Origin of the sequence: Staphylococcus shinii (assembly GCF_017583065.1) — a bacterium.
In the GTDB taxonomy this organism is placed as follows: domain Bacteria; phylum Bacillota; class Bacilli; order Staphylococcales; family Staphylococcaceae; genus Staphylococcus; species Staphylococcus shinii.
In genome coordinates, this window is sequence record NZ_JAGEVL010000001.1 from 57,672 (window position 1) to 115,342 (window position 57,671).

The following is a 57,671-nucleotide window of genomic DNA, read 5'->3' on the forward strand; positions in this document are numbered from 1 at the left end:
GTGAAAAATATTGGTGTAAGTAATTTTAATGTTGAACATTTAGAAGCATTATTAGCGCAAGTTTCAATTAAACCAGTAATAAATCAAGTAGAATTCCATCCATATTTATTACAATCTTCTTTAAATAGATATCTGGAAGTTCAAAATATTCATATGGAGTCTTGGTCACCATTAATGAATGCACAAATTTTGGAAGATGAAACAGTAAACGAAGTAGCAAATGAAGTAGGAAAATCACCGGCTCAAGTAATCATTAGATGGAATATTGAACATGGTGTTGTAGTAATCCCAAAATCGGTTACTCCTTCTAGAATAGAAGAGAATATTGATGTATTTGATTTCGCTTTAACAGCTGAACAAATAGAAAAATTAGATAACCTCAATGAAGAACGTAGAATTGGACCAGATCCTGCAAAATACAGTGGTCATTAAAAAATTATATAAAACGCTATTTTTAGTAAAATAACAATAATTAAATTATTGAGTTAGTGATACATAATCATTAGCTTTGATTTAATTATGTATATGTTATAGATTTACAAGTCTAATGAACTTGTCATTATTATATATGAATAATTTTAAATGAAAGCAAAAAGCCATAAACTCAATTTAATGAATTTATGGCTTTTTATAATGAACTTTTAAGATTGCACTTTATAATATGTAACCTAATAAACAGGCTAAAAAGGAAACACCATATTGGAGTGCAGAATAAGTAATGAAATAAACAAATTTCTTTTTAATCATTAATAGTTGGACGAGTTCAGATGATAAAGTAGAAAAGGTAGTAAGACCGCCTAAAATACCAACTATTAAAAAGGGTTCAATCCAATCTAACTTGAGCAGCGAGCCTAATAAGAGTCCAATGATAAAACTACCACCTATGTTAACGATAGGCGTTGCAACTGGTAATTTACTATTGAATTTGTGATTACAAAAATTAGTGATAAATCCTCGGATGACTGCACCTATGCCACCGCCCAACATGATTAGTAAACAGTTAATCATGAGCTACTTCCCCCAATCTAACACCGATATAACATAAGAAAATTCCTAAAACATAGCTACTTAGCGCATAAAAAGTAAGGGATAAATAAGCTTGTTGCTCAAATAGATGTATAAGTTCAAATTGAAATGTCGAAAAGGTAGTCATTGCACCCAATAGACCTGTAGTAATACCTTTTTTTAAAAGTGGGTTATTCTTATAATATTCTATAGTCAGTGTCCCTAGAAAACCCATTAAAAAAGCACCTAAAATATTAGCGATAAATGTGCCAATAGGAAAAGCAGAATTAACACTGATAAATGAAAACAAGTATCTTAGTAGCGCACCGACAGCGCCTCCTACAAAAATATATAAATATTGCATTTTTAGCATGCTTCCTTTCTAAAAACCAGGACAAGTTTTAGCAACATCGCGTTGCTATTAATTCTTATTTATTGTTAGCATAATATCAAGTATAAATAGAAATATAGAATATATTTTAAATTGAAATCGTTCAGAACTGCTTAGGTTTAGGCATAATTTTTAAAAATCAAAGATTCGCTTTGACCACAATAAATAGAGGCCAAGACATACATCGTTGTCCCAGCCCCCTTAATTAGAATATTATGCCAAATGTTGATAGAGAAGCAATAATATGAATAACAATTACAACTAATATAACGTATGGTAATATTTTGCTTGCTTTTCGTATCCAATCTGACTCTTCGTGTAGATGTTTGATTGATTTATCAGCAAAAATAATGGAAATTATTAAAATAATAGCATTTATAATACTACAAACAAATATTAATTTTATCATCGAATTAAAATGCATGTTTAATAGAGGGTTTCTTGTATTAAAATAAAAACTAACAATAACCAATAAACTAGATAAATAAAAATAAAGTTTTGAACGTGCCATTTGTACCTCCTAATGCAATTCATTTAACTATAATACCATAAATTTACAAAAAACTAATGAAATTTATGTTTATATAGTATATTAACATATTGAATATATGCTCCTGTACCAATAGTCAATATATATAATAAAAGTTTAATTTTACTGTAAAAATATTCTGATTTTAAGCAAAAGATTAGAAATAATGCTTTGTAAGTGGTATAACTAAGTTGTATGGTTAATAACCGTTATCAAATAATTCTTTGTTGAATTATTTAATTAAGTCAGGAGGAATAAGTAATGGCAAAATTAAATGTTGAAGTATTTGCGGATGGTGCAGATATTGAAGAAATGAAAGCAGCTTATAAAAATAAACAGGTTGATGGTTTTACTACTAACCCAAGTTTAATGGCAAAAGCAGGTGTAACTGATTATAAAGCTTTCGCTGAAGAAGCTGTTCGCGAGATTCCTGATGCTTCTATCTCATTTGAAGTATTTGCAGATGATTTAGAAACTATGGCAAAAGAAGCTGAAATTTTAAAACAATATGGTAGTAACGTATTTGTTAAAATTCCAGTTGTAAACACAAAAGGTGAATCAACTATTTCTCTAATTAAAAAATTATCAGCAGAAAATGTTCGTTTAAACGTGACTGCTGTTTATACTTTAGATCAAGTTAAAGAAATTACAGATGCTGTAACTGAAGGTGTTCCAACTTATGTATCAGTATTTGCTGGCCGTATTGCAGATACAGGAGTTGACCCAATTCCTATGATGAAAGAAGCTGCTGAAATTACACATAGTAAAGACGGCGTGAAATTATTATGGGCTAGTTGCCGTGAAGTAATTAATGTTATACAAGCTGATGAAGTTGGCGCTGATATTATCACATGTCCAGCAGATGTTGTTAAAAAAGTAAACAACAATCTTGGCCGTGACATTAATGAACTCTCAGTTGATACAGTTAAAGGATTTGCAAAAGATATCCAAAGTTCAGGCTTATCAATTCTTTAATCGTAAAAGTAAATTGAGTTTTATTTTTAATTTAAAATAGTGAAAAAAACCGGGGCATTTATTAATGTCTCGGTCTTTTTTATACATTAAAAATATAAAATTTTGAAATATATCTGATATACTGTATATTATAAATTTTCTAGCTAATTCACTCCTTGTTCAATGTTATGATGCATGCAATGATTAGCTAGTTAGGAGTGAAGTAATGAAGTTACAGCCACCTAATATTAATGGTTATTTAGAGAAGAAAGATTTAACAGATGTATTTGATGAAGTTGATGATCTAATAGAATTAGCAGAAATCTCAAATTCATCATTGGAAGGAAAAGTATTAGATAGGTTGTTAATATATGAATCAACTATCAAAGATTGTAGTTTTGCTAATTCAGATTTGGGGCGCGCTGATTTTACAGATGTTGTATTTGAAAACTGTGATTTTTCAAATTCTAAGATGGATTATGGAACTATTCATAGAGTATCTTTTAAAAATTGTAGAATGACAGGAACATTATTCAAAAACATGAGATTAAGCCATATTACATTTGAAGAAGTAAAAGCAAATTTTATAAATTTAGTAGAATCGAAAATTGATACATTTAGAATCAATACAAGTGACCTAGAAAATGCTGAATTTCATAATACTTTGCTTAAAAACGTGGAATTTTTAAAATCTAATCTAAATAATATGTCAATCTACCAAACGTCATTAAAAAGTTGTGACATAAGTAAATCATTTTTTGGACATATCACTGTTGGAAAAGATGATTTAATAGGGTGTAAAGTATCGAGTGAACAAGCTATTCAAATTGCTAAATTAATCGGTATTATTGTCGTTGACTAAGTATAAAGAAATAAAATAGTAGTAATACATATTTATTCTAAAAACCGTCAAATTTAATTGAATCACTGTGATAATTGATTTATCATTTAAGAAAGTAACTGAAGTGATGTGAATGTGATAAAGGAGAACATTTCAAATGAAAGCAAATATCTTTGAGCAAAAAGTGAAAAAGCAATTATGGTTTTTAAACAAAAAAGAGAAAAATAAATTAGATGAAGTGTTATCTAAAACAGTTGATTTAAATGAAAGCGATCAATTAAAACGTCCAGTTGCATTCTCAAATCAATTTTTGAAGGAATATATTTTTAAAGAAAAAGTCGTTTCAAGTACGCAATTATTCGTATTATTATTAGGCATTTTAGGTACGTATATTGTACTTATTGGTTTGTTCTTGTTCGGTTTTTTGACAAGTTTGACTTCAGTACAATATTTCATTAAGCCAGAAGTCGAGCTATCAACAGTTACTGTTGTATTAACCTTGGTGGGAGCCTTGCTATTAGTTATAGTCAGTCTATACATGATAAAAGTAGTAACTGGATATTTCACTAAAAAATTATTGGAATATAAGCACAATAAAACTTTATAAGACTAGCTTAAAAGGTGAGAAAGTGTTAAACTTTCTTGCCATTTTTTATATACAAAAATGTATGGGGCGTCTACAGTGATAAATGTCCCGTTATTAAAATAAATTATTGTGGATGAACCTTTTGATTTTAAACCGTTAATAGTACACCCATTAATGTAATATTGTATAGGAGACCGTTGAGGCTTTACAGGGAATATTGTTGTTTGATGATTGATATAAATCGGCACTAATTTCCTTATTTTTAATATACGTTTAGACTGTTTAAGCTGAACTGTATGAGAGCGTTGGTGTTTCTCTAAAATATAGTTAATGGCTTGATTAATTGTAGAAGGGTATACAAATTGATGTGTAGTGAATTGGCAAATTGTAAGTGTTTCTGGCCCTATTGCAGTTTTAAAATATAATATTTTAGTTAGATTGGACATAAATATTTCACCTCATTTATTAAAATAATAGTTGTTATACTTAATTTTGACTCTATTTTGATAATTTTTTAATGTGGAAATTGAACAATTTAATTTTTCAGCTAACTCTTTTTGCTTATAACCTGCTAATTTTAACTGAAGCCAAAGTTGCTCTTTTTCTGATAATTGAGAAATGAAATTTTCATACAAGATTTGAGCATCATCAAAGGAGTAATTAATATTAGAAAGGTTATCTAATTCAGCTACGTCGAATGTTTCTATTGAACGATGTGAACGAAAAAGGTCAATTAAAAAGTAATTGAGACGGGCATATAAAAATGAATTCAAAGATGATTTTTGAGGATTATAAACTTTTGATAATTCCCACATTTTTATCGTGAGTAATTGCACATATTCATCATTATTGTACTTAATATTATATTTCTTTAGTAGAAAATAGATAATGTGCTTGGAATTTTTATATAATTCATTAAACTCCATCGTTAAACTCCATCGTTGTATATACAACAAAAATTTCCGGATAGATTTAGTTTATTGTTAAAAATAGTAAATTTCATTTGCTAAATAGTTATATAAGGTGTTAAATAGAAAGCATAAGGTAGATAAATTTAAGTTTTATAACATCAACGCGTATTCAACTTAAAGATATAGCAATTAGAGATAAATATTATCTTCGGACAATTATCAGGAGGTTTTTATGGATTACGCACATTTAAATTTAGAACATTTTTTTGCGAAACATAATGATTTAGATATAATTAAAGATAAATCAGACTTTGTTATGATTAATAATATGACAAATGAAATGATGTATCGAGATGGTGAAATAGAAGGTGCGATAGATTTAAATCGATATTATTACAAAAATAGATCTCAAGCTGCAAGTTTTATCATAATGGAATATCGTAAAAGTCAAGAGTAATGAAATTAAGATTTCATTACTTTTTTTATGAATATATGACAACAATCAGATTAAATTGTACGATTAAGTAATTAGTGTTAAACTTTATTATCAGATAGTCTCAATAGCAGTATTACATAGATTAAAGAGGCTCCATTCCTAATTATTACCTAAGAGGTGTGAACATGACGAAGCATAAAAAAGGCTCAATATTATCAATTATTGGTTTATTGATAATCTTAGGGGTAGCTGTAGTCGTTGTCTTTTCAATGATATCAGATCAAATCTTTTTTAAAGATGTGGACGAACAAGAGAAAGTTGAAAATCTAAAGGTTACTTTAGATAAAGCATCTAAAAAGCAAATTGATAACTACACAAGCCAACAAGTTTCAAGTAAAGATAATAAAAGTTGGAGAGATGCATCATCTACTGAGATAAAAGCCGCAATGAATAGTAGTAAGTTTATAGAGAGTGATACTCAAAAATATCAATTTTTAGAGTTGGATAAATACCAAGGAATCGATGAAAATAGAATTAAACGTATGTTAATTGATAATCCAATATTATTAAAACATTCAGATGACTTTATACAAGCAGCGAAAAATAAACATGTAAATGAAGTTTATTTGATTTCTCATGCGTTACTGGAAACAGGATCAGCTAAGAGTGAACTTGCAAGTGGTGTAGAAATTGATGGCCAAAAATATTATAACTTTTTTGGGGTCGGAGCATTAGATGAAGATCCAATCAAAACTGGATCAGAATATGCTAAAAAACATGGTTGGGATACACCAGAAAAAGCTATAAGTGGTGGGGCAAACTTTATTCATGATCACTTTTTATCAAATAAAGATCAGAACACACTTTATAGCATGAGATGGAATCCTAAAAACCCTGGTGAACATCAATACGCTACCGACATTAAATGGGCTGAAAGTAATGCAAGCTTAATGGCCGATTTCTATAATGATATGAAAACAGAAGGTAAGTATTACAAGTACTTTGTTTACAAAGATGACGAAAAACATAGAACACAATAAATAACCACGTGCTAAGCGTATGGTTTTATCCTGTCAATGAAGTATTAACTTTGTTGGCAGTTTTTTATTTTTACACCAGCTTTCATAGTTTATTTATTTGTAAAATTATAACTATGTATCTTTGAACATAATATAGTATAGAATTGTATGGATAATAGGCATGGGTTGATAATTTAGAAAATCTGACTTTCAATTTCAGTTTAAATAACTATAATAAAAAGCCAAGCGTCAACTGACGTTTGGCTTTTTAACGTTTTATAATAGCTGTAATTAGGAATATTCTAATTTATTTGACTTTGTTTTTTTGACTAATAAGTATAAATAACATAAGCGTTGAGATAAATACTTTTAAAATAAATTTGATAATATCACTTCCTAGTTAAGATAATTAGTTTTCTATTTTCATCTACTTGTCATCAAAATAATTATGTTTTTTTAAGAATGCTTCTGCTACCACAGCTGGTTCTTTTCCTTTGCCATCAGCTTCATAATTTAATTTTTGCATTTGTTCAGTGCTAATTTTACCATCAAGTTTCGATATTGATTTTTTAATTTCTGGATGTTGTTTGAGTAACTTATTTGGAGCAACCGCACTGGCATCATAAGGTGGGAAGAAATTCTTGTCATCTTTTAATACAACTAAATCATATGCTGCTATTCTCCCATCTGTAGTATAGCCTAGTGCTACATCTAATTTATTGTTTTTTAATGCGTCATAGACAAGACCAATTTGCATTGGTTTGAGAGAATTAAAGCCGAATCCATAGTGTTCTTGGAATGGTGCGTATCCATCTCCACCACGTTTAATCCAAGTTGTATCAGTCCCAACATTGACTTTGTCTTTTACTTTTTTTAAATCTGAGACAGTGTGTAAATCATATTTTTCTGCGGTTTCTTTTGTAACCATAAATGCAAAAGTGTTTTCAAAACCATAGGAGTTAAAAAACGTTTGATTAAACTTTTGGTTAAATAAATTTTTAGTAATTTTCATCGCTTTGTCTGTATCGGTAATAGGTTGTTGTTCGAGCACACCAACTAAATCTGTACCTGTGTAACGAGTGCTTGATATATCTGCATCGTTATTCATTAATGCGTTATGCTGTATCGTTGCAGACCCTAAATTGTTGATAATAGCACCAGATATTTCACCTTTTGTATCATGCTCGATAAGTTCTTTTAACATATAAGCCATAATTTGTGATTCGCTAGTAGCTAACGCTGAAATTTTAACTGTGTTTTTTGATTGCCCGCCACCTAAGCCTGGTAAATCACAGCTAGATAGTATAAGCGTACTTGCTATAATAAAAAATAAAAAGCTTCTTAAATACGTCATTATTGAACTCCTTAAATATATTAAAAAAACTATTATTTCAATGTATTTAGATTAACACACTTAGCAAAACATTATAACACTACTTGATAAAATAGTAGTAGACCATTAATGTGTAATATACACACAAGGACTGGTATAATAGGGAGAAATAATCTTAGTAAGGAAGTGTACTATGAGAATTGCCATCATTGGAATGGGCACTGCAGGTGTCACGCTTTTAAAAGAATTAGTGAAAAGTGATTCCTTTTCTAAAATGAGTATTGATGTATATGATAACCCTATAAATATGGGACAAGGCGTTCCGTTTCAAAATGACAGTGCAGAATTATTAATAAATTTACCGGCAGCTCAAATGTCTTTAAATTTAGACAATCATAGAGAGTTTTATGAGTGGTATGAAACGCAATATACGTTTAAATTTTCAAATCCAGAATATTTACCAAGATTTATATTTGGACATTATATGAAAGATTATTTAAAAAAATATAATCATAATTATGACAATATACATACATTCAAAGAAGAAGTTTCTGAAGTGTTTATTGAGTCAGAAATTGGCCAAACAGATGTGACATATTGTGTTTGTACTTCCAAAGAAATAGAAAATTGTAGAAAGTATGATGTTGTGTTTTTGACTATTGGTACTTTGTCGTATCATGATCCATATGGTCTAAAAGGAATACGTGGTTATATTAAAACACCATATCCAACCTATAATACGTTAGATGATGTACAAGATTCCGATGAAATCGCTATTATTGGTACAGGATTAGCAAGTTTAGACGTGATTCGCTATGTAACGGCGCATCATCCTAAATTACCCATTACTGTTGCTAGCCGAAAAGGACGTTTGCCAAGCGTAAGGGGTGAGATGCCCGATATCGATTTTAAGTATGTAACTCCTGAAAAGTTTAACGAAATAAAGCGTAAGCATTTTGGTAACGTACCTTTAGATGAAGCGATAAAGTTATTTTTGAAAGATTGTGCATTGCATAATATTGATGTCGAAACATTAGTTCATCGTAGTCAAGATGATCCAATTAAAGATTTAACTTATGATTTAGAGCATGCTGATGCTTTAGGGAAATTACAAAGTATACTAGAATTAACGAAAGAAAATTTAAATTGGATTTGGAATAGTTTAAGTAGGGAAGATCAAAAACGATTTTTAACTGATTATCAACCTATATTAAAAGAGAATTCAAATCCAATGCCTCCACAAACAGCGCGGTTGTTGATAGATCATATTAATCACGGCACAATCAAAATCAATAATGGTCTAGAGGATGTTCAATACAGAGATAATAAGTTCAATTTTAATTATAAAGATAAGTTAATAGAACAGTTCGATATTGTAATTAATGCGACAGGCTCGAAGACACAACTAGCAGATTTAGATGAAGATGATCAGCTCGTGTTAAATTTGGAAAATAGACAGGTTGTACAACCACATCCGCTTGGTGGTATTCAAATTGTGGCTGAAACAAATCAAATCATAAGCCCTCGATATGGCACATTGAAACATATGTATGCGCTCGGTCAATTAACTAATGGAATTAATCAATCACGTAATGGCGTTATGATGATTGTAAAACAAGCTGTTAACGTGGTTGACCATTTATTAAGTACAAAATAAAAATGTTTTTTTATTTAGATATAAATTACACCATAACAAATTAATTAAAAGTTGTAAGTTAACCGAGTTATAATTTTCCATTATTTTTTATTCGATTTTGAATTAGATTTCATATAATGATTCTTCAAATGTAAAATTATATATGAATGCGACGTATTTTGGCGAGACTCTTGAGGAAATAGCACAAGGTGAAGACTACAGGCTGTAGTTGTCTCCTAAGAAAGCGAGCCGAAAATACAAAGTATTGTATAAAAAAGAAGCACTCAGATGAATTGAATTAAATCATCTGAGTGTTTTGGGTATTCCCGTCTTAATCTCTTGGTTTTAACTAATTTGTTTGTACTTTAAATTGTAATAATTTAAAGAATATCAAAAAAATAAAGCCGACTTAGATAATAAGAATTGTCATTTTGTCAAAAGTGTAGTACCATTATTTTGTAACTTATTCAAAGTTACCTGACTCAATCATCGAATACAATTTCATAAATATTCTTTCGGGGCAGGGTGAAATTCCCAACCGGCAGTAAATTAAGCCTGCGACCTGCATTTGTTGAAGCAAATGTGGCTGATCTAGTGAAATTCTAGAGCCGACAGTAAAGTCTGGATGGGAGAAAGAATGAAGTATAACTTGGAAATAGCACTTTTTAAGTGTTTATTTAGCATACACTTTTATTTTAATATGTATAAGTGTGTATTTTATTATTGCTAAAAATGTTATATCAATATATATCCCACACCTGAAATGTTAATTTCAGGTGTTTTTTTATTATTTAGAGGTGATAAAATGAGTCATTATTTGAATTATGCTATTCAATTAGCAAAAATGGTAGAAGGACAAACGGGTTTAAACCCACCAGTTGGTGCTGTAGTAGTAAATGAAGGTCGCATTGTTGGTATGGGAGCCCATTTACAAAAAGGTGGTAAGCATGCTGAAGTACAAGCTTTAGATATGGCACGAGACAATGCTCGAGGTGGCACTATATATATTTCACTAGAGCCATGTACGCATTATGGTTCAACGCCACCATGTGTCAACAAAATCATTGAAGCGGGCATTAAAAAGGTTGTTTATGCAGTTAAAGACACAACATTACCCTCTGAAGGTGACGACATATTAGAACAGGCAGGTATCGAAGTGATATTTCGTCCTCAGTCAGAGGCAGAATCACTATACACGGATTTCTTTATTGCTAAGAATGAATCTATTCCAGAAATTACAGTGAAAGTTTCATGTAGTCTTGATGGTAAACAAGCCACTGATAAAGGAGAAAGTAAATGGATTACTAATAAAGCAGTAAAAAATGATGTGTTTCATCTACGACATAAGCATGATGCTGTATTGACAGGTAGAGGTACAATCCAAGCAGATAACCCACAATATACTACACGTATTGAAGAAGGTAAGCATCCTATAAAAGTAATCTTATCTAAAACTGGTGAAATTGATTTTGATTTAGATATTTTTCAATTAAGGAATGAACCAATATGGATTTATACTCAAAATAAAAATTTAAAAACGAATATTGAACATGTAGAAATCATAGAATTAACGAATTGTTCAATTGAAAATATATTAAAAGATTTATATCAAAGAGGAATTGGAAGTGTGCTAGTAGAGGCGGGACCCACAGTGACTTCTGAATTTCTACAATCCAAATTTACAAACGAACTAATCTTATATTACGCCCCGAAAATTATAGGTGGTTCTGGTAATTATCAATTTTTCCAAAGTGAAAATATTTTTAATCTATCAGAAGTACCACAGTTTGAAATTGTAAATTCACAAATGCTTGAGCAAAATATCAAACTAGAGTTACGAAAGAAGTGATTATTCATGTTTACAGGAATTGTTGAAGAGATTGGGACCATAAAGAAAGTATCCACGCAACAGTCTGTAGTTAACTTAAAGATTGAGTGCCAAACGATTTTATCAGATATGCATATTGGAGATTCAATCAGTGTTAACGGTGCATGTTTAACAGTGGTGGAATTTGACCATCAAAGCTTTTTAGTCCAAGTGATTAAAGGTACTGAGAATAAAACATATTTAAATCAATTAACTCAATCTGCTGAAGTTAATTTAGAAAGAGCAATGAGCGGACAAGGACGTTTTGGCGGTCACTTTGTTTTAGGTCATGTAGATGAAGTTGCTAGAATCACTCGTATACAAGCATCAGACAACTCTAAAATTGTAACAATCAAACCATCATCAGCACTAATTAAACAAATGGTTAGCCAAGGATCAATAACTGTAGATGGTGTGAGTTTAACTATCTTCCAACTAAAAGAAACTGAGTTTGATATTCATCTTATACCAGAAACAAGAAAATCAACAATTTTAAATCAAAAACGTGTTGGTGATCCAGTCCATATAGAAGCTGATATGTTATTCAAATATGTTGAACGAATTATCAATACTAATGAATCAGAATTGAGCCCAGAAAAACTTAGAGCATTTGGATTTTAGGAGGGGTAATATGCAATTAGACAGTATAGACAAAGCTTTAACAGCTTTAAAAAATGGTGATAGCATTATCGTTGTAGATGATGAAAATAGAGAAAATGAAGGTGACTTAGTAGCTGTGACGGAATGGATGCATAATGATACTGTTAACTTCATGGCCACATATGGTAGAGGCTTGATTTGTGCACCAATCAGTAGTGTTATAGCTAAAAAATTAAATTTAAACCCAATGGTTAGCGATAATTCTGACGTTTATGGTACACAATTCACAGTTAGCGTTGATCACATTGACACAACTACAGGTATAAGCGCTGAAGAGAGAACATTGACAGCTAAAGCTTTAATAGATGATCAAGCAAATGAGAATGATTTTAATAAGCCAGGTCATTTATTTCCATTAATAGCACAAGATAATGGCGTGTTGGCAAGACGTGGACATACTGAAGCATCAGTTGATTTAGCTAAATTAACAGGTGCTAAACCTGCCGCATTGATTTGTGAAATAATGAATGATGATGGCACTATGGCAAAAGGTGAATCATTAGAAAAGTTCAAAGAAACTCATGGTCTTGTTATGATCTCAATAGAAGATTTAGAAAAATATCGTAAGTCTGCTATTTCGAAATTAGAAGCAAAAGCAAAAGTGAAGTTGCCAACGGATTATGGCATATTTGATATGTATGGTTTTACAACGTCTGATAGTGATGAAGAAATAGTGGCTATTGTAAATGGAGATATTAAAAAGACTGAAAATGTACGTATACATTCAGCTTGTTTAACAGGAGATATATTTCATAGCCAAAGATGTGATTGTGGTGAGCAACTAGAAGCGTCGATGAAATATATTAAGGAACACGGCGGAATTATTTTATATTTACCTCAAGAAGGTAGAGGGATTGGTTTAATTAATAAATTAAGAGCATATGAACTGATTGAGCAAGGCTATGATACTGTAACAGCAAATATCGCTTTAGGTTTTGAAGAAGATTTAAGAGAGTATCAAAGTGCTGCCCAAATATTAAAATATTTTGGCGTTGAAAGTGTTAATTTATTGAGTAATAATCCTAAAAAATTTGAAAGCTTAGAGAACTATGGCATTAATATTACTAAACGTGTTGAACTTGTCGTACCAACTAATAAATATAACCAAGATTATATGGATACAAAAAAAGAAAAAATGGGTCACTTAATATAAGGAGGAAATTAAAATGAATTTTGAAGGTAAACTAATAGGTTCGGATTTAAAAGTTGCGATAGTTGTAAGTAGGTTTAATGATTTTATAACAAATCGTTTATTAGACGGAGCGAAAGATACTTTGATTAGACATGAAGTACCAGAAGAAAATATTGATGTTGCCTATGTACCTGGCGCATTTGAGATTCCATTAGTGGCTAAAAAATTAGCAGAAAAAAGTGATTATGATGCTGTTATCACATTAGGTTGTGTAATTAGAGGTTCGACTTCACATTACGATTATGTCTGTAACGAAGTAGCAAAAGGTATTTCTAAAGCAAATGATGTAACTGATACGCCAGTGATTTTTGGAATTTTAACAACTGAAAATATCGAACAAGCTGTTGAACGTGCTGGTACTAAAGCAGGGAACAAGGGTTCAGAAGCGGCTGTTAGTGCCATTGAAATGGCAAATTTATTAAGAGAAATATAAAAATCCTCAAGCATTTGAATTAGGATTGTGGTTAAGAGTTATAAATTTATATGCTTGAAAAGTATAATATATGAACAGTACATGATGACTAGAAAACTAAATTACTTGTATTAAGCTATTTAGAAATCTAGCCAACAATGGTAAAACGGGTATGTAATATCAATTTATTAAATTTGGTGTTGCATACCCGTTATTTATTTTATTTCTTAAAAATACGGTATAAAAATGTAGTTGCTAGTCCGAATGATGCTACAGCGCCACTAATTACACCGGCTTTTTTAAGAATATCGGGTTTCATAACTTCTTTAAACATTAAGTTTAAATTTTGTGGTCTCTCTGCTAGCCTACGCATAAAGTAACTAAACCAATCATTACCGTATGGTACATAAATACAGAAGTTATTACCTTCTCCAGCTATTTTTTCTGCTAAATCTGTACGGAACCCGTACAACATTTGAAATTCATATTGGCTTTTTTCAATATTATTATCTTTAATAAATTGTTTCATATGTTTGATGATTTCATCATCATGTGTAGCAATTGAAGTTACATTTTTTGAATTTAAAAGCCTTTTCTCCATCAAACGAATATAGTTTTTATCTATTTCTTCTTTTGTTTGATACGCTATAGTATCGCTTTCTTTATAGGCACCTTTTACCATGCGTAGTCTTAATTCTGGATATTTATCAATAAGTGCATCAGCCTTATATAAATATGCTTGAATTACAGTGCCCACATTTTTAAATTCACCTTTTAAGCGATCTAAAACTTGGGTGATATCGAATAGACTATCATACTTTTCAGTATCTATATTAATATGCATATTATCAAATTGGTTTGCCTTCAATAATATTTCACGTAAATTGCGATAAGCAAGATCTATATCAAATTCTGAACCTAGCTGACTCAGTTTAATAGACATGTGACCATCTAAGTTATGATTGTAAATTGCATACATCACTTCTATGATTTGGTCTTTTGCTTGGATTGCTTCACCTTCAGTTAGAACAAACTCTCCAAGGCAATCAACTGTAACAGTAATTCCCTTGTTATTTAAACGTTCAATTGTGTCCACCAAGGCAGTAATAGTATTACCCGCAACTACTTTATTTGCCCCGAGCATTGGCCCGATTTCCTTGGCAGTCTTATTCAAAAGCGGATTATTTGATAATCCGATAAAAAAATTCTTCACAATTGGCATATTAATTCCTCCTATTCCGCTTATAGCTATGTTTCATTAATAGTGTAGCATGAATCAAATAGTAATGAAATCGTTTACAATAAAATATATTACACTTTATATTATTAAATGTACTCATAAGTTGCATATTGAAGAGAATTATAAATTTTATTGTAGGAAATAAACTAATTTTTAGAGTTGTATTGTTATGTTTAAAATGGAAAAACTACATCATATTTTGATACAATATAGTTAATGAATTTAAAAGTAGAAGGGGAAGTATGGATAATGTGGAAATGGGAAACCGAAAATGAAGCCAAAGGTGTTGTGGTAATTGCACATAACATGCTTGAACATACAGGCAGATACGCATATGTAATTACAATGCTTCGCCGTAATGGATATCATGTAATTATGGGAGATTTGCCAGGTCAAGGGCAAACTTCACGTTCAAATAAAGGACAAATTGATAATTTTGATGTATATCATGAGCATATACTTGAATGGATTAGAATCGCAAATGAATATAAATTACCGACTTATGTCTTAGGTGTAGGATTAGGTGGTTTAATAGTTTTAAACTTACTTGAAAAAGTAGAAGTACCAATCGAAGGGTTAATGTTACTTTCGCCATTACTTGAGTTTAAAAAAAGTAATAAAACTAGAAAAGATAAAATTATTTCTAATATAGGTAAACTAGCAAAAGATACTAGGTTTAAAGTTGGTATTACGGTTGAAGATTTAACCAGAAATTCAGAAGTAATCGATGAAACAAATAATGATCAACTTATGCTACAAAAAGTGACGTACCATTGGTATAAACAAATTATTGAGATAATGAAAGAAACGGTAAATCACTTAAAAGATGTGAAATCATTGCCGTTACTTTTAATGTATGGCACAGAAGATAAAGTAGCTGATGTTGCGGCAATGGATTTAATAAAAGAAAAAATAACTACAGAAGAATTATATTTCAAAGCATGGGATGGGTTATATCATGAAATACATAACGAACCTGAAAGAGATGAAGTGATGAGATATATTCTAGCTTTCTTGAATAATAGTTCTAGCAATAATGGTTTCATAGTCCATGATGAAAATGAAGTCTCATAATAACCTGGAATTATAAATTTAAAATAATATTTGTTGCAAATGCACATTTAAGAAGGAATCGTATCAACGCGTGCGGTTTCTTCTTTTTAATTTTTCAACATAACAAGAAGAAAGGTATTTTATTTTGTGAAATAAATCACAAAAATATTGCAAATTAATTTAGAGACTGTTATATTAAACTTGTGAAATAAATCACAAATAACAGTTCATATAAGTAAGGAGAGTCTTATTATGGAATATATTAAAAGTAATAAAGTAGTTTTAATTGGTGATGGTGCAGTAGGCTCTAGTTATGCATTTGCATTAGTCGCTCAAGGCGTGGCAGATGAATTAGTGATTATTGATTTAGCAGAAGAAAAAGTTAAAGGTGATGTGATGGACTTAAACCATGCTGCACCCTATGGTGGATCACCTATAAAAATTAAAGCAGGTAACTATAAAGATTGTGATAATGCAGATTTAGTGGTTATTACTGCAGGAGCTGCGCAAAAACCTGGTGAAACAAGATTAGATCTAATCGAAAAAAACACAAAAATATTTAAAAACATAGTATCTGAAGTAATGGAGTCAGGTTTTAATGGCATTTTCCTAGTAGCTACAAATCCAGTTGATGTTCTGACTTATGTGACAAGAGAAGTCTCAGGTTTACCAAAAGAAAAAGTTATAGGCTCTGGAACAATATTAGATACTGCAAGATTTAAATACGAATTAGCAGAAGAATTTGGTGTGTCAGATAGAAGTGTTCATGGCCAAATTATAGGTGAACATGGAGACTCAGAATTAGCGGTTTGGTCACAAGCGAATATTGCAGGACAACCATTATATCAATTACTGAAAGATGACCCTGAAAGACAACACAGAATTGAAGAAATTTTTGTGAACACTCGAGATGCTGCGTATGACATTATTCAAGCTAAAGGTGCGACATACTATGGCATCGCTATGGGCTTGGTCCATATTACAAAAGCTATATTAAACAATCAAAATCTTATCTTAACTGTTTCTAGTTATTTAGAAGGAGAATACAATCAAGAAGATGTCTATGTTGGTGTACCCACAAAAATTAATCGACAAGGTGCTGTGAAAGTATTTGAAATACCATTAAACGAGGAAGAAAAAAGATTATTCAACAATTCTGTCAATATTTTGAAAGAAATGCAAAATAAAATATCTCATTTAATTGCATAATTCATAGTTTGAATTTAAACTGTATATAAGATTAATTTTATTAAAAATTCTAATATTTATTCAGTGAAGATTTTATATCACAATGAATGATGGATTTTATGAATTAATTTTACATGTTTAAACTTTATTCTATGATTGGGGGATTATTATATGGGGAAGACATTTACTGATAAAGTTGATGGTGTATTGCAATTGGAATCGGTTTTAAAAGAAATTGACGATATTTTTGCCAAAGTACAAAAGCAATACAAAATGTCAAAAGAAGAAATATTGATTCTTCTTACACTTTGGAAAGAAGGTTCAATGACTTTAAAGGAAATGGATGATTTTGTTCATATTAAGTCTTATAAACGTACAAGAACGTATAATGATTTAGTTGAAAAAACTTGGATCATTAAAGAAAGACCACAAAATGATGAACGTACAGTGATCATTCATTTCAACGAAGATTTAAAAGATCAACGGGAAAGTCTTTTAAACTTCTTTAAAGAAGAAATTGATGGCAAATCAACAAGTATTCAAAACAGTCTTAAATCTATCATTAATCTATAGGGAATAGTAAAGCCACAGTGCATAGGCACTGTGGCTTTATTTTATATAAAATAAATACTGTGATACATATATTATTTTGTATTTGCATATGTCTAGTTATTATCTTTTTTCGATTGCACAAATAAAAGGCGGATCATTTTGCTGATTTATAAATTGATATTGTAAAACGTGGGCTTTATTTTGGTTAAAGTTTTTCAAGTAATTTATTACAGCATCACGTTCAATTTTTCCTTCTTCATGACCAGGATAAATTACCAAAATAATGATACCTTCTGATGATAAAATATCAAATATAGCTTCGATAGCTGCAATAGTACTATTCGGTAGTGTAACAACCGATTTATCTCCTTTAGGAAGATAACCTAAATTAAATATTGCAGCATCTACCACGCCATGTGATTCAGCAGGTATATATTTCTTCACCTCAGAATGGCTTGCTTGATGAATTATTACATTGTTAAAATCTTTCGTTTTTTGCTGTGTATTTAGAATCGCTGCTTCTTGTATATCAAAAGCATGTACACAACCGTTTGTAACATGTTGTGCTAGAAATAGTGTATCATGTCCATTACCACATGTAGCATCGATTACGATACTCTCATCGTGAGTATGTTGTTTGATTAACGTCTTGGCAAAAGGAAGAATACGTTCTAATTTCATGATTTTACGGCGCTTTCGAAAAATTTACCTTGATAAGAACCTCTACGTGTCAGTTCGTTATCAATTTCATTTAATACTTCCCACTTATTGACACTCCACATCGGACCAACCATTAAGTCAATCGGGCCATCACCCGTAATACGATGTACAATCATTTCTTTTGGAATGATTTCTAATTGGTCACAAACTAAGTTTGTATATTCCTCTTGAGACATAAATTCAAGCATACCTTTGTCATATTGTTTGACCATCGGTGTACCTTTAAGTAAATGTAATAAGTGAATCTTAATGCCTTGAACATCCATTTGTGCTACTTCTTTAGCTGTTTCCATCATCATATTATAATCTTCACCAGGTAAACCGTTGATGATATGTGTACAGATATTAATGTTATGCTTACGTAATTTAGCTATACCTTCATAATAAGTTTCCATATCATGCGCGCGATTAATTAAATCTGAAGTTTCCTGATGGATTGTTTGTAAACCTAATTCTACCCATAAATATGTACGTTCATTAAGTTCTGCTAAATACTCAACAACGTCATCAGGTAAACAGTCAGGACGTGTGCCTATAGATAGACCGACGACGCCTGGTTCTTTTAGTGCTGTTTCATATTTTTCTCGTAATACCTCTACGGGTGCGTGTGTATTAGTGAATGCTTGGAAATATGCGATATATTGTCCATCATGCCACTTTTCATGCATTCTATCTTTAATTTGTCTAAATTGTACTTCGATTGGATCCACACGATTTCCGGCAAAGTCACCACTGCCTGCTGCAGAGCAGAATGTGCAACCGCCATGCGCAACAGTACCATCTCTATTTGGACAATCGAAGCCACCATCAATTGCAACTTTAAATATCTTTTGACCAAATTTATTTTTCAAGTGATAATTCCATGTGTGATATCTCTTATTCTCGAATGCGTAAGGGAAAAATTGCCCCATATAACATTTTCCTTTCTAAATTCATTCTAGTTAAAGATTTTAACATATTTTAGTGATATAGTGTTTAGAGTAAAATGAGAAATTTAATTTTAGAAGGGAGCTTAATGTTATGAATATGCCTAAATCAGTATGGTGGTTAGTTATTGGTATGGCATTAAATATCACAGGCTCAAGTTTTTTATGGCCGTTAAATACAATTTATATGAATGAACAATTAGATAAAAGTTTGACTATGGCTGGGTTAGTGTTAATGATTAACTCTTTTGGAATGGTTATCGGTAATTTATTAGGTGGTAATTTATTTGATAAACTGGGTGGTTACCGGACAATTATGATTGGCACTGTCATTTGTCTGATGAGTACCACATTATTGAATTTCTTTCATGGTTGGCCATGGTATGCAGTATGGTTAGTGGCATTGGGATTTGGTGGTGGTATGATAATACCAGCTATTTATGCATTGGCTGGTGCCGTATGGCCTAATGGTGGCCGACAAACATTTAACGCAATTTATTTAGCTCAAAACTTAGGTGTGGCTATTGGTGCAGCTTCAGGTGGGTTTGTTGCAGAATTAAGTTTTAATTATATATTTATTGCCAATTTATTGATGTATATCACTTTTGCAATTGTTGCAGTTACCCAATTTAATATTAAACTAGATGTGAAAGTAAAATCGAATGATACGATGAGTTTGTTATCTAGGGAATACCGACCACAATTTATAGCACTATCGTTGCTGTGTGTCATGTTTAGTATTTGTTGGATAGCATATATTCAATGGGAAAGCACCATTGCTTCATTCACACAAGAAATAAATGTTTCTATGAGTCAATACAGTTTATTATGGACAGTAAATGGTATTATGATTTTAGTGGCTCAACCATTGATTTTACCGGTGATTAGATTGTTAAAAGGTAATTTAAAATATCAAATGCTTGTAGGTATAATTATATTTATACTGTCATTCTTTGTTACAAGCTTTGCTGAACAATTTTCTGTATTCATGGTCGGTATGATTATACTTACATTGGGTGAAATGTTTGTATGGCCAGCGGTACCGACTATCGCTAACCAACTTGCGCCTAATGGTAAAGAGGGGTCATTCCAAGGTTATGTTAATTCAGCTGCTACGGTAGGGAAAGCCTTTGGCCCATTAATCGGCGGTGTAGTGGTTGATACATTTAATATGCAGGCTATGTTTTTAAGTATGATTTTCTTACTAGTGATAGCACTAATATTTTTAATGATTTATGATAGAAAATTATCAAAAGAAATTTAATAGTTAATATAACGAAATAAACTTTAGTTAGTAGTTAAAGTGATATTTTAAATAAAAATAATTATAATTAGCGTCCGAGGCATAAATAAATGTCTCGGACTTTGTGTGTTTAATTAATATTATAAACATGACACTTGAGTTAGGCCCATGTGTAAGAATCACTAACTCAATAAATTGAGAAGTAATTCTTTAGAGAAGTGATTCTTTAGTTTTACCCTTGAAATAAAAGTCTTTTTCAAATATGATTAATAATGTATATGGAGTAGTAGCTTCAAGGTTTATCTACAGAGAGCTAGGGTTGGTGGAACTTAGCGTTAAACTAAAAGTGAACTTACCAGGACTTATAGATAAATGATGACATCTCTTACTATTTTATTAAAATGAGTGCACAGATAATGTGAAGTTGGGTGGTACCGCGGTGAAAATCGTCCCTATGTAATTCAATAATAGTTTGAGGTGTCTTTTTATTAATTAGGAGGAGAAGTAGTGAATTACAATCATAATGAAATCGAGAAAAAATGGCAGGATTACTGGGAAGAATACAAAACATTTAAAACAAGCGATAATTTAGGTCAAAAGAAATTTTACGCTTTAGATATGTTCCCTTATCCTTCTGGTGCGGGATTACATGTAGGGCATCCTGAAGGTTATACAGCCACAGACATAATATCTCGATACAAACGTATGCAAGGTTATAACGTCTTACATCCAATGGGATGGGATGCATTTGGTTTGCCTGCAGAACAATATGCTTTAGATACTGGTAATGATCCTCGAGAATTTACTAAAGAAAATATTCAAACTTTCAAACGCCAAATCAAAGAACTAGGTTTTAGTTATGATTGGGATAGAGAAGTAAATACAACTGATCCTGAATATTACAAATGGACACAATGGATTTTTATTCAACTTTATAATAAAGGGTTAGCTTATGTAGATGAGGTGGCAGTAAATTGGTGTCCAGCATTAGGCACAGTTCTTTCAAATGAAGAAGTAGTAGATGGTGTGTCAGAAAGAGGCGGACATCCAGTCTATAGAAGACCTATGAAGCAATGGGTATTAAAAATCACTGAATATGCTGATAGATTATTAGAAGATTTAGATGACTTAGACTGGCCGGAATCATTAAAAGATATGCAACGTAATTGGATCGGTCGTTCTGAAGGTGCGTCGGTTACATTTGAAGTTGCTAACTTGGATGAACAAATTGAAGTGTTTACAACACGTGCAGATACAATTTATGGTGCATCTTTCTTAGTTTTAAGTCCGGAACATGAGCTTGTAAATAAAATTACAACTGAGGATAAACTTGAAGCTATAGAGACTTATCAAAAAGAAGCTGCTAAAAAATCTGACTTAGAGCGTACTGGTTTAGCCAAAGAAAAATCAGGTGTATTTACAGGTGCTTACGCAATCAACCCATTGTCTGGAGAAGAAGTTCCTATTTGGATAGCTGACTATGTGTTATCTACTTATGGTACAGGTGCCGTAATGGCAGTCCCAAGTGGTGATCAACGTGATTATGAGTTCGCAAAAGCCTTTAATTTACCAATAATTGAAGTTATAGAAGGCGGGGATATGACTCAAGAAGCCTATACTGGTGATGGTCCTCATATCAACTCTGGAGAATTGAATGGTCTATATAATGATGCCGCAATCGAAAAAGCAGTTGAACTATTAGAAAATAAAAATGCTGGTAGTAGAAAAGTAAATTATAAGCTTAGAGACTGGTTGTTTAGTCGTCAAAGATACTGGGGTGAACCGATACCTGTCATTCATTGGGAAGATGGTTCAATGACAACTGTTCCAGAAGATGAACTACCATTGTTGCTACCTGAAACAGATGAAATCAAACCATCAGGAACTGGAGAATCACCTCTTGCAAACATTGATGAATTTGTAAATGTTGTTGATGAAGCTACAGGCATGAAAGGTCGTCGTGAAACGAATACAATGCCACAATGGGCTGGTAGCTGTTGGTATTACCTAAGATATATTGATCCAAATAATGATAAAATGCTTGCCGATCCAGAAAAATTAAAGCATTGGCTACCAGTAGATTTATATATTGGTGGAGTAGAGCACGCAGTACTTCATTTATTATATGCTAGATTCTGGCATAAAGTGTTATTTGATTTAGGTGTCGTACCTACGAAAGAGCCTTTCCAAAAATTATATAACCAAGGTATGATTTTAGGGGAAGGAAATGAAAAAATGAGCAAATCCAAGGGTAATGTGATTAATCCCGATGATATTGTTCAATCACATGGTGCTGATACTTTACGCTTATACGAAATGTTCATGGGGCCACTTGATGCAGCAATCGCATGGAGTGAAAATGGCTTAGATGGTTCAAGACGTTTCTTAGATAGAATTTGGCGTTTATTAGTTACTGAAAATGATTTAATATCTAGTAAAGTGGTAAATAATAATAGTAAAGCTTTAGATAAGAGTTATCATCAAACTGTTAAAAAAGTTACAGAGGATTATAATTCTTTAAACTTTAACACTGCGATTAGTCAATTGATGGTATTTATCAATGATTGTTATAAAGCTGAGGAGATATATAAACCTTATATTGAAGGCTTTATTAAAATGTTGGCGCCAATTGCACCACACATATCAGAAGAATTATGGGCTCGTTTAGGACATGAAGAAACAATTACTTATCAACCATGGCCGTCTTATGATGAATCATTATTAGTTGATGATGAAATTGAGATTGTGATTCAAGTTAATGGAAAAGTGCGCGCTAAGGTTAACATGCCTAAAGACATCTCTAAAGAAGAGATGGAAGAAGTCGCTTTAGGGAATGAAAATGTTAAAGCTGAGATTACAGGTAAAGACATCAAGAAGATTATCGCAGTTCCTAAAAAGCTTGTTAATATTGTAGCTAAATAATTAATAGGAGGAATAACTATGGAATCAATTACAGTTGATGAATTAAAAAGTGAAATTTTAAGCGCTGATCCCGTCAATATCATTGACGTTAGAACAAATGAAGAAACAGCGACTGGGATTATCCCTGGTGCAAAAACAATTCCAATGAATGAAATACCAGAGAATCTTAACCAATTTAATGAAAATGATACTTATTATATTATCTGTAAAGTTGGTGGGAGAAGTGCGCAAGTTACTCAATACCTAGAACAAAACGGTATTAATGCAGTTAATGTTGAAGGTGGTATGGATGCTTGGGGAGACGAAGGTTTAGAACTGAAAAGTGTCTGATTTCACTAGAAAATAAATAATCATACGCGTGTCATTATAGATAATGATATGAGTATTCTGAATTAATTTATAATGTACTTCAAAGTATTTACTTTATTAAAGTGTCTACTTTGAAGTGCTTTTTTTTATGTTAAATTTTTGGTAGGATATTCAATTTTTAAATGGGTGCGCTTGAATACTTTAGAATTGTATGTAGATTGAGAGGCGATATAATAAGAAACAGCCCAACACATCAATATATGTAAATTGAGCTATTTAAGTATTTGTAAAAAATTATAGATTATATAATTTGTGAAAGTTTAAAAATATTGTGTGATTACGAAAATAAATTTCTTTCTAAGATTTAAATTTAAGTTGATTGGGTCGTGAGCGCGAATTCACTTGCATTGGAACCTGCAACGTGTCCAGTAACCAATGCACTAGTGATGTTATAGCCACCAGTATAACCATGAATATCTAACACTTCACCGCATAAAAATAAGCCAGGTATAATTTTGGACATCATTGTTTTAGGCTGTAATTCTTTTAGTGAAACACCACCACCGGTTACGAATGCTTTTTCAATAGATAATGTACCATTGACGTAAAAAGTAAATCCTTTTAATAACGTTACAATATTATTGATTTGTACATTGGAAATGTGGTGCGCAGTTAAATCATCAGCGATGTCAGACTGTTCGATAATAAATAATAAATAACGTTCTTCAATTAACCCATGTAAACTGTTCTTGATGTACTTATCTGGTGTATTTTCAAGTAAACTTCGGATTTTTAGTTCTAATTCATTTTTCGTTAATTCTGGAAAAGCATCAATTTGCATTTGTATTTCTTGTTGTTTTTGGTTTTTTTGTTCCTTATAAACGAATTGACTACATCTCAATGCAGCAGGGCCGCTGACACCAAAATGTGTGAACAGCATATCCATTTGATGTGTGATTCTCGTTTTTCCATTCTTTTTTAATACTGAAAGTGCGACATCTTTTAGGCTTAATCCTTTTAGACGTTTGTTTTTAATAAAAGGCTCAGCAGAAGTAATCGGTACTTCAGTAGGAAATAATTCAGTGATGGAATGACCTAATTGTTCAGCGAATTTATACCCGTCTCCAGTAGAACCGGTTTGAGGCACACTAGTACCACCTGTTGCAATAACCAAGCTTTGGCTTTCAAAAGATTGTTGATCGTTAAGTAATACGTGGAAAGTTTGATTCTCAGTGTATGTAATCGAAGAAACAGTTGCCTCTTCTTTAACTTCTACATTGTTTTGTTGTAAGGTTTTGATAAGTGCATCTACGACGTCTTGAGCTTTGTTAGAAACAGGAAACATACGTCCATGATCTTCTTCTTTTAAAGATACGCCTCTAGACTCAAAGAAATGAATGATTGATTCATTATCAAAAACTGAGAAAGGGCTATATAAAAATTTTCCATTCCCAGGAATATTTTTTATAATTTCATCATAAGGAAGACGGTTGGTTACATTGCAACGACCACCACCAGAAATTTTTAATTTACGGCCTAGTCCTTTTTTCTTTTCAATCAATAAAACGCTGTCGCTTGATTTACTCGCTGCAGCAGCTGCCATAAGGCCACTTGGACCACCGCCGACGATAATTGTTTGATACATTTCATTGCCTCCCTTTACTAAATAGTGTTATTTTATAGTTTATAGTAATATAGTTTTGAAAAAAAGTGGTTATAACGTTATTATTGAAGTTACGAGTGTAAAAATTTAATTTGAGATAGGAAGATCTGAATGAGTGAAAGTAAAGAATTAGTTAGGGGTACCTTTTTAATCACCCTTAGTATATTGATTACTAAAGTCTTGGGTGTATTATATATTATTCCATTCTACGCCATTATTGGTGGGGAAGAAAAATTGGCACCTTTTAACTATGCATATACGCCTTATAATATTGCCATTGCAGTTGCGACTGCTGGTGTACCATTAGCGGCGTCTAAATATGTGTCTAAGTATAATGCTTTAGGTGCATATAAAGTAAGTGAAAAGTTGTATAAATCCAGTTTTATTGTTATGACCATTACAGGATTTATAGGATTTTTCATTTTATATTTATTAGCACCAAGTATAGCGAGCATCACGTTAGCTCACGAATCAGGAGCTAAAGGTGGTTGGTCAGTCGATGACATTACTTGGATTATTAGAATTATCAGTATGGTCGTAATATTTATTCCATTACTCGCTACATGGCGTGGTGTGTTTCAAGGTTATAAATCAATGGGCCCAACAGCAGTATCAGAAGTTATAGAACAAATTGCACGTATCTTGTTTATTCTAATTGGAAGTTATTTAGTGCTTAATGTCTTTAACGGTAGTGTATTACAGGCTAATGGTATAGCAACGTTTGCTGCAGCAATAGGTGCCGTAGCTGGTATCTTCACATTATGGTACTACTGGAGAAAAAGAAAACCAAATATTGAAAAAATGGTTGCAACAGATGTTTCAGGCATAAGCGTTTCTTATGGCAAAATGTATAAAGAAATTATTTCATATAGTATTCCATTTGTTATTGTTAGCTTGAACTTCCCATTATTTAATTTAGTTGACCAATTTACACATAATGGTGCTTTAGATTTAGCAGGTGTACCGAGTCAATTACATGACTATTTCTTTACTATTTTAAATATGACAACCAATAAAATAGTGATGATTCCAACGTCACTATCAGCTGGTTTTGCAGTAAGTTTAATTCCATTTATTACAAAGACATACGAATCTGGTGAGTTAAGTGAAATGCATAGACAAATTAGAACTTCTTTAGGTGTATTAATGTATATTACAGTACCAGCGAGTTTAGGAATTATGGCTTTGGCTTTACCATTATATACTGTGTTCTATAGTTATAATGTTGATGGAAGTCAGTTATTATTCTATTATGCACCAGTTGCTATTTTAATTGGATTGTTAAGTGTGACAGCGTCCATGCTACAAGGTATTGATAAACAAAAACTGACTGTATTTGTAATTTTATCAGCAGTTGTTTTAAAAGTTGTGCTAAACACACCCCTCATCATGGCTTTCCATACAGCTGGAGCAATTTTAAGTACAGCAATTGCGTTACTGTTTGCTGTTTTATGTAATTTTTATATACTTAAAAAATATGCAAAATTCGATTTTTCAGAGACATGGTTACATTTTAGTAAAATATTCTTATTCGGTTTAATCATGATGATTGTAGTTGAATTATCTTCATTTATATTACAAATGTTAATCTCACCAGAATCTAAAATAGGTTCATTAATTATTTTAATTATTAGCGTGGTAATTGGTATGGTTGTTTACGGAAGTATCACCATGAAGACGAAACTGGCTGATCAATTTTTAGGTGAAATACCAAATAAGCTTAGACGTAAATTAGGTATTATTAAATGAGATTAGACAAGTTTTTAGCGAACATGGGTGTTGGCACACGTACCGAAGTAAAACAATTATTAAAAAAGAAACAAGTAACTTTGAATGATAATGTAGAAACATCACCTAAAAAGCAATTGGATCCAAATATTGATGTTGTAAAAGTAAATCAAACGCACATTCATTATATCGACAAGGTATATTTAATGTTAAATAAGCCTAAAGGCTACATTTCAGCAACTGAAGACGACCATCAACAAACTGTGATTGATTTGGTTGATGAATATAGATATTTAAATGTTTTTCCGGTGGGACGTTTGGATAAAGATACAGAAGGTCTTTTATTAATTACAAACGATGGGCAATTCAATCATGAATTAATGAGCCCCACAAAGCATGTTCCTAAAACCTATGAAGTGATTTCTAAAAAAAATATTACCAAAAATGATATAAATGCATTTAAAGTGGGTATTGAATTAAATGAGGGATTGGCAAAACCAGCGGAATTAGTGAAAAGTGATGAAATGTATAAATCATTTGTTACAATTCATGAAGGACGTTATCATCAAGTTAAGCGTATGTTTCATGCAATAAATAATGAAGTTTTAGAATTGAAACGTCTTAGCATTGGCGATCTTCATCTTGATTTAACTTTAGCACCAGGAGAGTATCGTCAATTAAATGAGCAAGATTTTAAAAGTTTAGGATTAAAATAAAGAAGAGGTGTAGTTATTATGTCAAAATTATTTAAAGCAATCGTAGGCATCGGTGGGGCAGCTGCAGCCGTTGTTCTCTCTAAAAAAGAAAATAGAGATAGACTAAAAGATGAGTATAGTAAATATAAATCTAACCCAGAGTCTTATAAACAAAATGCCAAAGACATCGCAAGTCAAATAAGTTCTAAAGCTGGTGAAACATATAGTGAAGTAAAACAAGATCCTAAAGGATATGCTTCAAAAGTTAAGCAAGATCCTAAAGGTTTCATCAATGAACAAAAAGATCGCTTCAAAAATGTTAGTGAAAATGAAGAAGAACATATTGAAGAAGCGAGATTTACCGATGAAGGCGCTGCTGATCCATCAAATAACCTACGCGTTGTAACAGAAGAAGAACTAAAAAATAACAATAACAAACATGATGAAAAATAAAGTTTAAACTGTATTTAAATGTATAGGTGAGTTATGAAAATCTTAGGCTGTGAAAAGTCAAAGTGATCAAACACCTTAAATAGTTAATCAGCCTATAGGGGGCGAGAATAAGAAATCAAATTCAACATTTTGGTTTCTGGCTCGCTCTCTTTTTATATTAATACAGACTTTTCATACGGTTATCTATAGCGTTTAAACTGTTATAACTCAAATCATAACAGTTAGTTTTTTGAATTATTAGACACATCTCACTGTAGTTTCTTCATTACTTCATGTAAAATATTAAATATATTAGTTATAAGAAGGAAGTTGATTGCAAATGTGGAGAGATAAAGTAAAAGCGTATGAAGGTCAAATTATTGAAGACTTGAAAGGACTTTTATCTATCGAAAGTGTAAGAGAAGATGATAAGGCATCTTCAGAGAATCCTGTTGGGCCTGGGCCACGCAAAGCTCTAGATTATATGTACCAAATTGCAGAACGTGACGGATTTGGAACACATGATGTTGACCATATTGCTGGACGAATTGAAGCGGGTAAAGGTGAGGATCTTTTCGGTATCTTGTGTCACGTAGATGTTGTACCTGCTGGCGATGGATGGGATTCAGAACCATTTAATCCAGTAGTCACTGAGGACAAAATTGTAGCTCGTGGTACTTTGGATGACAAAGGCCCAACAATTGCGGCTTATTATGCAGTCAAAATTTTAAATGAAATGAATGTAAATTGGAAGAAACGTATACATATCATCATCGGCACGGATGAAGAGTCTGATTGGAAATGTACAGATCGTTATTTCGAAACAGAGGAAATGCCAGTGTTAGGTTTCGCTCCAGATGCTGAATTTCCAGCTATTCACGGAGAAAAAGGTATCAGCACATTTGACGTGATTCAAAACGAAAAAGCTGAAGATCAAGATGAACCTGAATACGAATTACGTTCATTTAAGTCTGGTGAAAGATATAATATGGTCCCAGACGAAGCAGTAGCACATGTTGCTGTTAAAGAAAATATGACCGATGTCATTCAAAGCTTTGAACAATACTTAAATGAAAAGCAAGTCGAGGGTGAAAGTGTTGTTGATAGTGGTGTATTAGTCCTTAAAGTGTATGGTAAAGCAGTACATGGCATGGACCCATCTATTGGCGTAAATGCAGGATTATATTTACTGAATTTCTTATCTGATTTAGACTTAGATAAAACAGCGGCTAATTTTGTAGAATTTAGTAATAAATACTTATTTGAATCTCATTTTGGAGAAAAAATGGGTATGAAGTTCCATACAGATGTAATGGGAGATGTTACTACTAATATCGGCGTAATTACTTATGATAATCAAAAAGCTGGATCATTTGGTATCAACTTAAGATATCCAGAAGGCTTCGAATTTGAAGAAGCACTGACGAGATTCAAGAGTGAAATAAATCCATTAGGTTTTTCAATTAAATTAGGTAAGAACCAAACACCGCATTATGTGGAAAAAGATGATCCATTTGTACAAAGTTTAGTAGAAGCATATAGAAACCAAACTGGTGATCAAACTGAACCATATACAATAGGCGGCGGTACTTACGCGCGTAATTTAGATAAAGGTGTCGCATTTGGTGCAATGTTCAGTGATTCTGAAGATTTAATGCATCAAAAAAATGAGTATATTACTAAAAAACAATTATTTAATGCGACAAGCATTTACTTGGAGTCATTATATAAATTGTGTGTGGAGGAATAAATATGACAAAAGTTCTGATAAATGAAAAACTTGTTGATGAACAAGATGCTAATGTACCGTACAATGATAGAGGTTACGTCTTTGGCGATGGTATCTATGAATATATAAGGGTTTATAATAATAATGTTTTCACAGCTAGAGAACATTTTGAAAGATTATTACGCAGTGCTAAAGAGATTGGTTTGGAACTAAAATATAATGTAGACGAATTGACAGAACTAATTCAAGAATTATTATCTACAAACAGCATCGTTAATGGCGGTGTTTATATCCAGGTAACTCGTGGAGCTGCGCCTCGTGACCATGCGTTCCCTACACCATCAGTAGAAGCGAATATCATGGCGTTTACGAAGTCTTATGACCGTCCATACAAACTACTTGAAGAAGGTATAAATGCTATTACAACTGAAGACATCCGTTGGTTAAGATGCGATATTAAAAGTTTGAATTTATTAGGAAATGTATTAGCAAAAGAATATGCTACAAAATATAATGCTCAAGAAGCTATTCAACATCGTGGTGATATTGTCACAGAAGGTTCTTCGAGTAACGTGTATGCGATAAAAGACGGCGAGATTTACACACATCCAGTAAATAATTATATATTAAATGGTATAACACGTATGGTTATTAAATCAGTTGCTGAGGATAAAGGTATACCTTTTAATGAAGAAGTATTTACTTTAGATTTCTTAAAAGGTGCAGATGAAATTATTGTGTCTAGTACATCAATAGAAGTCATGCCTGTTGTTAAACTGGATGGTGAAAATGTAGGTGACGGTAAAGTAGGTAGTATTACGAAATCGTTGCAAGAAGGATTTAATAGATACATTGACACACATAGTTAATATTTTCCATAAATGGATATAAAATGTCACATAAATTATGTTGAAATTATGTTATAATGCTAACTGAGCCGTTTAAGAGATTTCAATATAAAATTGAAAGTAAAATGTATCTTTTTGTTTCTCATTTTTGGTTGAAATTCAACCTCAAACATTATAAAATCTTTTATGAGTCTTGAAATCGACCGTAAGAAATTCATAAAAAAAAGATATAGAAATATTAAAATAGTACTTTGTTTGAGATTGATTTATGGTATGATGTAAAAGTTACTATAATTTGAAAATCAGTACTGTTGCTAAATAACTTAACTTGAACCACATGGGACATTGTGTCAGTCATAAAACTTGAGGCGACATAAATTTGGGTTGAAGTTTAAAATACTGTAATAGAAAATGATTATATATGGCTCTCGAAATTTGTTTTCTTGAGCCATTTTCTAATTGAAAGTGAGGTGAACGTGTTGGAGCAGTTTTATCAATTGGGATGGACGCTTGATTCAGCAGGCGGTGCATCTGGTGAAGCGTATATGGCTGAACAGGATGGGCAAAAGTTATTCCTAAAAAGAAATTCAAACCCATTTATTGCGGCATTATCAGCCGAAGGTATTGTGCCGAAATTAGTGTGGACAAAACGCATAGAAACCGGTGAAGTGGTAACGGCGCAGCATTGGAAAAATGGTAGAGAACTTACTTTCAACGAAATGTATGAACAACGAGTAGCAAATTTATTGAAAAAGATTCATAGTTCTAAAACATTACTTAATATGTTAAAACGTATGGAAATGGAACCAATTACTCCTGATATTTTATTAAACAAGATTAACGCTTCTTTATCACGAGAAGTTTTAACGCATCATGTTGTTAGAAAAGCTTTAACTTATCTTGAAGACCATATGCCGAACTTGGATCCTCGTTTCTTTACAGTAGTTCACGGCGACGTTAATCATAACAACTGGCTATTGTCTGACCACGATGAATTATATCTTGTTGATTGGGAAGGTGCGATGATTGCTGATCCGGCGATTGATTTAGGTATGCTGCTATACAATTACGTTCCAGAGAAGATATGGCCTCAATGGTTAAACGTTTATGGCACTAAAGATTCAATGGATTTACAAAAACGTATGAAATGGTACACAGTGGTACAATCTATTGGTATGGTACAGTGGTATGAAGAACAAAAACGTTATAAAGATATGAATATGTGGCTTAAATTTTTAAATGAAGTCATGAATAATAATGCATTTATATAAGGAGTTATCAAAATGAGAATGCGCTACAAGCCATGGGCTGAAGACTACTTAAAAAAGGAACCAAATTTAGTGGATCTCGACGGTAGTCATGCAGGGCAAATCAGTGATTGGTTTGATAAGGATCAACCGATTTACATTGAAATAGGTTCAGGGATGGGACAGTTTATAACCACACTTGCTGCACAAAATCCTGAAATCAATTTTATTTCTATGGAACGGGAAAAAAATGTAATGGTTAAAGTTCTAGACAAAGTATTGGACCAGGGTTTAACTAATATCAAACTCATTTGTAATGATGCGATAGAACTCAATGAATATTTTAAAGATGAGGAAATTTCTCGCATCTATTTAAATTTTTCCGATCCATGGCCAAAGAAAAGGCATACTAAACGTCGCTTGACTTATCATACTTATTTAGCTTTGTATAAACAAGTATTAAAGGAAGATGGAGAACTTCATTTTAAAACTGATAATCGAGGACTGTTTGCATATAGTTTAGAAAGTATGTCACAATTTGGTATGTATTTCACCAAAATTAATTTGAATTTACATCAAGAAGATGATGAAACTAATATAGAGACAGAATATGAAAGAAAATTCTCTGACAAAGGTTCTAGAATTTATCGCATGGAAGCAAAATTCCATTAAGTTAATATAATGATTCCAATTGATAGGGCAAAGCCTTATCAATTTTTTTTGACTTTATATCGTAATTTTACACTATAAAACGAAAAAAGAGCATAACATGTTCGATAGTGCATTGTTTTACGTAATAGATTGTTTGTATTAATATAAAAGATAATGAGTAACTAAGGCTAACTGGATACTGAGGAGGAATTGGTTTATGAAATTAGGACGTTTTAGCGTACATTATTTAAACGGCGGTATTACAAATATTGATGGAGGAGCGATGTTTGGTGTCGTACCACGAGCTTTATGGATAAGAAAATATGAAGTGAATAATAAGAATCAAATTCCTTTACCTACGCATCCAATATTAGTACAAACTGATGATAAAAATGTCATCATAGACACTGGTATAGGTTTTGGTAAGTTGACAGATAAAGAACGTAGAAATTTCGGTGCAGAATATGAAAGTCACATCAATGAGGATTTAGAAGCATTAGATATGACGACGAAGGATATCGATTATGTGTTAATGACGCATATGCATTTTGATCATGCTGCAGGTTTAACTGATAATGAAGGGCATGCGATTTTTGAAAATGCTATCCATATCATTCAACAAGACGAGTGGCATGAATTTCAAAGTCCAAACTTGAGAAGCAAATCAACTTATTGGAAGAAAAATAACGGTGATTTCCAGCAGAAATTATTATTGTTTGATAGAGAAATGGAAGTTTTGCCAGGTATTAAGATTATGCATACTGGAGGACATAGCTTTGGTCATTCTATTATTACGATAGAGAGTGAGGGTGAAAAAGCTATTCACATGGGAGACATATTTCCGACAATTGCACATAGAAACCCATTGTGGGTAACAGCTTATGACGATTATCCTATGCAATCAATAAGAGAGAAAGAACGCTTAATTCCGAATTATATTTTAGATGATTACTGGTTCTTATATTATCATGATGTGAATTATTTTGCAGTGAAATTTGATAAGCAGAGTATGACAGACATTGAGACATTTATTTCTAGAAATTAAAAAGGGTTAAAGTTATGAATTTAAGTTTCAGAGTTAAAACATGATTTAAGAAATATTCGTGTATATTTCTTGAGCATAACCCGTTTTAAATCTTCGACTTCAATTATGTATATAGTTTTTGTGATATGAAACAATCTTAGCGCATCTCTAATAGATGACGTGAATGCTCCTACTATATACATCTTAAGTTCATAACTTTAACCTTCTATCATTCACATTCAATAATATTAATGATTTCTCCACTATTTGCATCGACAAAAAAATCATATGAAGCAAGTGAACCATTGTGTTGGGTAGTAATACCCCCTTGAAAAACAAGTGTAGTATCACTAGTATTTTTATAAGTAATTGGTTCATGCAATATGTATGAGCCTATAACATTCATAAAATAAGTTCTAACTTCAGAAATGATTTTTTCTGGATCTTGATGCTGTTGATGCTTGCGGCGAGTATAAAAATAAATAGATCCGACAATAGTTGTCAGCGTAATAAATAAGATGATGAACCTATTTTTTTTATTCAACATAACACAATCTACCCCCAATAAAGTCATAATTATAGTTTACCATAATGAAGATGATATAATAAATCTTAAGGAGTGAGACACGTTGGATATAAACAATAATAAAACATTAACAAGAATGAAAATATTAACAGAATTACATGGTGCCCCTGGTTTCGAAGATGATGTAAAATCGTATATGGAATCAGAAATGTCACCTTTTGTAGATGAATTTATTTATAATCGAATGGGTGGCTTTTACGGAGTGAAACGCTCTAAAAATCCTAATGCTAAACGTATAATGGTTGCTGCTCACATGGATGAAATTGGTTTTATGGTGACTAATATAACTAGTAACGGTATGATACAGTTTACCAATTTAGGTGGTGTTGCCAATGATATTTGGCAAGGACAAAAACTTAAAGTAAAGTCACGTCATGGGGAAGAAATTAGTGGTATTGTTGCAAATATACCTAAGCACTTTAGATCCGGCAATGAAGGTGCTCCTAAAATTGAAGATTTGTTGTTAGATATTGGTTGTGAAAATTCTGAAGAAGTAGCGCAACGGGGTATTGAAATCGGTGATAGTATTGTACCTGATACTGCATTTACACAATTGTCTGAATATCGTTATGCTAGTAAAGCTTGGGATAATCGTTATGGTTGTTTACTTGGTATCGAATTATTAGAATTACTAAAAGGTGTAGAATTAGATTTTGATTTGTATGTAGGTGCTAACGTACAAGAAGAAGTAGGACTACGAGGTGCAAGAGCATCTGCTGAACTCATTGATCCTGATGTTGCCTTTGTTGTCGATTGTTCTCCGGCAAACGATATGAAAGGAAAACAAAATTTATCAGGTGAATTAGGAGAAGGTACTTTAATTAGAATTAAAGATGGCACAATGTTATTAAAGCCAACATTTAGAGATTATTTACTTTCACTTGCTAAAGAATTTGGCATAGCTCACCAATATTATGTTTCGCCAGGTGGCACAGACGGCGGGGAAATTCATAAAGCTAAAATCGGTATACCTACAGCAGTAATTGGCGTTTGTGCACGATATATCCATAGTACAAATGCAGTGTTTGATATTAGAGATTATGAAGCTGCAAGAAAATTATTAGTAGAGAGTATAACGCATTTAAATCAAGAAAAAATTGAAATATTACAATATAAATAATATAGGAGTGTTAAGATGAAACATTTAGAAAGTGAACAACAATTTGAACAATTAAAAAATGAAAAAACTGTATTTTTATTTACTGCAGACTGGTGTCCTGACTGTAAAGTTATTGAACCAGAACTCCCTCAAATAGAAGAGAAATTCACTGAATACAAATTTATATCAGTAGATAGAGACAAATTTATTGATTTATGCGTTGAGCATGGCATTATGGGTATACCAAGTTTTCTTGTGTTTAGTGCTGGTCAACAAATTGGCAGTTATATTGGTAAAGAGCGTAAATCAATTGAACAAATTGATGCATTTTTATCTTCGTTATAAGTCGATTCATTTTGTAAAGAAACCAAGATCAATTTATAAAAATATATACCCTTAGAACTTACATTTTTTCTGTTCCTAAGGGTACTTTTATTGTAAACTAGAACAAGGCACGTTAATAGGAGTGTTAAACATGAATGTCTTTCAAATGAGAGATAAATTAAAAGATCGATTGAACCATTTAGACGTTAAATTTAATTTTAATCGTGATGAAGAAACATTACGTATATCTAGAGTAGATAATGATAAAGGCGTTACTGTTAAACTTTCTCCGATTGTAGCTAAATATAAATCTCAAAAAGAAAAAATAGTTGATGAAATCGTCTATTATGTGGAAGAAGCTGTAGCACAAATGAATGATGCGGCATTATCTAATACTGATGACATTAAAGTAATGCCAGTATTAAGATCGCCAAGCTTTGATAAAAAGGACAAAAGTGGAAACGCATTTGTTATAGATGAACATACTGCAGAAACTAATATATACTATGCGATGGATTTAGGTAAGTCTTACCGTCTAATTGATGAAACAACACTACAACAAATGAATCTCACTAAACAACAATTAAAAGAGATGGCGTTATTTAACGTAAGAAAATTAAAAAATAAATATACGACTGATGAAGTAAAAGGTAATATATTCTATTTTGTTAATACTAATGATGGTTATGATGCTAGTAGAGTATTAAACACTTCATTTTTAAATAATATACAAAAACAATGTGAAGGTGAAATGTTAGTAGCGGTGCCACACCAAGATGTATTAATCATAGCTGATATAAGAAATAAAACAGGTTATGATGTGATGGCACATTTAACTATGGAGTTTTTCACAAATGGTTTAGTGCCCATTACTTCACTATCTTTAGGGTATGATAAAGGACATTTTGAACCTATTTTTATCTTAGGTAAAAATAATAAACAAAAAAGAGATCCAAATGTAATACAAAGATTAGAAGCTACAAGAAAACAATACGAAAATAAAGATAAGAAGTAAGGAGCAAATTTTAATGAATCTTTTTTATAATAAACAAGCAGTAGGCGATGTAGCATTTTTACAAATAGAGCCTGCTAATGGTGAATTTAATTATGAATATAAAGGCGATGTCGTCGAAATACAACATGAAAATAAAGTTGTAGGATTCAATATATTTAACGCATCACAAAAATCATCTATAGATGGCAACGGCCACATTAAATTAAATGAAACTTTAGTAAATGAATTACAAACTGCTATTGAAGAAGCCGGATTCACTTATAAGTTAGATGCTGATTTTTCACCTAAATTTGTAGTAGGTTATGTTGAGACAAAAGAAAAGCATCCAGATGCTGATAAATTAAGTGTATTGAGTGTTGATGTTGCTACTGAAAAATTACAAATTGTTTGTGGTGCAGCTAATATTGAAGCAGGACAAAAAGTTGTTGTAGCAAAAGTTGGAGCTGTTATGCCTAGCGGTATGGTAATAAAAGATGCTGAACTTAGAGGCGTTGCCTCAAGTGGCATGATATGTTCAATGAAAGAGTTAGATTTACCAAACGCACCACAAGAAAAAGGTATTATGGTCTTATCTGATGATTACACAGTAGGGCAAGCATTTTTTGAAGAATAAAAGGGGGTAATGTGCGTATGAGCTGGTTCGACAAGTTATTTGGAGAAGATAATGACTCAAGTGAAGATTATCTTAATAAAAGAAGCCAACGACGTCAAAAAGCTACACAACAAGAAGACCAAGATTCATTACTTCCTCAGAACAATGATGTTTATGAAAGACCAAAAGGAAAGTTTAGATTTCCAATGCGTATTTTGGAAGAAGCAAATGAAACGAATGACGTAAACAACGATACAACTGAAGACAATTCGAATAATAAAGTTAACGATAATCATATTTATCGCAAGAATGACGACAATATAAGTGTTAACCACAAGCAAAGAAGACGTAGACATATGTATGAAAATGACGTTTCTAATAATGTTGATTCACAACATATAGAACAAAATCACACACGTGACGAAACAGCTTTTGATTCAAAAAGTGAACAGAGAAGTCACAAAGGTAAAAGAATGAGAATTCAGACGGATGTTTTACGCGCTAACGCGACTTCAAAACATAAATCTAATACACCTAGTTATCATCAAAGTGATTTTAAAGCGAGTGAGGTGCCTTCTGCGATTTTTGGTACAAAAAAACCTAGTCCGTTAGTTAATGGTGTTATAAAACAAGATCAGGAAGGTGAAGAGGATTCAAACGACGATAAAGATAATTCGAAATTTGAAAATACTATGCAAAGTGATGCTCAAAATTTGAGTTCAGATGATACTACGTATTATAACGATCAATATGTCGTTGATCCTAGTGAAAACAATAATGCTGTGACATCTTCATCAACTATTGAACAAACAGAAGATAGTGAAGGTGAAGAAGAACAGCCACCAAACAACTCGTTTGAGTCAACAGACGTCTCCAAACAAGAACCTCTTGCTAAGAGTGCTAAAATTGATAATACAATTAATATAGAAAATAGATATGCTTCACAAATTGTTGAAGAAATACGTCGTGAACGTGAAAGAAAAGTGCTTCAAAAGCGCCAATTTAAAAAAGCGTTACAACAAAAACGTCATGAACATCAAGAGAAGCAAGAAGATAGTATACAAAAAGCAATCGATGAAATGTATGCTAAACAAGCTCAAAACTACATAGGTGAAAGCTCATTAGATGCTGAAGATCAAACGGCAAATGCTACTGAAATTGATTCGGAAGCATCAATTCAAGACGCTTCAAATCCTAACGTTACGCAAAATACATCTAACGATAAACAAGAAGACGAGATAGACTCAACATATAATTATGAAGAAATTAATTTAGATAATATTCGTGATATACATACAATCAATGACGAGTATGTAAATGTTGATTCTGAAATACAAACTGAAAAAAGCGCTACAGAATCTCACGAAATAATTGACGATGTATCAGAAGATACAAATGATGATATATCTCAAGACATAGCTAATACACCTGGGGATACATCTCCAGATGAATTAGTTAACTCACAATCTAACGAAAAGCTAAATGATGAAACTTCTGAAATGCAATCAGAAACAGAAGAAAGTCAAATTGCAGAAAGTGTAGATAATGACATAGCTGATGCGTATTACAGAGAGTTAACAGATAGTGATACGAGTGAATTAACTTCAATAAATAATGAGACCTTACATTCAAATGAAGATAATACAAATGAAAACGTAGAAACATCACAGGTTTCTGAGTCTGCAGAAATGTTGAATGATACCTTCGAATCTTCTAGTTCATCTTTATCAGTTGAAGGTAATAGCGAAGACTCAAATCTATCTCATTCCGAAGAAAATACAATAGATGATATAGATGTTAGCCATTCAGAAGTAGCTCATGACAATAAAGATATTTCACAAGATAAAGATTTAAATGAACAAGAAATTAATGATAGAGTAGATTCAAAAGTTGATACTGGTAAAGCAACACATCGTGACCAGTCAACTCAAGCCAAATCAGCTAAAAAGAAAGGGAGTAAACCTTTCAACGTAGTCATGACGCCTTCAGATAAAAAACGTATGCTAGACGCAAGAAAATCACAAAATCAAAATCAAGTTAGTTCAAATATTGAACATGCAACAAACAATAACGTTTCTGAACCTACGACAGAGCAACAGAAAGGTCATACGATTTCTTCAGAACGTCAAAATCAAGCTATGACAACTGAGTCAGATAATGTTCAACACAGTACTTCAAAAAATGATTTAAATAATACATCAGACATTGAAGTTGGAACATTCTCAGATGAAACGCCGACGAATACAACAGAAAATAATTATGCTGAAGCTGAAACGACTACTAGTAATAATCAAAAATCTGGTAAGTCAGATTTTTCCATAGATAACAATGTTGTTAGTAATCATCAGCCAGTTAATCCAAACGAGCACTCTGAACAATCTGTTCAAGAATCATTACTAAAATCAGAGCCTACTTCACAGCTAGGTGGTACAAAAACATCAAAAGAGGATGAAAATAAGCCAACTATACGTCGAGGGCCCAATATTAAATTACCGAGTGTGGAATTATTAGAAGCACCTAAACAACATGAAGTAGATAAGTCTTGGATAGAGGATAAAAAACAAGAATTAAATGAAGCTTTCTATTATTTCAATGTGCCAGCAGAGGTGCAGAATGTAACAGAAGGCCCAAGTGTAACGCGTTTTGAATTATCCGTTGAAAAAGGTGTGAAAGTTTCAAGAATTACTGCTTTACAAGATGATATTAAGATGGCGTTAGCTGCGAAAGATATTCGTATTGAAGCACCAATAGCCGGCACGAGCTTAGTAGGTATAGAAGTACCGAACCAAAATTCGACAACAGTAAATTTACGTTCAATAATTGAAGAGCCTACATTTAAAAATTCAGAATCTAAATTAACTGTAGCTATGGGTCTTAGAATTAACAATGAGCCATTATTAATGGATATATCCAAAACACCACACGCTTTAATAGCCGGTGCTACAGGTTCTGGTAAATCAGTATGTATAAATAGTATCTTAATGTCTTTATTATATAAAAATCATCCAGAAGAATTAAAATTACTTTTAATCGATCCAAAAATGGTTGAATTGGCTCCATATAATGATTTACCACATTTAGTTTCACCAGTTATTACAGATGTAAAAGCAGCTACACAAAGTTTGAAATGGGCTGTTGAAGAGATGGAAAGACGCTATAAAGTCTTTGCTAAATATCATGTAAGAAATATTACTGCCTTTAATAAGAAAGCAACATATGAGGATAGAATGCCAAAAATTGTTATAGTTATAGATGAGTTAGCTGATTTAATGATGATGGCACCACAAGAAGTCGAGCAATCGATTGCTCGTATAGCACAAAAAGCACGTGCTTGTGGCATCCATATGTTAGTTGCAACGCAAAGACCATCAGTTAATGTAATAACAGGTTTAATCAAAGCAAATATTCCAACAAGAGTTGCATTCATGGTATCATCAAGCGTTGATTCTCGTACTATTCTAGATAGTGGTGGTGCGGAACGTTTACTAGGATATGGTGATATGCTTTATCTAGGTAGTGGGATGAACAAACCAATTCGTGTTCAAGGTACCTTTGTATCTGATGAAGAAATTGATGATGTTGTTGATTTTATTAAAGAACAAAGAGAGCCAGAATATTTATTTGAAGAAAAAGAATTATTGAAAAAAACTGAAAGTCAACCTCAAGACGATTTATTCGATGATGTGTGTCAATTTATGTTGAATGAGGGACATATCTCAACTTCATTAATACAACGACATTTCCAAATTGGTTACAACCGTGCAGCCAGAATAGTTGATCAATTAGAACAGCTAGGTTATGTTTCGGGAGCTAATGGTTCAAAACCAAGAGATGTATACATTACAGAATCAGATTTAAATGAGAATTAATATAGAGATAAAGGAGTGTTTTTATGACACATTATCATTTTGTTGGCATAAAAGGTGCCGGTATGAGTTCATTAGCACAAATCATGCGTGATCTTGGAAATGAAGTTCAAGGTTCAGATATTCAAAATTATGTTTTTACAGAAGTAGCTTTAAAAAATAATGGTATCAAAATTTTACCTTTCAATGCGGATAATATTAAAGAAGATATGGTCATCGTACAAGGTAATGCGTTTCCTGATACACATGAGGAAATTGTACGTGCACATGAATTAAAAATTGAAGTTATTCGCTATCATGACTTCTTAGGTCATATTATCAACCAATATACGTCTGTAGCAGTTACAGGCGCACATGGAAAGACATCTACTACAGGTTTACTATCACATGTCATGAATGGTGATAAAAAGACTTCATTTCTAATCGGTGATGGTACTGGTCTGGGTATTCCTGCAAGTGATTATTTCGCATTCGAAGCTTGTGAATACCGCAGACATTTCTTAAGTTATCATCCAGATTACGCGATTATGACAAATATAGATTTTGATCATCCAGACTATTTTAAAGACGTTGATGATGTATTCAATGCGTTCCAAGAAATGGCGCAGAACGTGAAAAAGGCTATCATTGCATGGGGTGATGACGAGCATTTACGAAAAATTGAAGCTGACGTACCAGTTTACTATTATGGCTTTTCTAAAGATGACGATGTTTATGCAGATAACCTAAAAATCAGTGAAAAAGGTACTCAATTTGACGTATACATCAAAAACGAATACTATGATACATTCCTTTCACCACAGTTTGGCGACCATAATATTCTAAATGGTCTTGCTGTAATTACAATAAGCTATCTAGAAAGCCTAAATGTAGACAATATCAAAGCTGCGTTAGAAACGTTTGGTGGCGTGAAAAGAAGATTCAACGAAACAAAAATTGGTAATCAAGTGTTAGTTGATGATTATGCCCACCACCCTAGAGAAATTAGTGCGACAATTGAGACAGCGAGAAAGAAATATCCTAATAAAGATGTTATTGCTGTATTTCAACCTCATACATTTAGTAGAACACAAGCATTTTTAGATGAGTTTGCAGAATGCTTAAACTTAGCCGATACAACATTCTTATGTGAAATTTTTGGTTCTATAAGAGAAAACACTGGTAATTTAACTATTCAAGACTTGATTCAAAGAATAGACGGGGCAAAATTAATCGATGAGGAAAGTGTAAATATATTAGAACAATATAGTAATTCAGTTATTTTATTTATGGGCGCTGGCGATATTCAAAAAATTCAACGAGCTTATATGGAAAAAGTTGGTGTCACTTCGTCATTTTAGTATGTTTATGTTAAAATGATGGGGGTATTTATATTAAATAACAACATATGATTAATAGGAGGCGTTTTTAATGGAATGGATTTTACCTATAGCTGGAATTATTGCGGCGATTGCATTTCTAATATTAGTAATTGGTATCGTTGTAGTTTTACTTTCAGTTAAGAAGAATTTAGATCACGTTGCAAAAACACTTGATGGAGTTGAAGGACAAATTCAAGGTATTACACGTGAATCTACAGATTTACTTCATAAAGCAAATCGCTTAACTGAAGATATTCAAGATAAATCAGATCGTTTAAATTCAGTAGTTGATGCTGTTAAAGGTATCGGTGATTCTGTACAAACTTTAAATGGTTCAGTTGATCGAGTTACAAACTCAATTACGCACAACATTTCTCAAAATGAAGATAAAATTTCTCAAGTTGTACAATGGTCAAATGTAGCAATGGAAGTTGCTGATAAATGGCAAAACAGAAGAAATCGTAGAGATAGTGCAAATTATAAAGCGAGCAGTGTAGCAAACGATTCAAATCATAGCTATACTACACGTGTAGATAACAAATAATTCATATATTTAAAAAACAAATGCACTTAAATGAGGTTTGAAACTTATTTAAGTGCATTTGTTATAGGGGGCATTCAATTATGAAATACTATAATCGAGATAATTATGAAAGAAACTTAGAAAGTTATCAAGTACCAGAATATTTTACTAAAGGTGCCAGAAACGAATTTGTGTATGGATTTATCGTAGGCGCTGTGATTGGTTCAGCTTTAGGTTTAGTTTCCATTAGTAAATCTAGATCTTCTAATAAAAATGTTCCGGAAAATAAAGAACAATTTAAATCAAATATTGTCGCACAAAGTGAACAAGAACAACAAGATGCTGAAAATAAACTAGCAGGACTGAAATCAACTATTGCAGATTCTCAAAAAAATAACACAGAAGTGTCAGATAAAGAATTAGCAGCTCAAAAAGTTGCTATTCAAAAAGAAACATCTGATAATGAATTAGCTAATATGTCACCTGAGGCACAAGAACAACAAGAAGCAAAAAATGAAAATAATAAAGATGATGTGGTATCCGGTGATTTATCTACTGAACATATTGACCCAGATGCTGAACCAACTGAAGATGAAGTCAGTGCTCAACAAGACGCTATAAAAGAGGAAACATCGGATAATACAGATGCTGAAGTAACCTCTACAGCTGACTCAGCTAAAAATGAAGGTATCAATGGCAAAACAGCTGCAGCAACTGCAGGAGGTGCTATTGCTGCAGGTGGTTTAGCAAGTGCGGCACAAAATAAAAAAGAAGCATTAAATAATAATTCAGAGGTTTCAGAAAACACTTCAAAACTAATAAATGAAGAGGATAGACCAAAAGAATCAGCTAAAAATGCGCCAAATTTAGTAACACAAGAAGCAACTACTGAATCATCATCTTATGATAACGATAAGTCAGAAGTAGCTAGTTCTGGTGCAGTTAGTGCTTCAGGCTTAGCATTAGCAGCTAACAATAAACAACAAGCAATCAATAATAATCAAAATATTGCAGATAATACTGCTAACTTGCTAATTCCAGAGTCGCCAAAGCAAGCTAAACACCAATCAGTACCGAATTTAATTACCCCAAATATTGAGAATGCAGTAGAATCTACTGATAAAGTTGATAATAGTGCGGATAAAAATAACAAAAAAGCAACAGCTACAGAAATTCCAAAACCAACAGCAGCTGAACAACGTATTACACAAACGCACAAGACGGTATCATTTAAAGATGGTATTATTGTCCATGAAAATGCTAGCAGAAATTTAAGTGAACAATCAGTTGCACAAGGTAGTACAAGTAATACAACACAAAAAGATAAAAAAGCATCGACTGAATCAAATGATGGTATTATTAATCACGATGAATCACAAACGACTAGTAAAGTGGCAAATTCAACTAAAAATAACTCAAGTAAAAACAAATCAAGTAAAAAAACGTATACTAAAAATAGAACACAAATGAATAAGACAGAAAAAGCTGAAAGTAAAATTGATAAAAGAACTTTCAATGATTAATTCAATTAATAAGAAAGGGTCCGAGGCATAATATTTGTTTTGGATCCTTTTCGTTTATTTAATATGAAACGTTGATTAGATCATTTATCAATTAAATTCCATGCATATTTGCTTTATTACTTGTTGCTTTTATATTGAACCGTAGACTTTATATCTATATCTTAAAATTTGATATTAGGTTTGATATTAGGAAGAAATATTGAAAAACACATAATAGTGTAAAAATGGCCTAGATATTAACTGAAAATTCAGTTATTATTAATGTTATTCACTTTTAAAGTGATTTTTTTCAATCGCTACTTGAACTTATAAGTAGTTATTGTTAGAATAACGTTTAACAAATATTTTATCGCTTTAAAGCAGAATAAAATATCGCTTTTTAAATTTTTCATAGAGGTGAATAAAATGACAGACAAATTAAAAGAATACAGAGATGAGATAGCTGAGATTAACGAAGAGATTTTAGGACTATTATCTAAAAGAGGAAAAATAGCACAAAAAATAGGTGAGGAAAAACGAAAACAAGGCACGCTTGTATATGATCCTCAACGTGAAAAAGAAATGATTAATCAATTATTAGATAAGAACGAAGGACCATTCAATGACAATGTAATCAAACAATTGTTTAAAGAAATCTTTAAAGCCTCTACTGATTTACAAAAATCTGAAAATGAAAAACACTTATATGTATCTAGAAAATTAAAACCAGAAGATACTATTGTTCAATTTGATAATGGAGGTATTATTGGAGATGGCAACAAATCTTTTGTATTTGGACCATGTTCAGTAGAATCCCAAGAACAAGTTGATGCCGTTGCAGCTAATTTACAAGCTAGAGGAGAAAAATTCATTAGAGGTGGGGCGTTTAAACCACGTACATCTCCATATGATTTCCAAGGATTAGGCGTTGAAGGTCTAAAAATACTTAAAAATACTAAAGATAAATACGGCTTAAATGTCGTAAGTGAAATAGTTAACCCTGCTGACTTTGAAGTAGCTGATGATTACTTAGATGTATTCCAAATTGGTGCACGTAACATGCAAAACTTTGAATTACTTAAAGAAGCAGGCCGTTCAAACAAACCTGTATTATTAAAGCGTGGTTTATCAGCTACTATTGAAGAATTTATATATGCAGCTGAATACATCGCATCACAAGGTAATGAAAATATTATCTTATGTGAACGAGGTATCCGCACATATGAAAAAGCAACAAGAAATACTTTAGATATTTCTGCTGTACCAATCTTAAAACAAGGTACACACTTACCAGTTATGGTAGATGTTACGCACAGTACTGGACGTAAAGATATCATGATCCCAACAGCAAAAGCTGGCTTAGCAGTTGGAGCTGACGGCATTATGGCTGAAGTACATCCTGATCCATCTGTTGCATTAAGTGATAGTGGTCAACAAATGGACTTCAATGAATTCGATAAATTCTACAATGAAATTAAACCACTTGCAGATATGTATAATAGTAAAAAACTTAAATAATTGTTGCAAAGTTTGAGTTGATATTAATATGAGTTTAAGACAAATTAATTGTCCTGGCTTTAATCATTATATTAGCAGTAACTTAAAGTCCCACTACTCAATTTATTGAGTTAGTGGTTCTTGTACAAAATCTTTAGCTCATGTAAACCTTTAATCTCTATCAACTGTGGCAATTTTTGCCGGAGTGGGACGATGAAACCTTTTTAAAAATAAATTAGGTTTCTGTCCCACTCTTTTTTGCTTTTTTAGCGACATTGTGATTGATTCTCCTTACGCAAAATTTAGTTTCAAACGTTACAAACCATATCATTTTATATCTTTAATTTAATCTAGTTAGATTATAGTAGAAATTTAAAACATATAATATAAACCAGATTTTTAATACTATGAAATGAAAAACATTATAACAATCAAAACAAAATGATTTTACATTTTCTAAAAATGTGGTAAACTTTGAAAATGTTATGAAAACAGATTATAATAATAAAGAAATCGCTTTCAAGGAGGAAAATATGACTGTTACAATATATGATGTAGCTAGAGAAGCTAGAGTTTCTATGGCAACCGTTTCTCGTGTTGTTAATGGCAATCAAAATGTTAAGCCTGAAACACGTGACAAAGTAAATGAAGTTATTAAGAAGTTAAATTATCGTCCAAATGCAGTAGCACGAGGATTAGCAAGTAAACGTACAACAACAGTTGGCGTAATCATTCCAGATATTTCAAACGTGTATTATTCACAATTAGCACGCGGTTTAGAAGATATCGCAACAATGTATAAATATCATTCTATTATTTCAAATTCTGATAATGATCCAAGTAAAGAAAAAGAGATTTTTAATAATCTATTGAGTAAACAGGTAGACGGTATCATTTTCTTAGGAGGTACAATCTCTGAAGAAATAAAAGATTTAATTAATAAATCTTCAGTACCAGTAGTTGTTTCAGGAACAAATGGTAAAGATGAAGGTATCTCATCAGTTAATATCGATTTCGAAGCTGCTGCTAAAGAAATAACAGAACACTTAATTGAAAAAGGTGCTAAATCATTCGCCTTTGTAGGTGGAGATTATTCTAAAAAAGCACAAGAAGATGTTTTAGTAGGATTGAAAGATGTATTGGTTCAACATAAATTAGAATTAGACGAACAATTAATTTTTAATGGCAATGAAACATACAAAGATGGATTACGTGCGTTTGAATCGTTAGCATCTGCAGAACCGGACGCAATCTTATCAATCAGTGATGAACAAGCCATTGGCCTTGTACATGCCGCTCAAGATGCTGGCGTAAGTGTACCGAATGATTTACAAATTGTTAGCTTTAATAATACAAGACTTGTTGAAATGGTTAGGCCACAACTTTCTAGTGTAATTCAACCGTTGTATGATATCGGCGCAGTTGGTATGAGATTACTTACAAAATATATGAATGAAGAAGACATTGATGAACCTAATGTAATTTTACCTCATAGAATTGAATATAGAGGTACTACAAAATAATTCATATATTCATTTGGAAATTATAACGTGGGAATGGGGCATAAATATCTATTCTCAAAATAGGAGAGCTAGTCCATTATGGATTAGCTCTCCTTTATATTTAAAAACTTACGATTAAACTGTATATACTTGCCGGCGATATATTATGATTTGAGGCTGTATACTCATACATTATTCCGAACAATAGTTATGTTAAAAAATTCCAGGAAATAAAGAAAACCGCCAATTCAGATTAATATATAGATTGACGGCTATTTTACTTCCAAAAATCTTTACGTTTCAACTTAATAATTGTAATTTTATTTAAACCAGCTCAACACTTTTTGAGCATGCTTCATATTAATCTCACTTATTTCTTTTCTTCGAGGTATTTCTATATAATTCTCTTTATCATCACTCCAATTAGCAGGTAGTTCACAAGTAGCATAAGGCTGCCATTTAGTAAGCCATCGTTCTGGAAGATCACCCGTTGGAGGCTGTTCATCTATTAAAGCTAAAAATACATGTGACCATGCACGGGGCACAACTTTCCAAATATTATAGCCGCCGCCACCAAACATGATTACCTTGCCTTGAGTATATGTATCAGCAAGTGATTTGATAATATAAGGTATTTCATAAAGCGTATTTAATGTACAGCTCATATGTGTGAGTGGATCAAGGTAATGTACATCCACACCATGTACACTTACGATAATATCTGGTTTAAATGATGTTACAACAGGTTCAATAGTTTGTTTAAAAACATCTAAAAAGGATTGATCCTCTGTATAAGGTTCTAACGGAATATTAACCGTATAGCCGAATCCTTTTTCAGTACCACGTTCTGTATAATGTCCTGAACCTGGAAATAAAAATTTTCCTGTTTCATGTATGGAATAGATTAAAGATTGATCGTTAGTGTAGAAACTCCATTGCGTGCCATCGCCATGGTGAGCATCTGTATCTATACATAGCACACGTTGATTATATTTTTTTATTAAATATGAAATTGTAATGGCCACATCATTATAAATACAAAATCCATTTGCACGTCCAGGAAGACTATGGTGTAAACCACCACCTAAATGACAACCGTTTGTTAACGTACCGTTCATAATTTGGTCTGCTAAGTTCAACGCACCACCAACTATACGTGCACTATGCTTATGCATCATTCTAAATTGAAGTGTATCTTCACCATCTAAGCCATATTTTTTAGCCTCAGTTTCATTTAAAATACCGTGAGAAGCATGCCTTATTGCTTGTATATAATCGTATGAGTGTATCAATGATAACTCATCATCTGTTGCAATTCTAGGTGATATAACGTGATGTTGCTTTAAATATCCTAATTCCATAAGTAATTCTGTCGTTAATTTTAATCTCATTTGGTTAAATGGATGTTTATTACTAAAGCGATATTGTAAAAGTTCATTAGCGTAAACATAGCCCGTTGTTTGTTGCATATTACTCATATTTTTCTCCCCTTTAAAAGAAAAATCGATTCATGAATCTAATGTCATCAAATGCTTGTAGTTGGTTAATAGAAATTCTTGAACCGATTCTAGCCATCAAACAATTTGCTGGATGACTCGTAATTTCTGGATCGTCTGTTGCAAAAATTTCAAGGCCCCCATAACCCATAAGTTTTTGCATTAATTTTTTATATTCATATACATCGAGACCAGAATTTTTTAAATCCCAGTGCCAATAATATTCTGTCGTTAATACAATATAGTCTTCATATTCATCTGCAGAGAGACTAATTTTAATTAATTCACTTCCTAAATGTAAATGCCTATAGGGTAAACTGATTTCAATAGCCCCTAATTCTATTAAATATTCTAAATTACCACTCGACCATCTTTCTAATGGATCGGGATAATGAAAAGTGACATATCCAACAATGTGTTGATCTTTACGTAATATAAATATTCTTCCTTCTTCTAATTCACTGATTTCTTTGACTGCTTCAAATTGATCTTTCGGCGGACGAAATGCAGATAAACCTTGATCAAATGTCATTTGATCAAGTGTGCTACATGGAATAGGCCCTTCTATGACAAACTGTCCTTCGTCTAACTGATATGTTTGAGATTGATACGTTTTAATATGTTTCATTTTTTCACTCCAAACTACCACATGGGTATTCTGTAATCAATCTTATCATTTATATTATAAGTGATAATTGAATAAAGCAACATATAAATGAATTCGCTTACACTAATTATTTTGAAAATTTTGAAAATGTTAGTTATAATAATTTTTGAAGAGACGATTTCATTCAGAGGGGGATTTAAAATGAAAGTAGAAGTATATAAAGGGGAAAGTGGAGATTTTAACCTTCAAGACTATGAAAAAGAATATAACCAATTTGATTGGAAAGAGGTAGAAAAGTCGTTTTCATGGTATGAGACAGGAAATGTGAATATGGCACATGAATGTATTGACCGTCATGTGGATGAAGGCAAAGGGGAAAAAATTGCTTTACATTATAAAGATGATCAACGCAAAGAAAGTTATACTTTTAACGAAATGAAAGCAAATGCTAATAAAGCAGCAAACGTGCTTAAAGATAAAGCTAATGTCGAAAAAGGAGATCGTGTTTTTGTATTTATGCCAAGAACACCGGAACTCTATTTTGCTCTTTTTGGGACTTTAAAAATTGGTGCCATCGTCGGGCCATTATTTGAAGCATTTATGGAAAAAGCTGTAGGAGATAGATTAGAGAATAGTGAAGCTAAAGTTATAATTACTACAAATGCATTATTACCTAGAATACCAAAAGATAAATTACCACATTTAGAAACAATCGTCGTTGTAGATGATGAGGTAGATAACGCATACGTTGATTTTAATACTGAATTTAAGCAAGCAAGTGATCAATTTGATACTGAATGGTTATCCTTAGATGATGGCTTAATCTTACATTACACATCGGGTTCTACAGGACAACCTAAAGGTGTATTACATGCCCAAAAAGCCATGTTATTACATTATATCTCTGGTAAATATGTATTAGATTTTAAAGACGATGATGTTTATTGGTGTACTGCTGATCCAGGATGGGTAACTGGTACATCTTATGGAATATTTAGTCCTTGGTTAAACGGTGTCACAAACTGTATTGCGGGTGGCAGATTCTCACCTGAAGCTTGGTATGGTATGATTGAAGAATTTAAAGTAACTATATGGTATACAGCGCCGACAGCATTAAGAATGTTAATGAGCGCAGGCGATGACATTATTGAAAAATTTGATTTATCATCTGTTAAAAGTATCTTATCCGTTGGTGAGCCATTAAACCCTGAAGTCATCAAATGGGCTAAAGACGTCTTTGGTAAACGTGTATTAGACACTTGGTGGATGACTGAAACTGGTGGCCATATGATAGTTAATTATCCTTCTATGGATGTTAAATTAGGTTCTATGGGTAAACCGTTGCCTGGTGTAGAAGCAACAATTATTGATGATCAAGGAAATGAATTACCACCAAATAGAATGGGCAATCTTGCGATTAAAAAAGGTTGGCCATCAATGATGATTTCTATTTGGAAAAATCCTGAAAAATACGATTCCTATTTCATTGGTGACTGGTACGTATCAGGTGATTCTGCTTATAAAGATGAAGATGGATATTTTTGGTTCCAAGGTCGTGTAGATGATGTAATTATGACGGCGGGAGAACGCGTTGGCCCATTTGAAGTGGAGTCTAAATTAGTAGAACATGAAGCAGTAGCTGAAGCGGGTGTCATTGGTAAACCTGATCCTGTTAGAGGTGAGATTATTAAAGCGTTCGTTGCATTACGTCCTGAATATGACGAATCAGATGAATTGAAAGAAGAAATTCGTAAATTTGTTAAAGAAGGATTAGCTGCGCATGCTGCACCAAGAGAGATTGAGTTTAAAGATAAGTTACCAAAAACACGTTCAGGAAAAATTATGCGCCGTGTACTTAAAGCATGGGAACTTGATTTACCAGAAGGCGATTTAAGTACAATGGAAGATTAAATAAAGGTTTTTTTCAAAATATAACGAATTGTAATTTAACATTAAGTTACATTCAAACTACTAAACTTAAACTACCTTTATATCTCTTGTGACTTTAAGAGATATAAAGGTTTTTTCTGTGAGAAAATAAATTAGTTTCTATGTATACTAAAGTTTTATTATTACACTATAGTTGATGAAAGCGCTGTCTATAAAAGTCGACAACGCAACTTAAGTTGGTTAATATAATGTATGTAAGGATTTATTTTTGTCAGTAGTATATATGATAAATATATAGTGATTATTGATTTAAAAATTAATTTTAGAAGGGGCGAATGAATTTGACACATTTATCTGATTTAGATATTGCAAATCAATCTACATTAAAACCAATTGGGGAAATTGCAGAGAAAGTTGGTATCCCAGCGGATGCACTAGAACCTTATGGTCATTACAAAGCAAAGATTGATATTAATCAAGTTCAACAAAAAAATGGTAAAGGTAAAGTAGTCTTAGTAACGGCTATGAGTCCAACACCAGCAGGTGAAGGCAAATCAACAGTTACAGTTGGCTTAGCTGATGCATTTAACCAGCTTAAACAAAATGTAATGGTTGCATTACGTGAGCCCGCATTAGGGCCAACCTTTGGTATTAAAGGCGGCGCCACTGGAGGTGGTTATGCTCAAGTTCTACCTATGGAAGACATCAATCTACATTTTAATGGGGATTTCCATGCGATTACGACAGCAAATAATGCACTATCAGCATTTATTGATAACCATATCCATCAGGGTAATGAGCTAGAAATAGATCAAAGACGTATCGAGTGGAAACGTGTATTAGATATGAATGATCGTGCGTTACGTAATGTAATTGTTGGTTTAGGAGGCCCGACTCAAGGTGTACCACGTGAAGATGGCTTCAATATTACTGTAGCATCTGAAATCATGGCGATCCTTTGTTTAGCTACTGATATAAATGATTTGAAAGCAAAAATTAGTAATATCACAATTGGGTATACACGTGCACGTAAACCAGTGACAGTAGCAGACTTAAAAGTTGAAGGCGCAATAGCTATGATTTTGAAAGATGCGATAAAACCTAACCTTGTACAAACTATTGAAGGCACACCGGCACTTGTACACGGTGGACCATTTGCTAATATTGCACACGGTTGTAATTCAATATTAGCTACTGAGACCGCTAGAGATTTAGCGGATATTGTTGTCACAGAAGCAGGATTTGGATCTGATTTAGGTGCAGAAAAATTCATTAATATTAAGGCACGTGAAGCAGGCTTTGAACCTTCAGCAGTTGTTGTTGTTGCAACTATCCGTGCTATTAAGATGCACGGGGGTGTAGGTAAAGATAACTTAAAAGAAGAAAATGTAGAAGCTTTGAAATCCGGTATTGTTAACTTAGATCGTCATGTTAAGAATGTTAGGAAATATGGCTTAGAACCTGTTGTAGCATTAAACGCCTTTGTACATGATACAGATGCAGAAACAGAATTTGTACAACAATGGGCAAAAGAAAATGGAGTTCGTCTTGCTTTAACTGAAGTATGGGAAAAAGGTGGCAAAGGCGGTATTGATTTAGCTAACGAGGTTTTAGAAGTTATTGAACAGCCCCAAACATTTAAACATCTATATGAGTTAGAACAACCTTTAGAAGATAAAATCGAAACGATTGTTAAAGAAATTTATGGTGGTTCAAAAGTGACATTTAGCAGTAAAGCGCAAAAACAATTACAGCAATTTAAAGAAAATGGTTGGGACCATTACCCAATTTGTATGGCTAAAACGCAATACTCATTTAGTGACGATGCTACACAAATAGGTGCGCCTGAAGATTTTGAAATTACAATTCGAGAATTAGAAGCTAAAACTGGTGCAGGATTTATTGTAGCACTTACAGGTGCTATTATGACTATGCCTGGATTACCTAAGAAACCAGCAGCTTTAAACATGGATGTAACTGATGATGGTCACGCAGTTGGATTATTCTAATATTAATAATAATTGATATTATGTATGTTGCAATTTAGCATAAATAAATATTTGAAATAATTAAACTTTCATATTTATGTTAAGTAACAATGTATTTTAATGTGGTTAATACCAAAAAAATAATATTTATAAAGGGAGTAGGACTAAAATCATTTGATAATCTATGATTTTAGTCCTACTCCCTTAAATTTTACTATAGCAATTTAAATTAAAAAGTTTATTTTGATAATAAGTGTTGAGGGATATTAAATTTTTCAGCCCGCTTGTAATCGTATTCTGTGATTTTTCTTTCTACTAACATACGCTTTAATACATAATGTTGTCTGTCTAGTCCAACTTGAATTTCTGCATTAGATTTTAAAGTGCCATTTTCCTCGTAGGGCGTATAAAAATAAGGGCTTTGTAATAATCCTACTAAATAGGCTGATTCAGCAATATTTAAGTCTGATGTCGGTTTCCCAAATAAACTATACGAAGCTGAAGCGATGCCGGATATGTTTGAGCCGTTATAATCACGACCAAATGGCACAATATTTAAGTATGTATATATAATTTCATCTTTGGTCAATAATTTTTCTGCTCTCATGGATAAGACTAACTCGTTTGCTTTGCGATTGTATGTTTTTTCGTTTGATAGTAATTGATTCTTAACAAGTTGTTGCGTTATTGTACTGCCACCAGTAGCAGTTTCTGTATTAAAAACGTCTTGGCCAACTGCTCGAATCAATGCTTTAGGTAAAATACCATTATGCCTAAAAAACAAACTATCTTCCGAAGCGGTTAATGCTTTAATAACATTTTTATTTACATTTTTAGGGCCAACAATTAGAGTGTTCATGGATTCGTTATACTCAGTTAAAATATGTTTATTGTCGTAATCTATATCTTGACTACCCGGTATGTAAAGTAGTTTAAGTCTTAAATCATCGTCAGACATATGAATTGCTTCTTTTGTGATACTTTGAAAATAAAAAACAGTAATTGCTAATATGATCACCGAGGTACATGTTAGAATCGCAAACAAGCCGATGAAAATATGTTTTAATTTTTTATAGATGTTTTCAAATTTATCAAACCGTGACGATTGGTATTGACTATCAACTCTTTGATGCGTCATATAGAACCTCCTTACGTATGCAATATTATAACATAAATTAACATATTGACTTTTAAATTATAGTTACTTATAATTAGTATCAATTCGATATCGTTTTTGGATAAAGGAGAAGTAACTTCTTGTGTTATCTTCAGAGAGTTAGTGGTTGTTGTGAACTAACGTTACGCATTTTGTGAATACACCTTATTAATCAAAGTAATCCAAACGTTTTAGTTAATGAACGTATCATTAATAAAGTTGTTCGACTTAAGTATGGTGGTACCGTGCGCATGCGCCCTTACATTAATTTGTAGGGGCGCTTTTTTAATTTTAAAAAAGATAGCCATTATATTTAAGTAAACTTTTATTCAAAACGAAATCATAAATTAACACAGGAGGCTGATACAATGGCAAATGCATTACTAGAAGATTTAAAATGGAGAGGCTTGATTTATCAACAAACTGATGAGTCTGGTATAGAAGAAATATTAAATAAAGAGCAAGTCACATTATATTGTGGTGCGGATCCAACAGCAGATAGTTTACATATTGGACATTTATTACCATTTTTAACATTGCGTCGTTTCCAAGAACAGGGACATAGACCACTTGTATTAATCGGCGGTGGTACAGGTATGATAGGTGACCCTTCTGGTAAGTCTGAAGAACGTAAATTACAGACTGAAGATCAAGTAGAACTCAATGTACAAGGTATCAGTAACCAAATGCATAAAATTTTTGAATTTGGTACTGAAAAAGGCGCTAAATTAGTTAATAATAAAGATTGGCTAGGCCAAATTTCTTTAATTGATTTCTTACGTGATTACGGTAAACATGTTGGTGTAAATTACATGTTGGGTAAAGATTCTATCCAAACACGTTTAGAACACGGCATTTCATTTACAGAATTTACTTATACGATACTACAAGCAATTGATTTTGGTCATTTAAATAAAACATATGATTGTAAAATTCAAGTTGGTGGATCAGACCAATGGGGTAACATTACGAGCGGTATTGAATTGATGCGTCGTATGTACGGTCAAACTGAAGCATATGGATTAACAATTCCATTAGTTGTGAAGTCAGATGGTAAAAAGTTTGGTAAAACTGAAGGTGGCGCAATTTGGTTAGATGCTGCCAAAACGAGCCCATATGAATTTTACCAATTTTGGATTAATACGACAGACGATGATGTAATCAAGTTTCTAAAATACTTTACTTTCTTAGACAAAGAAGAGATAGAAGCATTGGAAAAATCATTAAATGAGGCACCGCATTTACGTGAAGCACAAAAGGCATTGGCTGAAAATGTAACGCGCTTTATTCATGGTCAAGGTGCATTAGACGATGCAATACGTATATCTAAAGCGTTGTTTGCTGGGGACTTACAATCACTTTCTGCAACGGAATTAAAAGAAGGGTTTAAAGACGTACCTCAAGTAGAATTAAACCATGAGACTACAAATATTGTAGAAGCAATCGTTGAAGCTGGCATTTCTTCTTCTAAACGACAAGCGCGTGAAGATGTGAATAATGGTGCTATTTATATTAATGGTGTAAGACAACAAGACGTTAATTATGAACTTACAAACGATGATAAAATTGAAGATGAGTTTACGATCATACGTCGAGGTAAGAAAAAATACTTCATGGTTAATTATAAATAATAATTTTTATGCAGCAGTCTATTAGAATCTAGTAGATTGCTGCTTTATTAATATAGTTAGATTTGTGTGTTAAGTGCATATCAAACTTGTATTAAGGTTGGATAAAACGAAATTTAATTTTTTACTGTACTAATATAGGAGATACACGGTGAATATTGTGTGGAAGGTAATATCTTTGTAAATATAAATAAAATAACTATAAAAAAGATGTGCAAAGGAGACAAAATCGAGAGCGGTTTGTGCAGTCCTAAGCACATCATATTTAATGATTTACAAATATCTTAGATGGGATTAATTGAACGGTGAATTTTTTTCTTCATTTGATTCATCAGAAGATTGTGATGATGTTGTTTTTTGTTCTTTCAATTTCACATCTATTGTTTGTTGTTTACCTTTACGTTCTACAGTTAATTTCACTGAATCACCTGGTTTTTTATTTTCATAAAGATAAGAGCGGATGTCTGTGTCTTCTTTGACTTTTTTATCATCAATAGCAGTTATAATATCGCCTTCTTTTAGACCACTATCACCATCAACTTTCGCCACATATGCGCCATCTTTACGTGAAGTGTTGAGTTGATCTTTATACTGATCAGGAATTTCGCTTACATTGAGTAATCCAATACCTATAGAAGGACGATCAATCTTACCGTTTTCTACTAGTTCCTTAATAGTAACTTTGACTTCGTTACTTGGTATAGCAAAACCAATACCTTCTACTTGTTCATTAGCAATCTTCATTGAGTTTATACCTACTAAATTACCATTGATATCAACAAGGGCGCCACCAGAGTTACCTGGGTTAATGGCTGCATCAGTTTGAAGTACATTGACTTTGTTTGCACCAGCTGATGTTTGTGTATCAATTGTACGTTCGCTTGCGGAAATAATTCCAGAAGTTACTGAATTAGCAAATTCTAAGCCTAGTGGGTTACCCATTGCAAATACACTATCTCCAGTCTTAACCTTAGAAGAATTAGCAAAATTGATTGCTTTTGTACCTTTAGTTTCATTGATTTTTAACACTGCCATATCAGTTAAGGCATCTTTACCAATTAATTTCGCATCCACTTGTTTAGAATTATGGAGTTGAA

At 32.3% G+C, this 57,671-nt stretch carries 53 protein-coding genes and 1 riboswitch (2 of these 54 cut by a window edge); of the genes, 38 read left to right on the plus strand and 15 right to left on the minus strand.

Translation table 11 applies throughout. From position 1 onward, the window contains the following. Positions 1 to 432: the 3' portion of an aldo/keto reductase gene (locus tag J5E45_RS00335; protein ID WP_069792239.1), read on the plus strand. 405 nt of this gene lie to the left of the window's left edge; only the last 432 of its 837 coding nucleotides appear in the window; the start codon falls outside the window, past its left edge; it ends in the stop codon at positions 430 to 432. A 222-nt stretch (positions 433 to 654) separates the two neighbouring features. Here the strand turns inward: J5E45_RS00335 and J5E45_RS00340 are convergent, their stop codons facing one another. The 3 genes from J5E45_RS00340 to J5E45_RS00350 all read right to left on the minus strand — a co-directional run bounded on the left by J5E45_RS00340 (position 655) and on the right by J5E45_RS00350 (position 1,907). Next, positions 655 to 1,008, minus strand: coding sequence for a fluoride efflux transporter FluC (locus J5E45_RS00340; protein ID WP_039067015.1), 354 nt, complete (start codon positions 1,006 to 1,008; stop codon positions 655 to 657). Beyond that, positions 1,001 to 1,369 (minus strand): fluoride efflux transporter CrcB, encoded by a 369-nt coding sequence (gene crcB / locus J5E45_RS00345; protein ID WP_208181448.1) that lies wholly within the window; start codon positions 1,367 to 1,369, stop codon positions 1,001 to 1,003. Before crcB ends, J5E45_RS00340 begins: the two co-directional genes overlap by 8 nt. Before the next feature lie 232 nt (positions 1,370 to 1,601). Then, positions 1,602 to 1,907: a hypothetical protein gene (locus tag J5E45_RS00350; protein WP_039067019.1), complete on the minus strand. Its 306-nt coding sequence runs from the start codon at positions 1,905 to 1,907 to the stop codon at positions 1,602 to 1,604. A 279-nt stretch (positions 1,908 to 2,186) separates the two neighbouring features. On the opposite strand from J5E45_RS00350, the gene J5E45_RS00355 reads away from it, so the two are divergent. The 3 genes from J5E45_RS00355 (at position 2,187) to J5E45_RS00365 (ending at position 4,327) form a co-directional block, all read left to right on the plus strand. Further along, the gene (locus J5E45_RS00355; RefSeq protein WP_017722201.1) at positions 2,187 to 2,900 is read left to right on the plus strand and encodes a transaldolase; all 714 of its coding nucleotides are present in this window, start codon (positions 2,187 to 2,189) and stop codon (positions 2,898 to 2,900) included. 205 nt (positions 2,901 to 3,105) lie between these two features. Then, positions 3,106 to 3,741, plus strand: coding sequence for a pentapeptide repeat-containing protein (locus tag J5E45_RS00360; protein WP_039067021.1), 636 nt, complete (start codon positions 3,106 to 3,108; stop codon positions 3,739 to 3,741). Positions 3,742 to 3,877: 136 nt separating this feature from the next. After that, positions 3,878 to 4,327 carry a hypothetical protein gene (locus J5E45_RS00365; protein ID WP_069792237.1) on the plus strand — a complete coding sequence of 150 codons (450 nt, stop codon included), beginning with the start codon at positions 3,878 to 3,880 and terminating at the stop codon, positions 4,325 to 4,327. Positions 4,328 to 4,329: 2 nt separating this feature from the next. Here the strand turns inward: J5E45_RS00365 and J5E45_RS00370 are convergent, their stop codons facing one another. Further along, positions 4,330 to 4,752 carry a competence protein ComK gene (locus J5E45_RS00370; RefSeq protein WP_039067025.1) on the minus strand — a complete coding sequence of 141 codons (423 nt, stop codon included), beginning with the start codon at positions 4,750 to 4,752 and terminating at the stop codon, positions 4,330 to 4,332. A 12-nt stretch (positions 4,753 to 4,764) separates the two neighbouring features. Then, complete coding sequence (locus J5E45_RS00375; protein WP_119586110.1) at positions 4,765 to 5,232, minus strand: sigma-70 family RNA polymerase sigma factor; 468 nt, start codon at positions 5,230 to 5,232, stop codon at positions 4,765 to 4,767. A gap of 217 nt (positions 5,233 to 5,449) precedes the next feature. On the opposite strand from J5E45_RS00375, the gene J5E45_RS00380 reads away from it, so the two are divergent. Together J5E45_RS00380 and sagB are read left to right on the plus strand one after the other, a co-directional pair. Further along, positions 5,450 to 5,674, plus strand: coding sequence for a hypothetical protein (locus tag J5E45_RS00380; protein WP_017722196.1), 225 nt, complete (start codon positions 5,450 to 5,452; stop codon positions 5,672 to 5,674). 164 nt (positions 5,675 to 5,838) lie between these two features. Beyond that, positions 5,839 to 6,693 carry a peptidoglycan release complex glucosaminidase SagB gene (gene sagB / locus J5E45_RS00385; RefSeq protein ID WP_039067027.1) on the plus strand — a complete coding sequence of 285 codons (855 nt, stop codon included), beginning with the start codon at positions 5,839 to 5,841 and terminating at the stop codon, positions 6,691 to 6,693. 406 nt (positions 6,694 to 7,099) lie between these two features. Here sagB and J5E45_RS00390 read toward each other — a convergent pair whose 3' ends face one another. Then, positions 7,100 to 8,026, minus strand: a complete 927-nt coding sequence (locus J5E45_RS00390) for an osmoprotectant ABC transporter substrate-binding protein (protein WP_039067029.1) — start codon at positions 8,024 to 8,026, stop codon at positions 7,100 to 7,102. Between the two features lie 172 nt (positions 8,027 to 8,198). Here J5E45_RS00390 and J5E45_RS00395 point away from each other — a divergent pair, with 172 nt between their 5' ends. The 5 genes from J5E45_RS00395 (at position 8,199) to ribH (ending at position 13,793) form a co-directional block, all read left to right on the plus strand. Next, positions 8,199 to 9,662: an FAD/NAD(P)-binding protein gene (locus J5E45_RS00395; protein WP_208181450.1), complete on the plus strand. Its 1,464-nt coding sequence runs from the start codon at positions 8,199 to 8,201 to the stop codon at positions 9,660 to 9,662. 486 nt (positions 9,663 to 10,148) lie between these two features. Next, positions 10,149 to 10,282: riboswitch (FMN riboswitch) on the plus strand. A gap of 164 nt (positions 10,283 to 10,446) precedes the next feature. After that, positions 10,447 to 11,490 carry a bifunctional diaminohydroxyphosphoribosylaminopyrimidine deaminase/5-amino-6-(5-phosphoribosylamino)uracil reductase RibD gene (ribD, locus tag J5E45_RS00400; RefSeq protein ID WP_039067032.1) on the plus strand — a complete coding sequence of 348 codons (1,044 nt, stop codon included), beginning with the start codon at positions 10,447 to 10,449 and terminating at the stop codon, positions 11,488 to 11,490. 6 nt (positions 11,491 to 11,496) lie between these two features. Next, positions 11,497 to 12,129, plus strand: a complete 633-nt coding sequence (ribE, locus tag J5E45_RS00405) for a riboflavin synthase (protein ID WP_208181452.1) — start codon at positions 11,497 to 11,499, stop codon at positions 12,127 to 12,129. Between the two features lie 10 nt (positions 12,130 to 12,139). Further along, a complete protein-coding gene (ribA, locus tag J5E45_RS00410; RefSeq protein ID WP_101093709.1) occupies positions 12,140 to 13,321 on the plus strand; it encodes a GTP cyclohydrolase II in 1,182 nt (393 codons plus the stop codon). A 13-nt stretch (positions 13,322 to 13,334) separates the two neighbouring features. Further along, positions 13,335 to 13,793 carry a 6,7-dimethyl-8-ribityllumazine synthase gene (gene ribH, locus J5E45_RS00415; protein WP_039067036.1) on the plus strand — a complete coding sequence of 153 codons (459 nt, stop codon included), beginning with the start codon at positions 13,335 to 13,337 and terminating at the stop codon, positions 13,791 to 13,793. Positions 13,794 to 13,992: 199 nt separating this feature from the next. Here ribH and J5E45_RS00420 read toward each other — a convergent pair whose 3' ends face one another. Beyond that, positions 13,993 to 14,994 carry a proline dehydrogenase family protein gene (locus J5E45_RS00420; RefSeq protein WP_069792232.1) on the minus strand — a complete coding sequence of 334 codons (1,002 nt, stop codon included), beginning with the start codon at positions 14,992 to 14,994 and terminating at the stop codon, positions 13,993 to 13,995. A gap of 267 nt (positions 14,995 to 15,261) precedes the next feature. On the opposite strand from J5E45_RS00420, the gene J5E45_RS00425 reads away from it, so the two are divergent. From J5E45_RS00425 to J5E45_RS00435, 3 genes are all read left to right on the plus strand, one after another. After that, positions 15,262 to 16,086, plus strand: a complete 825-nt coding sequence (locus J5E45_RS00425) for an alpha/beta fold hydrolase (RefSeq protein ID WP_039067039.1) — start codon at positions 15,262 to 15,264, stop codon at positions 16,084 to 16,086. Positions 16,087 to 16,317: 231 nt separating this feature from the next. Then, entirely contained in the window at positions 16,318 to 17,274 is a 957-nt protein-coding gene (locus tag J5E45_RS00430; protein ID WP_039067040.1) for an L-lactate dehydrogenase, read from the plus strand. A gap of 150 nt (positions 17,275 to 17,424) precedes the next feature. Next, positions 17,425 to 17,826 carry a transcriptional regulator, SarA/Rot family gene (locus tag J5E45_RS00435; protein ID WP_039067042.1) on the plus strand — a complete coding sequence of 134 codons (402 nt, stop codon included), beginning with the start codon at positions 17,425 to 17,427 and terminating at the stop codon, positions 17,824 to 17,826. A gap of 99 nt (positions 17,827 to 17,925) precedes the next feature. Here the strand turns inward: J5E45_RS00435 and mnmM are convergent, their stop codons facing one another. After that, positions 17,926 to 18,486, minus strand: coding sequence for a tRNA 5-(aminomethyl)-2-thiouridylate-methyltransferase MnmM (mnmM, locus tag J5E45_RS00440; RefSeq protein ID WP_039067043.1), 561 nt, complete (start codon positions 18,484 to 18,486; stop codon positions 17,926 to 17,928). After that, complete coding sequence (gene mnmL, locus J5E45_RS00445; protein WP_039067044.1) at positions 18,483 to 19,436, minus strand: tRNA modification radical SAM protein MnmL/YtqA; 954 nt, start codon at positions 19,434 to 19,436, stop codon at positions 18,483 to 18,485. Before mnmL ends, mnmM begins: the two co-directional genes overlap by 4 nt. Before the next feature lie 109 nt (positions 19,437 to 19,545). Here mnmL and J5E45_RS00450 point away from each other — a divergent pair, with 109 nt between their 5' ends. From J5E45_RS00450 to J5E45_RS00460, 3 genes are all read left to right on the plus strand, one after another. Further along, positions 19,546 to 20,715, plus strand: coding sequence for an MDR family MFS transporter (locus tag J5E45_RS00450; RefSeq protein ID WP_069792230.1), 1,170 nt, complete (start codon positions 19,546 to 19,548; stop codon positions 20,713 to 20,715). A 486-nt stretch (positions 20,716 to 21,201) separates the two neighbouring features. Continuing rightward, on the plus strand, positions 21,202 to 23,616 hold the full coding sequence (gene leuS, locus J5E45_RS00455) for a leucine--tRNA ligase (protein ID WP_069792229.1): 2,415 nt from the start codon (positions 21,202 to 21,204) through the stop codon (positions 23,614 to 23,616). An 18-nt stretch (positions 23,617 to 23,634) separates the two neighbouring features. Further along, positions 23,635 to 23,946 carry a rhodanese-like domain-containing protein gene (locus J5E45_RS00460; protein WP_039067049.1) on the plus strand — a complete coding sequence of 104 codons (312 nt, stop codon included), beginning with the start codon at positions 23,635 to 23,637 and terminating at the stop codon, positions 23,944 to 23,946. A 349-nt stretch (positions 23,947 to 24,295) separates the two neighbouring features. On the opposite strand, the gene J5E45_RS00465 is transcribed toward J5E45_RS00460, so the two are convergent. Further along, complete coding sequence (locus tag J5E45_RS00465; protein ID WP_069792228.1) at positions 24,296 to 25,570, minus strand: BaiN/RdsA family NAD(P)/FAD-dependent oxidoreductase; 1,275 nt, start codon at positions 25,568 to 25,570, stop codon at positions 24,296 to 24,298. A gap of 129 nt (positions 25,571 to 25,699) precedes the next feature. Between J5E45_RS00465 and J5E45_RS00470 the strand changes: the two genes are divergently transcribed. The 8 genes from J5E45_RS00470 to J5E45_RS00505 all read left to right on the plus strand — a co-directional run bounded on the left by J5E45_RS00470 (position 25,700) and on the right by J5E45_RS00505 (position 33,963). After that, positions 25,700 to 27,337: a putative polysaccharide biosynthesis protein gene (locus J5E45_RS00470; RefSeq protein WP_039067052.1), complete on the plus strand. Its 1,638-nt coding sequence runs from the start codon at positions 25,700 to 25,702 to the stop codon at positions 27,335 to 27,337. After that, positions 27,334 to 28,032: a pseudouridine synthase gene (locus J5E45_RS00475; protein WP_069792227.1), complete on the plus strand. Its 699-nt coding sequence runs from the start codon at positions 27,334 to 27,336 to the stop codon at positions 28,030 to 28,032. Before J5E45_RS00470 ends, J5E45_RS00475 begins: the two co-directional genes overlap by 4 nt. 18 nt (positions 28,033 to 28,050) lie before the next feature. Then, entirely contained in the window at positions 28,051 to 28,464 is a 414-nt protein-coding gene (locus J5E45_RS00480) for a YtxH domain-containing protein (protein WP_039067054.1), read from the plus strand. Between the two features lie 319 nt (positions 28,465 to 28,783). Continuing rightward, positions 28,784 to 30,193 carry a dipeptidase PepV gene (gene pepV / locus J5E45_RS00485; RefSeq protein WP_039067055.1) on the plus strand — a complete coding sequence of 470 codons (1,410 nt, stop codon included), beginning with the start codon at positions 28,784 to 28,786 and terminating at the stop codon, positions 30,191 to 30,193. A 2-nt stretch (positions 30,194 to 30,195) separates the two neighbouring features. Further along, the gene (gene dat / locus J5E45_RS00490; RefSeq protein WP_039067056.1) at positions 30,196 to 31,041 is read left to right on the plus strand and encodes a D-amino-acid transaminase; all 846 of its coding nucleotides are present in this window, start codon (positions 30,196 to 30,198) and stop codon (positions 31,039 to 31,041) included. 458 nt (positions 31,042 to 31,499) lie between these two features. Then, entirely contained in the window at positions 31,500 to 32,291 is a 792-nt protein-coding gene (locus J5E45_RS00495; RefSeq protein WP_069792225.1) for a phosphotransferase family protein, read from the plus strand. 12 nt (positions 32,292 to 32,303) lie between these two features. Then, positions 32,304 to 32,939 (plus strand): tRNA (guanosine(46)-N7)-methyltransferase TrmB, encoded by a 636-nt coding sequence (trmB, locus tag J5E45_RS00500; protein ID WP_039067059.1) that lies wholly within the window; start codon positions 32,304 to 32,306, stop codon positions 32,937 to 32,939. 196 nt (positions 32,940 to 33,135) lie between these two features. Beyond that, positions 33,136 to 33,963 carry a YtnP family quorum-quenching lactonase gene (locus J5E45_RS00505; protein ID WP_039067060.1) on the plus strand — a complete coding sequence of 276 codons (828 nt, stop codon included), beginning with the start codon at positions 33,136 to 33,138 and terminating at the stop codon, positions 33,961 to 33,963. 208 nt (positions 33,964 to 34,171) lie between these two features. On the opposite strand, the gene J5E45_RS00510 is transcribed toward J5E45_RS00505, so the two are convergent. Further along, entirely contained in the window at positions 34,172 to 34,489 is a 318-nt protein-coding gene (locus J5E45_RS00510) for a PepSY domain-containing protein (protein WP_039067062.1), read from the minus strand. Positions 34,490 to 34,604: 115 nt separating this feature from the next. On the opposite strand from J5E45_RS00510, the gene J5E45_RS00515 reads away from it, so the two are divergent. The 10 genes from J5E45_RS00515 (at position 34,605) to ccpA (ending at position 47,830) form a co-directional block, all read left to right on the plus strand. Beyond that, a complete protein-coding gene (locus J5E45_RS00515; RefSeq protein WP_411774094.1) occupies positions 34,605 to 35,648 on the plus strand; it encodes a M42 family metallopeptidase in 1,044 nt (347 codons plus the stop codon). A 15-nt stretch (positions 35,649 to 35,663) separates the two neighbouring features. Continuing rightward, positions 35,664 to 35,972 (plus strand): thioredoxin family protein, encoded by a 309-nt coding sequence (locus J5E45_RS00520; RefSeq protein ID WP_069792223.1) that lies wholly within the window; start codon positions 35,664 to 35,666, stop codon positions 35,970 to 35,972. 130 nt (positions 35,973 to 36,102) lie between these two features. Continuing rightward, positions 36,103 to 36,966 carry a DUF1444 domain-containing protein gene (locus J5E45_RS00525; RefSeq protein ID WP_039067066.1) on the plus strand — a complete coding sequence of 288 codons (864 nt, stop codon included), beginning with the start codon at positions 36,103 to 36,105 and terminating at the stop codon, positions 36,964 to 36,966. Positions 36,967 to 36,979: 13 nt separating this feature from the next. Then, entirely contained in the window at positions 36,980 to 37,579 is a 600-nt protein-coding gene (gene ytpR, locus J5E45_RS00530; protein ID WP_069792222.1) for a YtpR family tRNA-binding protein, read from the plus strand. Between the two features lie 17 nt (positions 37,580 to 37,596). Then, entirely contained in the window at positions 37,597 to 41,427 is a 3,831-nt protein-coding gene (locus tag J5E45_RS00535) for a DNA translocase FtsK (protein WP_069792221.1), read from the plus strand. 23 nt (positions 41,428 to 41,450) lie between these two features. Then, positions 41,451 to 42,764: a UDP-N-acetylmuramate--L-alanine ligase gene (gene murC / locus J5E45_RS00540; protein ID WP_039067071.1), complete on the plus strand. Its 1,314-nt coding sequence runs from the start codon at positions 41,451 to 41,453 to the stop codon at positions 42,762 to 42,764. A gap of 70 nt (positions 42,765 to 42,834) precedes the next feature. Beyond that, positions 42,835 to 43,329, plus strand: a complete 495-nt coding sequence (locus J5E45_RS00545) for a DUF948 domain-containing protein (RefSeq protein ID WP_039067073.1) — start codon at positions 42,835 to 42,837, stop codon at positions 43,327 to 43,329. Positions 43,330 to 43,409: 80 nt separating this feature from the next. Beyond that, entirely contained in the window at positions 43,410 to 44,831 is a 1,422-nt protein-coding gene (locus J5E45_RS00550; RefSeq protein ID WP_069792220.1) for a hypothetical protein, read from the plus strand. A gap of 405 nt (positions 44,832 to 45,236) precedes the next feature. Beyond that, positions 45,237 to 46,328, plus strand: coding sequence for a bifunctional 3-deoxy-7-phosphoheptulonate synthase/chorismate mutase (locus J5E45_RS00555; protein WP_039067075.1), 1,092 nt, complete (start codon positions 45,237 to 45,239; stop codon positions 46,326 to 46,328). A gap of 512 nt (positions 46,329 to 46,840) precedes the next feature. Then, the gene (ccpA, locus tag J5E45_RS00560) at positions 46,841 to 47,830 is read left to right on the plus strand and encodes a catabolite control protein A (RefSeq protein ID WP_039067077.1); all 990 of its coding nucleotides are present in this window, start codon (positions 46,841 to 46,843) and stop codon (positions 47,828 to 47,830) included. Between the two features lie 299 nt (positions 47,831 to 48,129). Here the strand turns inward: ccpA and J5E45_RS00565 are convergent, their stop codons facing one another. Together J5E45_RS00565 and J5E45_RS00570 are read right to left on the minus strand one after the other, a co-directional pair. Continuing rightward, entirely contained in the window at positions 48,130 to 49,287 is a 1,158-nt protein-coding gene (locus J5E45_RS00565; protein ID WP_069792219.1) for an acetoin utilization protein AcuC, read from the minus strand. Between the two features lie 13 nt (positions 49,288 to 49,300). Beyond that, complete coding sequence (locus J5E45_RS00570) at positions 49,301 to 49,933, minus strand: GNAT family N-acetyltransferase (protein WP_069792218.1); 633 nt, start codon at positions 49,931 to 49,933, stop codon at positions 49,301 to 49,303. 180 nt (positions 49,934 to 50,113) lie between these two features. Between J5E45_RS00570 and acsA the strand changes: the two genes are divergently transcribed. Together acsA and J5E45_RS00580 are read left to right on the plus strand one after the other, a co-directional pair. Then, the gene (gene acsA / locus J5E45_RS00575) at positions 50,114 to 51,823 is read left to right on the plus strand and encodes an acetate--CoA ligase (protein WP_069792217.1); all 1,710 of its coding nucleotides are present in this window, start codon (positions 50,114 to 50,116) and stop codon (positions 51,821 to 51,823) included. A 320-nt stretch (positions 51,824 to 52,143) separates the two neighbouring features. After that, the gene (locus J5E45_RS00580; RefSeq protein WP_069792216.1) at positions 52,144 to 53,811 is read left to right on the plus strand and encodes a formate--tetrahydrofolate ligase; all 1,668 of its coding nucleotides are present in this window, start codon (positions 52,144 to 52,146) and stop codon (positions 53,809 to 53,811) included. A gap of 217 nt (positions 53,812 to 54,028) precedes the next feature. Here J5E45_RS00580 and J5E45_RS00585 read toward each other — a convergent pair whose 3' ends face one another. Next, positions 54,029 to 54,928 carry a biosynthetic peptidoglycan transglycosylase gene (locus tag J5E45_RS00585; protein WP_069792215.1) on the minus strand — a complete coding sequence of 300 codons (900 nt, stop codon included), beginning with the start codon at positions 54,926 to 54,928 and terminating at the stop codon, positions 54,029 to 54,031. Between the two features lie 386 nt (positions 54,929 to 55,314). On the opposite strand from J5E45_RS00585, the gene tyrS reads away from it, so the two are divergent. Further along, positions 55,315 to 56,577, plus strand: a complete 1,263-nt coding sequence (tyrS, locus tag J5E45_RS00590) for a tyrosine--tRNA ligase (protein ID WP_069792214.1) — start codon at positions 55,315 to 55,317, stop codon at positions 56,575 to 56,577. 291 nt (positions 56,578 to 56,868) lie between these two features. Here the strand turns inward: tyrS and J5E45_RS00595 are convergent, their stop codons facing one another. Further along, a protein-coding gene (locus J5E45_RS00595; protein ID WP_069792213.1) for a S1C family serine protease crosses the window boundary here: on the minus strand, positions 56,869 to 57,671 show its 3' portion. 496 nt of this gene lie beyond the right edge of the window; the window shows 803 of its 1,299 coding nt (coding positions 497-1,299); its start codon lies off the right edge, out of view — the gene reads right to left on this strand; it ends in the stop codon at positions 56,869 to 56,871.

What these genes read in the sequence shown, in the direction of transcription:
- J5E45_RS00340 (WP_039067015.1), bottom strand. Translation starts at nt 1,008, where the DNA reads ATGATTAACTGTTTACTAATCATGTTGGGCGGTGGCATAGGTGCAGTC.
- crcB (WP_208181448.1), bottom strand. Translation starts at nt 1,369, where the DNA reads ATGCAATATTTATATATTTTTGTAGGAGGCGCTGTCGGTGCGCTACTA.
- J5E45_RS00350 (WP_039067019.1), bottom strand. Translation starts at nt 1,907, where the DNA reads ATGGCACGTTCAAAACTTTATTTTTATTTATCTAGTTTATTGGTTATT.
- J5E45_RS00355 (WP_017722201.1), top strand. Translation starts at nt 2,187, where the DNA reads ATGGCAAAATTAAATGTTGAAGTATTTGCGGATGGTGCAGATATTGAA.
- J5E45_RS00360 (WP_039067021.1), top strand. Translation starts at nt 3,106, where the DNA reads ATGAAGTTACAGCCACCTAATATTAATGGTTATTTAGAGAAGAAAGAT.
- J5E45_RS00365 (WP_069792237.1), top strand. Translation starts at nt 3,878, where the DNA reads ATGAAAGCAAATATCTTTGAGCAAAAAGTGAAAAAGCAATTATGGTTT.
- J5E45_RS00370 (WP_039067025.1), bottom strand. Translation starts at nt 4,752, where the DNA reads ATGTCCAATCTAACTAAAATATTATATTTTAAAACTGCAATAGGGCCA.
- J5E45_RS00375 (WP_119586110.1), bottom strand. Translation starts at nt 5,232, where the DNA reads ATGGAGTTTAATGAATTATATAAAAATTCCAAGCACATTATCTATTTT.
- J5E45_RS00380 (WP_017722196.1), top strand. Translation starts at nt 5,450, where the DNA reads ATGGATTACGCACATTTAAATTTAGAACATTTTTTTGCGAAACATAAT.
- sagB (WP_039067027.1), top strand. Translation starts at nt 5,839, where the DNA reads ATGACGAAGCATAAAAAAGGCTCAATATTATCAATTATTGGTTTATTG.
- J5E45_RS00390 (WP_039067029.1), bottom strand. Translation starts at nt 8,026, where the DNA reads ATGACGTATTTAAGAAGCTTTTTATTTTTTATTATAGCAAGTACGCTT.
- J5E45_RS00395 (WP_208181450.1), top strand. Translation starts at nt 8,199, where the DNA reads ATGAGAATTGCCATCATTGGAATGGGCACTGCAGGTGTCACGCTTTTA.
- ribD (WP_039067032.1), top strand. Translation starts at nt 10,447, where the DNA reads ATGAGTCATTATTTGAATTATGCTATTCAATTAGCAAAAATGGTAGAA.
- ribE (WP_208181452.1), top strand. Translation starts at nt 11,497, where the DNA reads ATGTTTACAGGAATTGTTGAAGAGATTGGGACCATAAAGAAAGTATCC.
- ribA (WP_101093709.1), top strand. Translation starts at nt 12,140, where the DNA reads ATGCAATTAGACAGTATAGACAAAGCTTTAACAGCTTTAAAAAATGGT.
- ribH (WP_039067036.1), top strand. Translation starts at nt 13,335, where the DNA reads ATGAATTTTGAAGGTAAACTAATAGGTTCGGATTTAAAAGTTGCGATA.
- J5E45_RS00420 (WP_069792232.1), bottom strand. Translation starts at nt 14,994, where the DNA reads ATGCCAATTGTGAAGAATTTTTTTATCGGATTATCAAATAATCCGCTT.
- J5E45_RS00425 (WP_039067039.1), top strand. Translation starts at nt 15,262, where the DNA reads ATGTGGAAATGGGAAACCGAAAATGAAGCCAAAGGTGTTGTGGTAATT.
- J5E45_RS00430 (WP_039067040.1), top strand. Translation starts at nt 16,318, where the DNA reads ATGGAATATATTAAAAGTAATAAAGTAGTTTTAATTGGTGATGGTGCA.
- J5E45_RS00435 (WP_039067042.1), top strand. Translation starts at nt 17,425, where the DNA reads ATGGGGAAGACATTTACTGATAAAGTTGATGGTGTATTGCAATTGGAA.
- mnmM (WP_039067043.1), bottom strand. Translation starts at nt 18,486, where the DNA reads ATGAAATTAGAACGTATTCTTCCTTTTGCCAAGACGTTAATCAAACAA.
- mnmL (WP_039067044.1), bottom strand. Translation starts at nt 19,436, where the DNA reads ATGGGGCAATTTTTCCCTTACGCATTCGAGAATAAGAGATATCACACA.
- J5E45_RS00450 (WP_069792230.1), top strand. Translation starts at nt 19,546, where the DNA reads ATGAATATGCCTAAATCAGTATGGTGGTTAGTTATTGGTATGGCATTA.
- J5E45_RS00460 (WP_039067049.1), top strand. Translation starts at nt 23,635, where the DNA reads ATGGAATCAATTACAGTTGATGAATTAAAAAGTGAAATTTTAAGCGCT.
- J5E45_RS00465 (WP_069792228.1), bottom strand. Translation starts at nt 25,570, where the DNA reads ATGTATCAAACAATTATCGTCGGCGGTGGTCCAAGTGGCCTTATGGCA.
- J5E45_RS00470 (WP_039067052.1), top strand. Translation starts at nt 25,700, where the DNA reads ATGAGTGAAAGTAAAGAATTAGTTAGGGGTACCTTTTTAATCACCCTT.
- J5E45_RS00475 (WP_069792227.1), top strand. Translation starts at nt 27,334, where the DNA reads ATGAGATTAGACAAGTTTTTAGCGAACATGGGTGTTGGCACACGTACC.
- J5E45_RS00480 (WP_039067054.1), top strand. Translation starts at nt 28,051, where the DNA reads ATGTCAAAATTATTTAAAGCAATCGTAGGCATCGGTGGGGCAGCTGCA.
- pepV (WP_039067055.1), top strand. Translation starts at nt 28,784, where the DNA reads ATGTGGAGAGATAAAGTAAAAGCGTATGAAGGTCAAATTATTGAAGAC.
- dat (WP_039067056.1), top strand. Translation starts at nt 30,196, where the DNA reads ATGACAAAAGTTCTGATAAATGAAAAACTTGTTGATGAACAAGATGCT.
- trmB (WP_039067059.1), top strand. Translation starts at nt 32,304, where the DNA reads ATGAGAATGCGCTACAAGCCATGGGCTGAAGACTACTTAAAAAAGGAA.
- J5E45_RS00505 (WP_039067060.1), top strand. Translation starts at nt 33,136, where the DNA reads ATGAAATTAGGACGTTTTAGCGTACATTATTTAAACGGCGGTATTACA.
- J5E45_RS00510 (WP_039067062.1), bottom strand. Translation starts at nt 34,489, where the DNA reads ATGTTGAATAAAAAAAATAGGTTCATCATCTTATTTATTACGCTGACA.
- J5E45_RS00515 (WP_411774094.1), top strand. Translation starts at nt 34,605, where the DNA reads ATGAAAATATTAACAGAATTACATGGTGCCCCTGGTTTCGAAGATGAT.
- J5E45_RS00520 (WP_069792223.1), top strand. Translation starts at nt 35,664, where the DNA reads ATGAAACATTTAGAAAGTGAACAACAATTTGAACAATTAAAAAATGAA.
- J5E45_RS00525 (WP_039067066.1), top strand. Translation starts at nt 36,103, where the DNA reads ATGAATGTCTTTCAAATGAGAGATAAATTAAAAGATCGATTGAACCAT.
- ytpR (WP_069792222.1), top strand. Translation starts at nt 36,980, where the DNA reads ATGAATCTTTTTTATAATAAACAAGCAGTAGGCGATGTAGCATTTTTA.
- J5E45_RS00535 (WP_069792221.1), top strand. Translation starts at nt 37,597, where the DNA reads ATGAGCTGGTTCGACAAGTTATTTGGAGAAGATAATGACTCAAGTGAA.
- murC (WP_039067071.1), top strand. Translation starts at nt 41,451, where the DNA reads ATGACACATTATCATTTTGTTGGCATAAAAGGTGCCGGTATGAGTTCA.
- J5E45_RS00545 (WP_039067073.1), top strand. Translation starts at nt 42,835, where the DNA reads ATGGAATGGATTTTACCTATAGCTGGAATTATTGCGGCGATTGCATTT.
- J5E45_RS00550 (WP_069792220.1), top strand. Translation starts at nt 43,410, where the DNA reads ATGAAATACTATAATCGAGATAATTATGAAAGAAACTTAGAAAGTTAT.
- J5E45_RS00555 (WP_039067075.1), top strand. Translation starts at nt 45,237, where the DNA reads ATGACAGACAAATTAAAAGAATACAGAGATGAGATAGCTGAGATTAAC.
- ccpA (WP_039067077.1), top strand. Translation starts at nt 46,841, where the DNA reads ATGACTGTTACAATATATGATGTAGCTAGAGAAGCTAGAGTTTCTATG.
- J5E45_RS00565 (WP_069792219.1), bottom strand. Translation starts at nt 49,287, where the DNA reads ATGAGTAATATGCAACAAACAACGGGCTATGTTTACGCTAATGAACTT.
- J5E45_RS00570 (WP_069792218.1), bottom strand. Translation starts at nt 49,933, where the DNA reads ATGAAACATATTAAAACGTATCAATCTCAAACATATCAGTTAGACGAA.
- acsA (WP_069792217.1), top strand. Translation starts at nt 50,114, where the DNA reads ATGAAAGTAGAAGTATATAAAGGGGAAAGTGGAGATTTTAACCTTCAA.
- J5E45_RS00585 (WP_069792215.1), bottom strand. Translation starts at nt 54,928, where the DNA reads ATGACGCATCAAAGAGTTGATAGTCAATACCAATCGTCACGGTTTGAT.
- tyrS (WP_069792214.1), top strand. Translation starts at nt 55,315, where the DNA reads ATGGCAAATGCATTACTAGAAGATTTAAAATGGAGAGGCTTGATTTAT.